The sequence below is a fragment of the Paenibacillus woosongensis genome, from assembly GCF_009725165.1.
GTDB classification, from domain to species: Bacteria; Bacillota; Bacilli; order Paenibacillales; family Paenibacillaceae; genus Fontibacillus; species Fontibacillus woosongensis.
In genome coordinates this window covers 1-57,671 of sequence record NZ_WNZW01000012.1, presented here as the reverse complement: position 1 = coordinate 57,671, position 57,671 = coordinate 1, and the positions used below count along the sequence as shown (strand labels likewise).

The window sequence follows — 57,671 nt, the reverse complement described above, 5'->3', positions numbered from 1 at the left end:
AATGCTCCCTGGGCGTGGGACGACAAGGATGATGGCGGCCAGTTGAAAGGCGGGGAATTAGCCACCGATCCGGCCAAGCTAATCTCGATTTATTTCGGCAATCTTGGCAGCTTCAGCAGGGAATATGTCCGCAATCCCTATAATTCTTAATTTCAAGCACCGTAAGGTGCTTTTTTTATATGAAATTAGTTTTCTATTTCTATTTTTGTCATAAAATTGACAAATATAGTATTTTAATTTAATATGAATTAAATAAAACCATAATATTCCATTTGTCAAATCATTCCTCGCTATTTATCTCCTTCAACGATCGCACTAGTATTCTACGCTTTATTATTTAATCTCTGTCATCAATTCCTGAACCGCGACCTCAAGGAATTCGACAACTCTCTTCAGGACTTGATAATAAAAGCTTGAAGAAAGGAGGAACGCCGTTTCTTGTCAAGCGTGGGAACCAGCAAATGATGCTTGGAAAGAGGTGGTCTAGGAAAATAGTAGCCTATGAGTGTTGGTATGATGCAATCCTATTCTATTCAAATTTAAAGGAGGAAGATGAAATGACAGCTGAAGTTATCATAGACCGTAAATATTCGAAAATTAAAATGTTCCTGGTCGCTGCAGGGACGATGCTGGTCATGCTGGCCTGCTCCACGCTGTTTGCTGATAGCGCTTCCGCACATGGACATGTAGTCGATAGCCGTGCCGATTTGTGCGCGAAGGGTGAGAACGTGAACTGTGGCAGAATTATTTATGAGCCATTCAGTATCGAGGGACGAGGGGATTTCCCTGAATTCGGCGTACCTGACGGCAAGATCGCCAGCGCAGGAATTTTTCTGGAGCTCGATGAGCAATCATCCACACGTTGGAAGAAAGTGAATATGAAGGGCGGGGAGCATACGTTCCACTGGAAAATCGTTGCGAACCACAGCACCAATACTTGGGATTATTATATTACCAAGAAAGGCTGGGATCCGAACCAGCCGCTGAAGCGCTCGGATCTGGAGCTGTTCTGCAGATACATCGACGATGGAGCCATTCCGCCGAACGATGTCTATAATGATTGCTTCATTCCGAACGACCGCGAAGGCTATTACGTTATCGTCGCTGTTTGGGATATCGCGGATACGCCAAATGCCTTCTATCAAGTGATGGACGTCAATTTGAGCATTAATCCAAACGCGCCGGCGACTCCACAGCCAGGATTCCCTGGCGATCCGAACCGTTTCGGCGAATATCTGGTCTGGAATACGATCCGCATCTACAATACGGGTGATGTTGTATTCCATAACGGACAATTCTGGGAAGCGCTGTGGTGGACGCAAGGCCAAGAGCCAGGCACGACAGGACAGCATGGACCATGGAAGCTGCTTGGTGACACGCCTCCTCAGTGAGTCTCATGAAGATAAGTACAGAGCCGATTTAAAAAGTTTTATCCTTTCTCAAGAAGGTGTCCAGGTCAAGAAGACATGGGCGCCTTCTTTTTTGCTGATTGTGTTGCCGGTACATAAAATTCAGGACTCGCGGGAATATTTTAACAACAACTCGGATTAGTTCTGATTACTCTATAGAAAAGAAGGGGATGGCATGGAAACCAATTATCAGTCTGAAGCCTATAAGCCCGGAGATATCGTCTATGTTTTCTATCGCAACCCGCACACACAGGATGTGACCCATATTCAGCAGGCTGCGGTCGTCAATAACCCGGATAATCCGCAGGAGCTGGCGATGTTCCTGTATGAAACCTACTATCCCTTAACTCAGGAAATGGCCGTATATGCTACGGAAGAGGAAGCGGAGCAGGCTTATCGGTATTATTTCGGGACTGCTTCGGAAGGGAGCTTCGAATGATCAAGCCGTTTACGCCGAAGCTCGTCTATTTCGAGCCCGATGCCTTGGAGTATCCGCTCGGTAAAGAGCTGTATGACAAATTCGCCAACATGGACGTCGAAATCCGCTATACGACATCCCATAATCAAGTCAGGAACCTGCCGGGAGACAATGACTTTCAAAGGTATCGGGTGGCGAAGTCTACGCTAGTCGTTGGCATCCGCAAAACGCTGAAGTTCGATACGTCTAAGCCTTCAGCAGAGTACGCAATCCCTTTTGCTACAGGCTGTATGGGGCATTGCCATTACTGTTATTTGCAGACGACAATGGGCAGCAAGCCCTACATCCGCACCTATGTCAATGTGGAAGAGATTTTGGAGGCTGCGGACAAATACATGGCAGAACGTGCGCCGGAGCCGACCCGGTTCGAAGCCTCCTGCACTTCCGACATCGTCGGCATCGATCATCTGACGCATACCCTCAAACGGGCTATAGAGCATTTCGGCGAATCCGAATACGGGAAGCTGAGGTTCGTGACGAAGTTCCATCATGTGGATCACCTGCTTGATGCGAAGCATAACGGCAAAACGCGCTTTCGCTTCAGTGTGAACGCCGACTATGTCATTAACAATTTTGAACCTGGAACATCGCCGCTGGCGCAAAGAATCGAGGCGGCAGGCAAAGTGGCAAGAGCCGGATATCCGCTTGGCTTTATCGTAGCTCCAATCTATTTGCATGAAGGCTGGGAGGAAGGCTACTACCATATGTTTGAACGTCTGGATGCCGAATTGCCGGAGGATGCAAGGGAGGATATCACCTTCGAATTCATTCAGCATCGGTTTACCAAGCCGGCGAAGCGGGTTATTGAGAAAAATTACCCGATGACCAAGCTCGAACTGGACGAAGAAAAACGAAGATACAAGTGGGGCAAATACGGCATTGGCAAGTATATTTATCCTAAAGAAGAGGAAGAGGATTTGAGAACTCATCTTCAGGGCTACATGGAGAAGTTTTTTCCTAAGGCGAAGCTGGAATACTTCACTTAGAATCGTAAGGCCTTCCGACCAAGGATACGGGTCTGGAGGGCTTTTTCTATGCGGCATTAATTCATTGGAAAAAATAGTAGGCATAATAGGCCTGATGGATTACAATAGATACTATGGTATTAAATTACAATATATCTTCATATTTGGAGGAGGTAATTCATGTAATGTTCTACCGGACTGCAATCCACGGTACACACGACCATGAGCAGTCACCCGAGAATATTCCAGATCTTCATGGGTTCGTCATGATGGGAACAGAGGAGCTCTTTCTCGACCATTTGCCTATGTTTCATATGGAAAACCACAGATATCAAGTGATCCTCAAAGCAAGTCTCCCTCCCGATGCTATGAATACCTACATTGAAGCTAGCCGTCAAAACCCTGACAAAGCATTTATCCTTGGAAACGTGCAGACGAATTTATTTACGCTGCCGCAAATTGAGCTGGGCCACATCACTTCTTTTGCCGCCGATGTGTTCTGCGGTGTGCCGCAAGATCCGGCCAAGGACATTCCTCTCATTCATAATGTTACCGTCACGATTGAAAGAGTCGTTCATTTCCGGCATTTTGCCGAAAATATCGATTACCCCCAGAGCCTGACCTATATTCTATTTGGACAAGGCAAGAATGCTTACATTTCCCATTACCTTTCGATCGCTCCTGACTTTCATCATATTTTGGAGCTTGCCGAGGCACCGGACTGGCTTCATCCTGAGCTGCTGGAAATCGGCAGCCTGGTTAATTTTCCTCACATTCTTGGTAACACCCCCTTTGCAGAAAATCCTTTGACCGCTCCGGAATATCAAGTGCAATTCCAGGGGCAGACTCCGCTGTATTCGATCCGCATCGGCAAAAGCATCTGGTTTGACGACGAAGAGATCAATCACGGCATGTAAATATTGAAGAGAATGGAGTGAAGCAAGATGGGTAAAAAGGCAAAGCTCGCCGCAAGACTCTTTGCAGAGCGTTTGGAGCAGCACTTGGAAGCGCAGGACGAGCAAGCAAGATTGGATTTGGAGGGACCTGGCAGTTCCTCGCTAGAAAGCTGGTTTATCGGCCCAAAGGCCGAGAACGAGGAATTGTTCAGCGGCTTGATCCAGCAGGCTGTGAAGCAGATTAGCAGCGACCGCCGCGAGTATTTTCCAGACGACCCCGTATATATTACAGACGAAATCAAACAATCGTCTTCATTTAAGAACAGCGTAGACGTACTGACCGAGAACTACAGCAAGCTGCTGGAGCAGCTGAGCGGATCGGTCCCTTTCTATAGCTACCGTTATCAGGCCCATATGAACTGGGACCTGACGATGCCGGGGCTGCTCGGGTATTTCGCGGCCATGCTGTATAACCAGAATAATGTCGCCGCGGAATCCTCGCCCGTGACTACGGTGCTGGAAATGGTTACGGGGGACGACCTGTGCGAAATGCTGGGGTACACCATTCCCACCGATGAAGAAATCGAGCAGGGGGCGATTAGGCCATGGGGCCATATTACCTGTGACGGCTCGGTCGCTAACTTGGAAGCGATGTGGGCGGCGAGAAATTTGAAATATTACGCCGTTTCGGCTGCCGAGGCGCTGAAGAACGAGGCGGAGTTGGCAGCGGCGCGCCAAATATCCGTCCCCTTGCTGAACGGTCAACACGGAGTGCTGACGGAGCTTGATACATGGACGTTATTAAATTTGAAAATGGACGACGTACTCGCTATCCCGGGCCGAATCGCAGAATTATTGAGCCAAACCACAGGCAGGGACGAGGCCGAGACCGTCAACACGGCGTTGAGCAAATATACGCTGCAAACGCTGGGTTTCGAAGAATTCTCGCGCAAATATTTAATCGATGTGATGGAGCCGGCGGCCATCCTCGTGACATCGACGATGCACTATTCGTGGCCGAAATCTGCGGCAGTGCTTGGTATTGGAGCCAGCAGCATTATTCCTGTGCCTGTTAATATGGACGCACGCATGGAAATCAGCGAGCTGCGCCAACGGCTGGATCAATGCCTGGCGATCAGGCAGCCGGTACTGATGACCGTCTGCGTCATAGGCAGTACCGAAGAGAGTGCTGTTGACCCGATTGCGGATGTGATCCAATTGCGCGAGGAATACCGCGAGCGGGGTCTGGAATTTGTCATCCACGCGGATGCCGCCTGGGGCGGCTACTTCGCTTCTATTCTAAGGGACGATACTCATAAAACCCTGCTGATGGCCGGCAAACGCCCTTATACGCCAGCCATGACAATGAACGAATACGTCACCGCGCAGTATGAAGCATTACAAGACGCGGATTCGATTACGATTGACCCGCATAAGGCGGGATACATTCCTTACCCTGCTGGCGGCTTATGTTACCGCAATTCATCGATGCGCGACATCGTCAGCTTCCAGGCTCCGGTAGTTTATCACGGGGGCATTGATCCGACGGTTGGCATTTACGGCATTGAAGGCTCGAAGCCGGGTGCAGCGGCCGCTGGCGTGTACCTCAGTCACCGGGTCATTCGCACCGATCAGAGCGGGTATGGCAAGCTGCTCGGCAAAACATTGTTTAACAGCAAGCGCTTATATGCCGCCATTTTGACGATGACACGTGAGGATGATCCCTTTATCGTCGTTCCGTTTCACCGGATTCCGGCAGAACGGGAGGGAGGAACGGCGGAGGAAATCAAGGAACAGCTGGCCTACATCAAGGAATTCATCGTCGATAAAACGAATGACGAAATTATCAATAACAAGCAAACGATGGAGCTGTTCCGCCAGCTCGGCTCTGACCAGTCTATCGTACCGTATACCTTCAATCTGAAGACGGCAGAAGGCCTGAATACCGATGTTGTCCTCATGAACCGGCTGAACCTTGAAATCTTTAAAATGCTCAGCTTGTCCCCGGACCGACATGAAGTCGGCGCTACGCCAATGTTCATTACGCAGTCGGCGTTTGATCCGAGCACATACGGTCATGGCTTCGTGGATGCTTATAAGCAGCGGCTAGGGTTAAGCGGCGGAGACGATGAACCAGTCAATTTCCTGCTGTCTACGACGATGAGTCCGTTCCTGACCGACACGGCGGAAGGCAATTTCATTCCTGTCTTGATTGAAGCGTTGCGCGAGACAGTGTTTAAAGCGATAGAGAATATTAAAGTTAATCTGTAGATTCGGATTATTGAGGGAGGTGTTTTAAGTCATGGCAAAGCCTGCATTGTCACCTTGCGGCAGCTGGAAATCGCCGATTACGGCACAGGATATCGCTCAGAGCCGAATTTCCTTTCAAGAGATTCTTGTCGATCAAGATATCATTTATTGGGTCGAATCCAGACCGACGGAGCAGGGGCGATATGTCATCGTCAGGGCTGATGAGGACGGAAAGATGTCCGACGTTACTCCGCTGGGGTACAGCGCCCGAACGCTAGTTAACTCGTACGGGGGCGGATCTTTTACGCTCTCGGGAGGGTCGGTCTACTTCTCTAATTTCGTAGCCAGCTCAGAAGAGTCGCCCTATGCTAGACATCATGATCAGCGCCTGTTCCGCCAGAAGGAGGGAAGCACGCCTGAGCCGCTAACGGATACGCTGTCCGTCTGTTATGCCGACGGCGTCTACGATCAGCAGCGGGGCCGCCTGATCAGCGTTCGGGAGGACGGGCAGCTGACCCTTCATGGCCAGGGCATGCAGTCGCTCGTATCCATCGACCCGGTTAGCGGCCAGCAAGAAATGCTGGCTTACGGCAACGATTTCTACGCAGCCCCGCGCTTATCGCCCGATGGCAAACGCTTATGCTGGCTCACATGGAATTACCCGAGCATGCCGTGGGATGGCAGCGAGCTCTGGGTGGCTGATGTTAACGGCGATGGTACGCTATGCAATGCAGCGCAAATTGCGGGCGGTACCGAGGAAGCGATTTTTCAGCCTGAATGGTCACCGCAGGGAGAGCTGTTCTTCATTTCGGATCGTACGAATTGGTGGAATCTTTACCGCTGGGACGGCGATAAGACGTCCGTTGTTTACCAGAAAGAGGAAGACTTCGGCGCGCCTCAATGGACCTTGCGTATGGCTCAATATGATTTCATCCCGGATGGCCGGATTATCTGCTCATATGTGGAACAGGGGGCGTGGAGGCTTGCCATTATTGATGTGCACAGCAATAAGCTCACGGATATTCCTTCGCGATACACGGAAATCAGCCATTTGCGCGCAGGGACGAATTTCGTTGCTTTTCTGGGAGGCGCTCATGATACGCCCTTATCCGTCGTCAAGCTCTCGCTGGAGACAATGCAGGAGACGGTGATTAAATCATCTTTGACGAACTATGAGAATTTACTTCCTTATGTCTCAAAGCCTGAACCGATCACCTTTGTGACGAGCGGGAACGAACCGGCATATGCCTTCTATTATCCGCCGCATAATTTGGATTTTGGCATCCCAGTGCAAGAGAAGCCCCCGCTTATAATCAAGAGTCATGGAGGACCTACGTCGGCAGCCTCCACCGCGCTTGACTTGGAGATTCAATATTTCACGAGTCGCGGCTTCGCCGTTGTTGATGTGAATTATCGGGGGAGCACGGGCTATGGGCGTAATTATCGGCTGTCCTTATATGGGAATTGGGGCATTTACGATAAAGAGGATTGCATCAGCGCGGCTAAGTTTCTGGAGGAGAGGGGAGAGATCGACGGCGAGCGGATTTTGGCCCGCGGCGGCAGCGCAGGCGGTTTTACGACGCTGTGTTTGCTGGCTTTCTCGACAATTTGCCGGGCGGGGGCCAGCTACTACGGCGTCTCCGATTTAGAGAAGATTGTGGTGAACAGCGATAAGCTGGAAGCCAAGTATCCGTTTAGGCTGATCGGGTTGTATCCCGAACAGGCGGAGCTGTACCGGGAACGATCGCCGGCTTATCATGCCGAACGAATTACGAATCCGGCCATCTTTTTTCAAGGTCTCGAGGATCCCATCGTCCCGCCGGAGCAAACGGAAGGGATCGTGGCGTCCCTGACTCAGCGCGGAGTTCCCGTGGCCGCCTTCTATTATCCTCATGAGCAGCATGGCTTTCGCATAGCGGCAAACATTAAAAAGTCCTTGGAGGCGGAGCTGTATTTTTACTCGCAAATATTGCAATTTACCCCGGCAGATCCGCTTGAGCCGTTTCCGATCAACAACTTAAAGTAATGCCATGTGATCCATCTCATAGCGCAGCCCCTCTTATTTTGTTATCCCTACTATAGGAGGTGGATTACGCATGAAAGTTAGTTATCCATTGCGGGAAACGGCCGATTTGAAGGAAATCAAAGAGTCCCTGAAGCCTTTTGGCGGACGCTGCGCCAAAATCGTCGAAGGAACCCTGGAATACCAAATCAAAGAAGAGCAAGAGAGCGCGGCCTATGAGGCTTTGAAGGATAAAGGGTATATCGATTAAGTGCCAACATGTTAGGAGATAAGATTTTCGAAGTGTGGATGTATTGAACAAGGGGCTGCCCCACAAGTTATCAAGATGACTTGCGGGATAGCCCCTATCTTTCTGAACGCTTTCCATTTTGGCTGAATCCATTGCCTCCCTTGCCTGCGTCCATTCATTAGCTCTTCCTAATATGAGCTGTCGTACACCAAACTGTCGGGCACAACGCTGTCGTACACTAAGCAATCGGGCGCTAACTGTGCTGCATTAACCTGTCGGCTACAAAGCTATGGGGTACAAAGCTATGGGGTACAAAGCTATGGGGTACTAAGCAGTCCCTACACTAACCTGCCGTACACTAAATGGAATTCATGTATCTAACTATGCTCAAACGCATACTTTTGAGGGATTAGATGGATCCTATGCACCTAAAATCAAGAATCCAACTTAATATTGTTCATCCTCATTCTCTAACAACATGAAATCCATTTAAATCTACGTTCCTATCATTACCGCAGAATCTAACTACTATAAATCCAGTTAGATAAGTTAAAACTACTAGAAATGGGTGCATAGGGGTCGAAGTCTCACGGGCAATTATTTATGCAGCTGCTTTTTCAATACAGGAATCCATATTTCGCTTCTGTACGCCTGCGATGAAACGTCTTTACTTTCGTTCCACAAAATTTCCGGACCTGGGGCGAGCTCATAGCTTGACGAGGGGAACCACTCCGAATATATGCGGCCCCATACCTGCTGAAGCGTATCTGGAAATGGCCCGACCGCTTCGAACACCGCCCATGTCGAGGCCGGGACTACCAGCTGTGCCATATGATCCGGACAAGCCTGGGTCGTAGCCACGCCGATGTAGTGATCCAGTTCTCCTCTTTCCTCCATCCTTCCCTCCGAGAAGTTCACAGATGCGCTGATCAGCCCCCCTGGCTCTATGTTGGACAGGGCTTTCAGCTGCCCGATCAATCCTGCATCCAGGCTTTCCCACATGGACGCGATTTCCGGATTGACACCTTGGAATACGATCGGGACGCGTTTCATCAGGCCAACAATGCTAAAAGCCTCCTTGTCTACTATACGGTAGTTCATTTCGCTTCCTCCTTGAATGGTTAGTTGGAAGGTCATGCGCGGATAAGCTTTGAGAGCATGGCCGTTCAGCCTTGCTTCAGACGGCGTGATGCCATGCAGGCTCTGAAAAGCGCGTGTAAAAGCATCCGGTGAGCTGTACCCGTATTTCAACGCCACATCGATCACCTTTGCCTCGCCGTCTCGAAGCTCGAATGCTGCGGAAGTGAGCCTTCTGCGGCGAATGTATTCCGACAACGGAATGCCTGCAAGGAAGGAGAACATTCGCTTGAAATGATATTCCGAGCAGGCTGCTCGCTTTGCGACTTCTTTAAAGTCGATATCTTCGGCCAGATGCTCTTCGATGTACTTCATGGCGTCATTCATGCTTTTAAGCAAATCCATATGATGACCTCCTTGATCACTACTTTAGCAGTTATGGGAGATGGCTTTCCCGACATTTCCTGCACGGATCTTGCAGGGTTATTTGAGGAGCATATAATCATCCAGCAGTCTTTGAATGACGGCATAACGGGGATTCTGCTCGGATACCAGGCAGCCGAAATAGAGGTCGGAGACGACTTGATTGTCGCTCAAATGCACAGGGATGATGCGGCCGCTCTCCACGTAGGGATCATCATTTAAGCTGTAGCCGGATAACAAGCTGATAGCAAGCCCCTCGGCAACCGTCTTCTTAATGACTTCTGAATTGGAGCTGTAGAATAGAATGTTTAAGGGACCGTATTTTTCTGCATAAGAATGACTGAAGTTCTCCCAAAATTGGCTCGCATACATCACAATCGGGTAATCCGCCAAATCCTGAAGCCTGAGCGAGCTCTGGAACGCAAATGGCGAGTCCTGGGGGACAATCACTTTAATATGCGCATCGTAGTCCAGTTTCTTGAAGAGGATATGTTCGGGCAAGGACTGTTCCTGCGATTTCGGGATCGTGATATAACCTATATCCACCGTGTGCTGTTTGATGCGGGGGATAATCTTCTTGCTCTCCATTTCGATGATCGTCACTTTCATCAGGGGAAAATCCTTCTTAAACCTGGACAGGACCCGCGGTAAAAAAGTCATGAGGCTTGAGATGGCGGCGATCTTCAGCTCTCCGGTAAAAGAGGAGGTGATCGCTTGGGCATCCTCCTTGATGCGCTGCATCGTATCGACGATGATCAACGCTTTATTGATAATGCTTCGTCCTTCCTCCGTAGGGGTGGTGCCTAACCTGGATCTTTGGAATAAACGAAGGCCGAGCTCCTGCTCCAGCGCTGCAATCGACTGGCTGACGGCAGACTGGGACACGTGAAGATGCTCTGCGGCAACGGAGATGGACTTGGCGTGCACAATGGCCTTGATGTATTCCATTTGCTCAAGGTTCATATTCGTAACGCTCCTCTTATATTAGATATCCTTATGTTAACATTAAAAACAATAATTTTACATCACTTACGATTATATCTATATTAATGAGGATGATTATTGTGAGGAGATGTAATTGTTGGCACAGAGCAAAAAACAGAAGGATGGATTTGCCTTTATTATGTTGGCCGTATTTTTAGGGAACTTTCTGGCCTTCGTGAATTCGGGCACCGTGAATATTGCCCTACCTTCAATCATGAAGGATTTGCATACGAATATTAATTCCGTGCAATGGATCGTCACGGGTTTTATGCTGGCGATCGGTACGATTGCCCCCGTGGTTGGCTTTTTGGGAGCCAAGGCAGGCTACAAAAAACTGTACCTCGCCGCATTGATCGGTTTGACGATTGCCTCCACGCTATGCGGCATTTCATGGAATATCGGGTCGCTGATCGCATTCCGGGTGATCCAAGGCCTCTGCGCAGGAATGATTCAAATTTCCACAATGACGATTATTTATCAATCCGTACCGAAGGAAAAGCAGTCGATGGCGATCAGCCTCTGGACGGTATCGGTCATGGTCGCTCCGGCCATTGGGCCAACTTTGGGTGGTTTAATGACCAATGCTTGGGGATGGGAGGCGTTGTTTTATGCGAATGTGCCTGTAGGCATCATAGCTATTCTGAGCGCTGCGCTTTGCCTGCCTGACCGCAAGGGTTCGGCTGGCGTAACCTTGGATGCCTGGGGTTTGATCACAGTGGTGGTTGGAAATGTCTCTCTGCTGATGTATTTTACCAAAGGAAGCGATCTCGGATGGTTCTCGGCTCCGTCTCTCGCTTTATTGCTGGCAGGCCTTGCTGGCATTGCCGCCTTCATTTGGAGGGAGCTGACCGTGAAGGAGCCGCTGCTGAACATCCGCGTATTTCAATATCCGAAATATGCGATGGGCACGATGTTGAATTGTCTCATATCGGTTGGACTGTATTCCAGCGTGTTTCTCATTCCCTTATTCCTGGAGGAAGCACAGGGAGCTTCCTCCTTCACCAGCGGGCTAATCATGCTCCCTGGGGCGATTATTATGATTCTGGTGACGATGGCTACGGGCAAGCTGTACGGTAAATTCGACCCGGTATGGTTCGTATTGGCCGGAGTCCTGCTGCTCTGCATTGCTTCTTGGGAATTCAGCCGGCTTACAATGCACTCCTCCATCGGATACGTGATGATTTGGATGATTCTGCGTTACATCGGGGTAGGCCTCGCAACTTCTCCGGTGACGAATATTTCCATGAGCCATATTCCGGCAGAGCATGTCGGTTCGGCGACATCGATCTCGAACTGGCTGCGCCAAGCTGTTGCGGCGCTCGCCATAGCCATATTCAGCTCGATTCTGGCGGTCAGAACAGGAGCTCATCTTGCGGAGCTCCGCGGAGAGAAAGTCGGCGAAGCCTTGAAACAGGCCGCTTTTCTTTATGGCTCTAACGATACGTTTCTTGCAGCAACTGCCGTTCTTATTTTTGCCGTACCGCTGTCACTCTTATTGAGAAAAAGAAAAGCGAATGCTTAAAGCTCATCACCCCTTGCAGCTTGTTCATAAGGCTGTGAGGGTTTTTAATGTGCAAAACCCAAATTGAGGAAAAATAACATGAAAAATACAACTTTTACTGCATACCATTGGTTTATAAAGATAAAAGCTAATTTGGAGAGGAGAAGGATCAGGAATGAAGCTGTTGTTCTTCATGCTGCCGTATCATGGCCACATTAATCCTACATTATCTGTAGCGGAGGAGCTCGTTCGCCGCGGGGAGCAGATCGTGTATTACACCACAGAGGAGTTTGCGGGAAAATTGGAGGGCATTGGTGCCGAGCTTCGCCTCGTTGGCCGGGAATTCGGCTTCTTCATGGAGGAACTGGATAAGAAGCCTTTGGCGGCTTCACTTCGAAATGCGGATTTTTATGTAGATAATCTGAACCGGCATGTAGCGTTAGCTTCCGAGCTGCTGGAGCAGGTGCAGCAGGAGCGGGCTGACGGCGTCGTATGCGATCCGATGTGTCTGTGGGGACGCGCAGTGGCGGAGCGGCTTGAACTGCCGAGAGCGCTGTTCTTCTCAGGGATTGCCGTTACGGCCGACTCTCCGGTATTCGACTATTTTTCCCGTTTGTTTGACGGAGATATCCCGGAAATCATCACGAATATGTTCCTGAAGCGGGAACCGCTTATGCTCGCTCCGATTCCAAGGAAATTCCAGCCGGACTCGGCGTATTTAGGAGAAGGGTTTGAATTTATCGGCCCGACAATCGTGGACAGGGAGGCGGATCATGACTTTCCGCTCGAAGAGATTGCCGCGCATCCCACGATCTATATTTCGCTTGGCAGCATTATTAATAATCCTCAATTTTATGAACTTTGCATGGAAGCTTTTGCGGGCAGCCGCTGGAAAGTAGTTATGGTCTCCCAGACGCGGCCACAGCAGGTTCCTGATAATTTTCTCGTCTATCCATTTGTTCCTCAATTAACAGTGCTGCAGCATGCCGAGCTGTTCATCTCCCATGGCGGAATGAACTCGGTCATGGAGTCGCTGTGGTATGGTGTTCCCCTTCTGATGGTGCCGCAAAGCTCCGATCAACCGCTTGTAGCCGCCCGGGCCGAGGAGCTGAACCTAGGCAGAAAGCTGGAATTACAACCGATTACGCCAGACCTTCTTCTCGCGAAGGCCGAGGAGATTCTCGCGGATTCAGCAATTCGCGAAAGCGTACGCTCCATGCAGTCGATCCTGCATCATGGCGGGGGAAGCCAGCGGGGCGCGGATGTGATTCAGCGGTACTTTGCTGCTCATATACAGCGAGAGCAGTTGTTGAATTCAGTGACTGAGCAGAATTAACAAGCCCGCAAGGGCTTGTTTTTATTTCGGTCGATAATATAACAGTTTGGTAATTGCTGGACGATAATGTATTAGTATATTTCAACAGAAGATGCGGAATATCGTGTTCTTTTGGATGCTCTTGAAGTAAGATATAAATAATGAAGCAAGGATTTACAGAGCATACTATACGGGTAATCCTTCTTATCCGCAGCGGCTAGAATACAACAACTAACGTGAAAAGTGGAGATACGATGACAGAGAATAAAACAACAATTACAGAAGCAGGATGGAAATTTGATAACAGCTACGCTCGGCTTCCTGAAATATTTTATACCTTGCAAAAACCGGTGCCCGTGCGCGAACCTGAACTGGCCGTGTTTAACGAACCGCTTGCGGCATCACTTGGGTTGAATGCCCAATTGCTGCAAGGCAGCGAAGGTGCGGCCGTGTTCGCCGGCAATGAGATACCCGAAGGAGCTTTGCCACTCGCTCAGGCTTATGCCGGGCATCAATTCGGCTATTTCACGATGCTGGGCGACGGCCGGGCTGTGCTAATCGGCGAACAGATCACGCCGCAAGGGCGGCGGGTGGATATTCAGCTGAAAGGCTCGGGCCGGACGCCATATTCCCGTGGCGGAGACGGCCGCGCGGTGCTTGGCCCCATGCTGCGCGAGTACATTATCAGCGAAGCGATGCATGCGCTTGGCATCCCGACGACACGCAGCCTCGCGGTGGTAACGACGGGACAGACCGTCATGCGCGAGTCGGAGCAGACCGGCGCGATATTGACCCGCATCGCGTCCAGCCATTTGCGCGTCGGCACGTTTCAATATGCCGCGCAGCGGGGAGAGGGCGAGGAGCTGCGTGCGCTGGCCGATTATGCGTTAGAGAGGCATTATCCCGACGCGGAAGAGGATACGGCGGCAGGAGGGAATCGCTATCTGGCTCTGCTTCGGCAGGTTATTCGCCGCCAGGCTGAGCTGATCGCGAGGTGGCAGCTGGTTGGTTTCATTCACGGGGTGATGAATACCGATAACATGACGATCAGCGGAGAGACGATTGACTATGGGCCATGCGCCTTCATGGATGCGTATGATCCGGCGACCGTCTTCAGCTCTATCGACAGTCAGGGCCGCTATGCCTATGGTAATCAGCCCTATATCGGCGCATGGAACCTGGCGAGATTCGCGGAAGCCCTGCTCCTGCTGTTGCATGAAGACGAGGAGCAGGCGCTTAAGCTGGCGGAAGAGGCTATTGCCGGATTCACCGAACAGTTTCACGGCTACTGGCTGGCAGGGATGCGGGCGAAGCTCGGGCTGTTTAATGCGGAGCCGGAGGATGAAACGCTCATTAAGGAGCTTCTTAAGCTGATGCACAAACACCGCGCAGACTACACGAATACGTTCCTTGCATTAACCTTTGAACGGTGGCAGGACATAACCTTGGTTGAGGACGAGGCGTTCGAGCCATGGCTTCAGCAGTGGAGGGAACGCCTAGGGAGGCAGGAGGAAACGCAGGAAGCTTCGCAGCAGCTTATGCGCAGCAGCAATCCTGCGGTCATCCCGCGTAATCATCGGGTGGAAGAGGCGCTTGAAGCCGCAGAGAAGGACGGAGATTACAGTGTGATGGAGCGGCTGCTCGGCGCACTTGCGGATCCTTTTGCGCATACGGAAGAGCAGGCGGAATATTGTAAGCTGCCGGAGCCATCACAGCGCCCGTATCGAACCTACTGTGGCACGTGAGAACAAATATAGATTGTTTAACTTTGTGAAATGAAGATAGCAAAGAAGCAGGGGCAGCGACAGAAAGGGGCTTGATGGCAAGCCCTTTTTTGCTGTGCTTCGTTTATATTTCATCTTCTGTTTAAATTAGGAGCAGTTTATGCGTACATATTGGATTTGGTTGGCTTTGTTAGGCGCGGCATGGGTTTGCGCCCTTATGGAAGCAGCTTCGAATGCGGCGAAACCGCTCCTGCTGACGATCAATCTGAGCGCAGCATCAATTGCAGCAAGTATCGTGTTATGGCCAGAGTCTTCAGGCACAGCTAATCCTTACATGATCCTAGTGTTCACCCTGCTGGCAGGGAAGGCTGTTTTCAGACTGCCGCAGGCACATGCCTGGTCTGCAGGCGTTGTAATGGTTCTAAGCGCCATGGCTCCTTCAGCGGCACAATATCCATCTTTGCCTCCCGTCTATATTGCTTTGTATGCGGTTATGCTTGCGGCGGGGCTGATTGTCTTTCGCATGAGCTGGAAGCGGGGAGAGGAGGCGGAGGCGCGAAACGAAGCCTTGCTAAGCGAATACCGCAAAATGCAGCGGCGCGTCGCTTCCGATGAGGAACTGGCCCGGCAGGAAGAACGCGCTCAAATTAGCCGGGAAATTCAAGCCTGACCCTACCGCTGATCAAGCTGGGCACTTTCGCTTTGGCTGCAGCCGGCTTGGCCATTTGGCTGTTTCCGAGAAGGGAGCGTATCTGATGAATCCGATATTTTGGCGCAATGGATGAAGGAGAAGCGTTCTCCGATTATGGTAATCGCATTTTGAGCAGATGCAGATGAAAATGAGCAGCCGGGTCGAATTGACCCGGCTATTGTTATAGGGATTTAAAGAATGAGACGACAGACAGAATCATAACAATTATTCCGCCCACTTTACACATGAAATAATGGAAATCACTTGGTTCAGCCTCTTTGACCCAAAGCCAGTAGAACGACATTTTGAAAAGGAAGTTCTGAAACTTCTCATATCGATATCCGCACCATCCGTAAATCAACAAGAGGATGGAAAAAACAAAGAAGACCGGCTCGCCTTGCTTATCGTGGTATTCCGAATAAGCAGCGGTGACGAGCCCGCTGGGATTAAGGAGTTCAACTTCGCCTTTTGGCAAAATTTTTTGTCCGTTGGAGTCAAATGCGGTTATGGGGACAAACCAATCTCCGTTCTCATCGTAACTCACAAGCAGACCGCCATGGTCATTGACCTCGAACAGCTTCCCGTTTGGATAAGCCACTTCATACTTGATATTAAACGGATCCCCTACCTTACGAATGGCATACTTTTCATTATTGATAACGACTTTACGATTAATGCCTTCCTGATGTACTTTGATTAGGGGCCCGGACAAGCTGCGATATTCGGTAATATGATCTTGCTCGTGGGCTTGTTTATACTTATACTGCTCGAAATAGAATACGGATTGGCTGAAATAGGAATAGAAAAAAGGAACGACTAACATGAAAAAGAGCAGGATGCCAGCGATCGCTAACAGGGTGGAGACCTTTATTCGTCTGAGTGAAACCGAATTGTTCATGAGATATCTCTCTCTTTCTGAGCCTGTAATAATTATGTTACGCAAGAAGAGAACCTAAGGTTGCATCAATGAGGTGATTCGACAGCGATACCTGAGCATTTGTTCCGCTATGTACTTATATAACAATAATAAGCGTAACTGTACATATACATTAGGAAGATTGATTTGCAAAAGGAGGGGGCGAAGATCGGGCATTCGTTTGGAACAAGCGTTCCCAGAAGGGAAACAGGCGAGAAGATTACCGGGGCAGCCCGCTATGTTAATGATTTTTTGAGACCGGGGCTTTTGCATGCCAAAATAGCCGTTAGCCCCCATGCCCACGCGAAAATTAAATCGATAGATACGTCGAAAGTCTGGAGGATACCAGGTGTAAAAGCCGTCATAACCGGTGAATATTACCCGGTATTGACTGGGTCCCCTTTGGCAGACCGGCCGCCTCTCGCAATGGACAAAGTAAGATATTTTGGCGAGCCTGTTGCTCTGGTGGTCGCGGAAGAAGAGTACACTGCCGAGATGGCTGCGCTTCAAATTCAAGTGGATTATGAGGTTTTGCCTGCTGTTTTTAGTCCAAGCGAAGCTTTGCAGGTCGGCGCACCGCTCCTTCATGAGCATCTGGCGACATATGAAAGAAGCGAACAGGTCTACCCGGAGCCGGGCACGAATATTGCGAACCGGACAAGAATCCGCAAAGGGAATATGGAGGAAGGTTGGAGGAATAGTGATCATATCGTTACGGTTCAGGTCCGATTGCCTCAATCGGATCACGCCGCGATGGAAGTGCGATGCAGTATAGCAGAAATTAAGCCCGGCGGCAAAGTCAGCATCCATTCCGCTTCGCAATCCCCTTATGTAATCCAAAAGGATATTAGCCGCTACTTTCATATTCCGCTTCACGAAGTCACCGTTCACACTCCGCTGGTAGGAGGAAGCTATGGCGGCAAATCGGCAGTTCAGTTAGAATATCTCGCTTATTTGGCTTCGCTTGCCGTTGGCGGAAGAGCTGTCAAACTTGCAAATTCCAGGGAGCTGGATATGGTCTCCTCCCCGGTTCATATCGGATTGGAATCGACAATCAAGCTTGGCTGCACCCGGGAAGGGAAAATCATGGCCGTAGAAATTCTGCATCTGTTTGACGGCGGGGCCTATTCGGACCGGGGGCCGATTATGAGCCGTGCCGGAGCTACCGATTGCACAGGGCCTTACCGCATCGATAACGTCCAATGTGATTCCTTATGTATATATACAAATCATCCCTATTCCACTTCCTTTCGCGGCTTCGGACATCCGGAGCTGACGTTTGCTATGGAAAGGGCTATGAATATGATGGCAGACCGGTTAAATATGGATCCTCTAGAGCTTCGTTATATGAATGCCATTGGACCGGGAGATACAACCCCGACGCAAACGAAGCTGAATAGCAGCAATATCGGTGATTTACCAGCATGCATTGCCAAATTGAAAACGCTGATCCATTGGAATGACCGTCCACAAATCGAAGCAAACGGCCATCTCGTTAAAGCTAAAGGGATATGCTGCTTCTGGAAAAACTCAAATACGCCAACCAATGCCGGGGCGGGGGCTATGATCAAATTTAATCCGGACGGAAGCATTCATCTGCTATGCGGTGCCGTGGAAGTTGGTCAAGGCACTAGGACGGCCCTTACTCAAATACTGGCGGAACGATTCCGTATGGATGATCGGAAGATAGAGATTCGTATGGATATAGATACCGATAAAGACCCCGAGCTATGGAAGACGGTCGCTAGCCGGAGCACCTTTTTGGTGGGGAATGCGATTCTGCAGGCCGCTGACGATGCAATCATGCAGTTAAAAAACCTGGCTTCTATCGTACTTCAATGTCCGCCGGCAGATCTGGATATCGGCGGAGGGAGAGTCTTCCGTAAAACCCGCCCTGAGACGGGGGTAGCTCTCGAACAAATCGCCAACGGATACACCTTCCCGAACGGCAACACGATCGGAAGCCAGGTTATCGGACGCGGAAGCTACACGATGCGACATTTAACCTTTTTGGATCCTGTAACAGGCAGGGGGAATCCTGGACCGGAATGGACGGTAGGCGCACAGGCCGTTGAAGTGGAGTTCAATACAAGAGATTACACCTACAGAATCGTTAAAGCAGCAACGGTCATCGATGCCGGCCGGGTCATTAACCCGGGTTTTGCCCGTGCTCAGGTTACGGGCGGCATGAGTATGGGGTTAAGCCTTGCCAGCCGGGAGGCATTTCGCTTCAACCCAAACGGGGCCATATTGAATCGCCAATTTCGAACTTACAAGCTCATTCGCTATGGAGAACAGCCCGAGTATATCGTGGATTTCGTCGAGACACCTCATCTGGAAGCACCATATGGACTGCGCGGAATCGGTGAGCATGGCTTGATTGGCATGCCTGCGGCATTGGCGAACAGCTTGTCAGCAGCTGCCGGCGTAGAGCTTAATCAGCTGCCCCTGACGCCGGAGATGATTTGGAGGACGATTCATGATTCCGTTTGATTTTGAATACTACCATCCTACTACCATTCAGATGGCTGTAGATTTATATCAGCATCTGCACGAACAAGGGAAAAGGCCTCTGTATTATGCTGGAGGGACGGAAATCATTACCTTTGCCCGGGCCAACTCTATTCAAACGGGAGCTGTTATCGATTTGAAGTCCATTCCAGAGTGCAACGTACTCACGATGCAGAAGGATATGCTGGTTATTGGTGCGTGCGTGACATTATCGGCTTTGTCCGAAGCCAACCCGTTTCCGCTGCTCAGTGCAACGGCAGAGGGAGTCGCTGACCAGACCGCCCGGAATAAAATCACGCTCGGAGGCAACATTAGCGGCAAAATTCATTATCGGGAGGCGGTTCTTCCCCTGCTGTTAGCAAATAGCCGGATGGTTATAGCAGGAACTCACGGGATCAGAGTGGCATCTATTCATCAGGTCTTCAACCAACAAATAAGGCTTGCGGGCGGAGAGTTTATTGTGCAAATTCAAATCGACCGCGACTATATATCACTGCCATTTGCGTATTTCAAAAAGCGGGAGATTGGCCAAGTCGGCTACCCGCTCGTTACATTAGCTGCGCTTAGGATAAATCATGAGATTCGCACCGCCTACAGCGGTGTGTGCGCATTCCCTTTTCGGTCCGCGGAAATCGATGAGGCGCTGAACGATTCATCCTTACCGCTTGCAGAAAGAATTGAACTGGCCATCGGCCATCTTCCTGCACCATTACTGGATAATGTGGAGGGTTCACCCGCGTACCGGGAATTTGTATTGAAGCAAACGATGGCTGATGCGGTACATAGACTGGAAAGAAGGTGAAAGGATGTCCTCCTTCGATACCGATCATCATCGAGTCGAATTGCAGGTGAATGGGGAACAGCGAACGGTCCGGGTGAGGGCTGCCGAGACCCTGCTGTATACGCTTCGCGATCATCTCGGGCTCACAGGATGCAAGCCTGGCTGCAATAACGGAGACTGCGGCGCGTGCACGATTCTAGTAGATGGCCTGCCCATGAAATCATGCCTAATGCTCACTGTGGAGGCCCGGGGGAAGCAAATTACAACAATCGAGGGGCTAATAGGCACTGACGTACAGCGTGCTTTTGCTGAAAACCAGGCCTTTCAATGCGGTTACTGTACCCCTGGATTTATCATGAACTGTGAAGGGCTGCGGCATGCCCATCCCCATGCCAATGAAGAAACTGTTCGAGTATGGCTGGAATCCAACATATGCAGGTGTACCTCCTATGAAGAAATTCATCGCGCCGTTAAGGATGTTTTTACATCTCATACGGATAAAGGAAGGAACCTATAAGCTCTGGAGCTGAGGAGGGGCAGGTTTGGAAGAAATTCACCGTATTGTGGAAACGATTCAGCAGACCGGTTTAAAAGGGGTACTTGCGACGATTATTCGTGTGGAAGGAAGTGCGTATCGCAAAGAAGGAACCTCCATGCTGTTTCTTGAAGACGGTTCGCAAATCGGGGTGCTCAGTGCAGGCTGTCTGGAAGCTGCTCTGGCGCACAGCGTGCCGGATATTCTGGCCTCAGGGGCTTCACGCAGCTTCGCGTTCGATATGCAATCCTCGGACCCGCTGTCCTGGGGGGAAGAAACGGGCTGCGGCGGTGTTGTTCATGTAGCACTGGAACCGGTCAATGATGTACTGGCAGCGCATTTAGGCACTTTAAAACAATATTTGGAGGTTCGCTCCGAAGTCAAACTTGTGAAAAGGTTTGACGCGAATGGCTCGGTGATCGATTATGGATTCCTGACCAGGGATCAGCATCTGTTCGGGGAGTGGAGGGGAGAAATTCCGCCATCGCTGCTGGAATGGTCGCCGTCTGGGGAATCGCCGAGCAGCGGAATGGAGTTCGTGGCAGCTCTGCAATCGGATGTATTTGTCCATACCTATTATCCCAAACCGCGGCTGATTCTGTTTGGTGCCGGGCCAGACGCCAGACCGCTAGCCGCTATTGCCGCAAAAACTGGTTTTTCCGTCACCGTCTCTGACTGGAGGCCCGATTATTGCGAGCGGCGTTATTTTCCGGATGCCGAATCCATAATCATTGGTTTTCCTAAGGAAACGATGGAGCTGATTCATGTCACAACCGACGATTACGCTGTCGTGATGACGCATAATTTCAGGAGGGATCAGCAGTTGATTCGGTTGCTGTCTGAACGGCAGCTGGGTTACCTCGGTATCCTGGGATCGAAAACTAGAACGGAGCGCTTGTTGCGAGACGAACCGGTGCAGATGAAAGTCCATTCCCCGGTAGGACTTGCGATTGGTGCAGAGGGGCCGGAGGAAATCGCAGTGAGCATTCTCGCAGAGATCATCTATACGTATAGAAGAAAAAGAAAGCTTAGTAGTGATTCCCGGTGAGGGAGAATCCAATCGTTGGCATCTATTTGGCGGCAGGGCAAAGCACCCGAATGGGTTCGGATAAACTTCAGCTTCCACTCGGATCTATGAAATTGGGGAATTATGCGCTGGCCGCCGCTCTAAACTCTAAATTGGATTATGTTGTGGTCATCCGAAACGACGCTGCGGGGGATTGGATGGATGATGCCTTATACCGGGCCCCGGTCAAACGGAAATGGTCTTCCATTTACTGCCCGGAAGCCCGTTTGGGCCAAGCGTATTCTCTTCGTTGCGGCGTAAAGGCCGCGCTCGCGATGGGAGCGGCAGCCGCGATGGTATTGCTGGCGGATCAGCCTTTAATTACGAATGCGATGATTAATGAACTGCTTGCCTATTTTCAAGCAGAGCAACAAGCCAACAGCAGCGTTGGTTTCACGGCCGCGAGTTATGAGGGACTCCCTAGACCACCTGTTATTTTTGCTCAGCAAATGTTCCCGCAGCTTCTGGAGCTGCAAGGCGACCGGGGAGCTTGCCATCTTATCCGTAGGGAAGGGACGGGAATTTGCCTCGATTTTCTCATCGCAGATCTGTTCATGGATGTAGATGACGCTGAAGATTATCGGGCTTTGCTGGATAAAGTCGCTGCAAGACGGAAATCCTGAACGACTTGTTGGGCGTTTGTATATAACGCGATCGGGTACTGATAATTTTCCATATGGGCAGGCGCCTTTATTTGTAGGATCGCTTCAACGTTAACCAAGCTGCAGGCCGCCGGATCATCGAATGTACTTCTCCAATCCTTAATTAGCTTCGCTAATACGTTCATATGCGCAGCCCACATCCGTTGATCCTCTTCCGCAAATTTGTCGCTGTAGGACCAGTTCGCGAATATTCGGATCATGTCGGCAAGATTGGCAAACCCTGACCGGAGCTGCTCCATCTGCCGGTTTAATTTTTTTAAGGCAACGCGTTTTTTGCGGCCTAGCGGATTGAATCGCAAGCTTTGCTCCGCTTTGTTCAGCTCGATTGTCGTTTGATGAAGCTCCTGGAATAGGGATTGCAATTCGGTTTGCAATGTATTGGCTTCGTTTGAAGGGGAGCCTGCATTAACCCAAATTGCAGCGTTCATGTAATGATCGGATAGATGGCCCGCGAATTGTCTGATCTTGGTTTGCGCTTTGTTTACGGAATCAGGGGGGAAGATGAATATCTGGATGAGTAAGGCAACGATCGCGCCGATTACCGTATCGCGGATTCGATCAAGGGGATAGCTGGGCATTTTGTTGTGAAAGTACAGCACTAATAAAATGCTGAGCGCAACTTGGATTAAGAGGTCATGCTCCAATTTCAGCCCTGTTACGATCAAGGCGCCAACAAGAAGAAGCAGTCCGATGCTCCAAGCGTTCAAACTAAGATATGGCGCTATAGCTGCAGTAAAAAGGACGCCAGCGACGGTGCCGATGACCCGCTGCCATGCAAATTGCACGGACTTGTCCACGGTTAATTGAATCGACAAAATGACCGTCAGAGGAGCTAAGTAAGGATGCTTAGACCCAGCCCATTCCGCGATCGCCCAGGACAGTGCTGCAGCTAATGGTGGTTTCCAAACCATCCCTTTGTATTTGATAAAGTCGATCCATTTAGATGCCATCTGGTTACTCTCCATATTTAGCTTTAAAGTCAGCACTATTTTTCCCATTTATTCCGGATTGATGTGCTTCAACCTAAATCAATGGCGGTATAACTTGTCCATCTACAAGCAACGCCCCCAAGCTTTAATAGAAGCTTGGGGGCGTTAACTCGTTCCTTTTATTTGATGGAGGCTTCATAAATCTCTTGTATGGATTTGGACAGCATAGCATTGAATTCATCATCTGATTGCCCAGCGGTAAGTCCCTCGGCAAGAGCCCGGGAGAAGCTGGCGATCAATCCATGATTGCGCGCCAGTCTGTCATTGGCTTCCGCTTGCGTATAACCGCCCGACAAAGCCACAATGCGCACAACGTGCGGATCCTCCATGAAGTCGCTGTAGAAATTATCCTCCGTTGGAATCGAAAGCTTAAGCATAACCTTTGCGTTTTGATCCAGGGCAGACAATTGAGTGGAAATTTCATCCTTTAAAATGGCTTCCGAAGCGCTCTTGTCCGCACTGTGAATATCGACTTCCGGTTCAATAATCGGAACCAGTCCCTTATCTATGATTTGCTTGCCGATGGCAAACTGCTGTTCAACGACTTTTTTGATTCCTGCAGAATTGGCTTCCTTGATGATCGAACGCATTTTCGTTCCAAAAATGTTGCGTTTGACCGCCCGCTCCAGCAGCTCGTCTAAATCCGGGATGGGCTTCATCAACTGAACTCCGTCTTCCAGCTCGGCGAGACCTTTATCGACCTTTAGAAGAGGCACAATGCCTTTTTCCTCCCATAGATAATCGGCCGTATGCTTCCCGTCGATCAACCGGTCCATCGTATTCTCAAATAGAATGGCCCCTAAAATGTACCGGGAGTCAAACGCACTGCTCTTGATAATACGCGTTCTCATCTCGTGAACCAAATCATACATCTCTTCTTCGCTGGAGTAGCTGCTTTCATGAATCCCATACTGTAGCAGAGCCTTTGGAGTACTTCCGCCGCTTTGATCCAGGGCTGCTATAAAACCCTTTCCCTTATGGATTTGCTCAAATTGCTTTGTGTTCATCAATGCTCCTCCTTCCGTGAAATGGAACTGAATGGAATCTTGATCTCATCAATTATAACATTCCAGTGGCAGGCATTCCTAATTTGGGAAGGGGAGGAGCGAGCAGCTATTTACTTATTAGTTCAAAATTGTCAAAAGCCGGCCCAGATATTAGCGTTCGCATCCGTCCAAATGCCGATTTCGATTTGGCTGTTAGTAACCGGGATGTTATCGATCGTATATTTCGTATAATTCGGTATCGGACTGCTTCCCATATTTTGATGTGCTGTTATGAAAGACGTTTCCGCTCGTCTATGCTCGACAAAGTGAAGCTGTGTCTAGCGTTGGTAGCTGTTGCATTTTGGATCAGGTTATCGCTGCCCGGAGCAAGTACATATATCCATTTCCGCCTTATGATCGGGAAGGGGATCGGGTGGAGCTGACAGTTTGCTATATATAAAAATCATACGATTTTACTGTTAAGTTTTAGTAAATTATCCGATATAGTTTGTATGATCAGGAACTATATTATCAAATAAAAAACTGTATGAAAGCCGGAGAATCGAATGGAGAATAAAAGAAAGTTATTTGAAGAGTTTTTTGAACTTGAGAATTATGATATTGAATATGAAATAAAAGAAATTATTAGTAGATTTCGACAGTATAGACCATCCGAGGTTTTTTGGTTGATAAATAGTTTGATTATGGATAACACAAGATATGCCTTTGAAAATAGAATGAAGCGGGTTTCTCCCAAACTGGTAAATAGATTATTTTATTTATATAAAAAGAATTCAGCTATTAATAGTAATATGAAGATTAAGAATAGACCTAACGAGTTAGAGTGGTTGAGGGAAAAGTTCATTAAAATAGTAAACTATTACTGCATGGAACAGTTTAATCAGAAAGAAGGGCTGGAAGACGTTCATATGTCTTTACGGAATTTTCATTCCCAAAATTTTATTAATTATCATTTTGATTATCCCAATACCGCTTGGTTCCAATACATGTTTGCTTTAGAAATCAACAGTAAGGCTATTGATAAAATTTTTATAAAAGATAATCTTACAACTCTTGAAATAGAAAAAGGTCTATTAATTTGCATTCTATATGATTTTATATATCAAACTTGTCAAAAAAGCCGACTTAATGACCTATTATACGAAAAAGAAAAATATAAATTTGAGAGTTTTTTGACTAGCTTCTCCATGAAACAGTTTTCACATATTCTAAGAAGGTTTGGAGTTAGGGATAAAGAGTTTATTACTAGATTTTTTCCAGTGTTAAAAAATGTAGAAGAGATAAATGTAAGTTATCCGACTGATAAATATTATAAAGAAGAGTTCTCCATAGGGATTTGTCATAATGAAAGAATATTTTTCCCCCGTTCAAATTTTGTACTTGATGAGTTCTGGAATTTTATATTAGAACATGAAGAAATGGTTGGTAGGAAAGATGATTTTGTTGAAGATTATACAACTATGCTACTGATAAACTTTTTTGGAGAAGAGAATGTATACTGTAATTTGTTCGATGAAAATGGTGCGGAACAAGATATTATTGTTCTTTATGGAGAATATATATTATGTTTTGAGTGCAAATCGGAATTGTTAAAAGAGCCATTTAGGGATTCCAATAAATCTCAAAAAAGAATGCAGCAAAACTTTAACAGAGTTATTCAAAAAGCTTATAAGCAAGGATTAAGGGTTAAAAATAATATTAGAAATAAAATGTGTAGGTATTACGACAGTGATAAGAAGGACCTCCGTAAGATAATACTGGATTTAAATAAGTATGATTATAAAAAAGTGACTATGGTTTGTGTAACTATTAATAATTACTTAAATCTATCTAATCGTGTGAATATGTATCTTAAATTTGAAGATGATGAACAAGCTTATCCTTGGGTTATTGATATATTTAGTTTAGAGCATATCCTTAATAAAATAAGCTCTATTAACAGAGGTGAAGAATACTTTATTAAATACGTTAGGGATAGAATTAAATCATATCTAGGTTTTCAAGCTATGGGTGCGGAAGAACTGGAGTGTTTTGGATATTATTTGCGTTATGGAGAATTTAGTAACTCTCTAGATGGTTGGGTGACTACAAATTTAGGAAATGGGTATGCAACATTTGTTTTGGATTATATACCTAGTCCGGAAATTGATTTTATGTATTTATATTTTTGGGAACTTGCTTCCGTTACTTCACAAGATTAATTGCCCAAAAGACATTCCATCAGGAGAAAAACTTATCTTTATAAATATTGGGTATAGTTGTTTATTGACCCACACGTACCTGTCACTAATGAGAAATTCGTTAATATTGATGTATATTTGAAATTGATGGAGGCTTACCTTTTACATTAAATATTAATTACATCACCAACCACGAAAGAGCTGTCTGCAAGGTCTTCATACCTTGCAGACAGCTCTTCTCCATTTCCCCTTCAAAACATACAAAACTTCTTTTGTCAAGGAGTGGAAATTAAGGAATAAACCTTGAAAACACCTCATTGTCTAGGTAGTGAATCAAGTATATGCTCAAAGATGTAATTGGAAGGATCAACCAAATCAAGAGAGGGGAATGGGTTTGAAAAGAACGATGAGAACGATTGCACTCCTGCTGGTCTCAATCATGCTTACCGTATTGGTTGCGGCTTGTAACCAAGGCGGGGGCAAGGTCGATGTAGGGATTGTGCTGCCGACCAAGGATGAGCCCAGATGGGTGCAGGATGAGCAAAGATTCAAGGATGCTCTGAAGGGCACAAATTATTCGACGGAGATTCTATTCAGCCAAGGATCGTCTGCGAAAGAGAAAGAAAATGTAGACTCCTTGATCGCCAAAGGCATTAAAGTGCTGATCATTTGCCCGCAGGACGGGGACGCAGCCGCTGCTGCGGTGGAAGCGGCCAAGAAAGCGGGCGTTAAAGTCATCTCCTATGACCGTCTGATCACGAACACGGATGCGGTAGATTACTATGTCACGTTCGATAGTGTCGCCGTTGGCAAGGCGCAGGCTCAATACTTGGTCGATCACGCGGCCGGCAGCGGTCAACCGCTGTACCTCTACGCAGGAGCTGCTTCCGACAACAATGCTTTCCTGTTCTTCCAGGGGGCATGGGAGGTGCTGCAGCCTAAGGTGGCGGACGGCACGTTCAAAATCGCCAACTCCAGCGAAGCCGCTACCCTCCAGAGCACAGCGGAGCTATCCCGCGACCAGATGAGTAAGATCATCGGCCAGGTCACGACGAATTGGGATCCGAACGAAGCCAAGAACAAAGCGCAAACCCATCTAACTGCGGCAGCCGCCGGGGATAAGGGAGATGTGGTTATTCTGGCTCCAAACGACGGTACGGCCCGTTCAATTGCAGACGTATTTGCTTCGGATAGCGCAATCACGAGTTTTGTGGTCACGGGTCAGGATGCGGAAAAAGCATCGATCCAGTACATTATCGACGGCAAGCAATCGATGACGGTATTCAAGGATGTCCGTACGCTGGTCAAAGACGCGATGGGCATGGCCGTAACGCTTCTGGACGGCGGATCGCCGGATACAACCGGATCTTATAACAACGGCACAATCGATGTGAACGCCAAGCAAACCGACGTCATCGTCGTTGACAAAGACAATGTGCAGACCGAGCTCATTGATTCGAAGTATTATGAAGCCAAAGAATTTACGGGACTATAATTCTTCATTAACTATAGCCAAGAAGGAATAGTGATAGACGTGTCTATCACTATTCCTCATGCTGTAAGTAGTTGAAATTCTATCAGTCCTGTGTAAGGAGTGCGGATGCGATGAGCGAATACTTGCTGGAGATGAACGGCATCTCCAAGGAGTTTACGGGTGTAAAGGCGCTGAGCAGCGTGAATTTTAAAGTGCGCCAAGGTGAGATCCACTGTCTCATCGGCGAGAACGGCGCCGGCAAGTCGACACTGATGAAGGTGCTAAGCGGGGTATATCCGTACGGTACGTATTCCGGGGATATTGTCTTTGAAGGACAGGTACAGAAGTACGCCAATATTAACGACAGTGTGAGAGCCGGTATCGCGATCATTTATCAGGAGCTGGCGCTGTTCCCGGATCTGACGGTTTATGAAAATATTTTTGCCGGCAATGAGGTAGAACGAAGAGGGGTCGTGGACTGGAACCGGACGATTGTTCGAGCAAAGGAAATGCTTCGCAAGGTGAAGCTGAACGTAAACCCGGAGACACTGATCAAGGACTTAGGCGTGGGCAAGCAGCAGCTGGTCGAAATCGCAAAGGCGCTGAGCAAAGATGTGAAGCTGCTTATATTGGATGAACCGACCGCGGCGCTCAATGAAAATGACAGTGATAACCTGCTCAAGCTGCTGCGTGAATTGAAGGAGCAAGGGATCACCTGTATCATGATCTCTCACAAGCTGAAGGAGGTCATTGAGATCGCGGATCAGGTCACCGTACTGCGCGATGGGCAGACGATCGTCACCCTGGATGCGTCCAAGAACGAAATTTCGGAGAACGTGATCATTAAGAGCATGGTCGGCCGGGAAATCGACGATATTTATCCGAAAAGAACGGATAAGCAATTTGGCAGCCGTATTCTCGAAGTACGCGGCTGGACGGCGTATGATCCGAATCTCGGTCGCGAAGTCGTGAAGGAGGTTGATCTTCATATACGCAAAGGGGAAATCGTCGGCATCGCCGGTTTGATGGGCTCGGGGCGGACGGAGCTGGCGCAGAGCATATTCGGCAACCCGAAAGCTTATAAGCTGCAAGGCGAGCTGTGGGTAAAAGGAGCTAAAACCGTGTTCCGCCATCCGAAGGATGCGATTAAAGCGGGCATAGCTTACGTGACAGAGGATCGCAAAGGGGACGGGTTGTTTCTGCTTCAGGACATCAAACAGAATATCTCCGCAGCGAATGTACATTCCATCTCCGACCGTGGTGTTATTAACAACAATGAGGAAGTAAAAATCGCTGGCAGCTATAAGCAGTCTCTCAATATTAAAGCCCCATCTGTCGAGCAACTGGTCGGAAACTTAAGCGGCGGCAATCAGCAGAAGGTATCGCTGGGCAAATGGCTGTTCGTGCAGCCGAGCCTGCTGATCCTTGATGAACCGACGCGCGGCATCGACGTGGGCGCCAAGTTCGAGATCTACACGATCATGAACAAGCTGATCAGCCAGGGGCTGAGCATCCTCATGATCTCCTCCGAGCTGACCGAAATATTGGGCATGAGCGACCGGATTTATGTCATGGCCGAAGGAAGAATTAAGGGCGAGCTGCCCATTGAAGAAGCGGACCAAGAAAAAATCATGAAGCTTGCCACGTAATAGGAGGAAGACCGGTGAAATTATTAGGCGAAGCAAGATCGTTGGTAAAGGCGAACATACGGGACTATGGGATGTACATCGCTTTGATTATCATCATGCTGACGTTTTCGATTCTGACGGACGGACTGTTCATGTCGTCCCGCAATATCAGCAATCTGATGGATGCCACTGGCTACATCGCCGTATTGGCGGTGGGAATGACGCTAGTTATTGTCATCAGGCATATTGATTTATCTGTGGGCTTTGCGGCGGGCTTTCTAGGGGCAATTGCCGCTATTTTGCTAACCCAGATGGGAATCCCCTACTATCTCACAATTCCTATCATTTTGGGGTTGGGTATTGTCGTAGGCTTGTTCAACGGCTTTCTCGTGGCGCAAATCGGCATTCCCTCGTTTGTGGCCTCTCTGGCGGGCATGCTGATTTTCCGGGGCGCGCTGCTGCGGGTCACGGAGAAGAGCGGAACGATCATCATCAAGGATGAGCAGTTCAACGCGATCGGCAACGGGTTTGTACCTGCGATTGCCTATGTGAACGGATTGAATTTGTTCTCGCTAATCTTGGGACTGCTCTTCATTGCGTTCTATATTTATAGTGAAATCTCCAAGCGCCGGAATAAGCTCAAATACCATTTCGAAGTTATTTCGGGACCGATGTTTACGATCAAGGTGGTGTTCATTTCTGCGATTATCGCTTATATCACCTGGATCCTGGCCGGTTACAACGGATTCTCTTGGACGGTCATCATTATGCTGCTGGTGGTCGCGGTCTATCATTTTTTAACGACTAAAACGGTGCTCGGACGTCATATCTATGCCGTCGGCAGTAATCCGGAGGCAGCGAACTTAAGCGGCATTAGCGTCAAAAAGATTACGTACATCGTTTTCGGTTCCATGGGAATGCTGTCCGCGTTATCGGGCATTTTGTTTACAGCCCGCCTTCAGTCGGCGACGACAACGGCGGGTACGCTGTTCGAGCTTGATGCGATTGCGGCGGCTTACGTCGGCGGCGTATCGGCGGCCGGGGGCGTAGGGAAGGTCACGGGCTCGATCATCGGCGCCATCGTTATGGCTTCGCTATCCAGCGGCATGAACCTGCTTGGCGTCGGCATTTCCTATCAATATATGATTCGCGGAGCCGTGCTGGCGATTGCTGTCGTATTTGATGTGATGACACGGAGGAAGAGAGCTTAAGGCCATGGGGCGGCCTGATTCCATAATAACGAGGGATACCAATGGGGATCAGGTCGCCTTGATCATAGATCGCTAAATTTTTTTGCTCATTTAATTACTTAATATTCATAATATTCAAATATATGGAGTTCTGGACGATATATATATAAGGAGGTGGTTCATTTGATTGCCTGATAGATTATATCACTTTATTTATCATTGATGGGTAAATTTGTTGGTCTCGATTTGATTTATAACGAAATTAAGGTGATGCAGACGAATCTTTAATCTTCATATTTATAAATGAAGGGAATGATCGTTGATGAAGCTGAAGATTTTATCCATTACCAAATGGACTTGCGAAACCGGTATCGGTTGCTTTGGAAACAATGAATTGCAGTACTCTAAATAGAATGAATTCTCATGGGAGGCCTAATTATGATTAGAAAAAAACTGTTATTACTGCTATTGAGCCTATCCTTGCTCTTTAACTTTTCTGCGATAATTACGCCGTCTGAGGCGGCTCCGGGAGACCCGGGGCGGATTGAAGCCGAGGATTTCATGGACATGAGCGGGATCGAGCTGGAAGAGAGCTCCGAAGGCGGATTTCATATCGCTTATGTGGACGGCGGGGACTGGATGGATTACAGCGTCAATGTGGAAAACGCCGGAACCTATTTAGTCGAATTTAGTGTTTCCAGCCCCTATGATGGAACCCAGCTGCAGCTCCAGAAGGCCGGACAGGTGCTGGCCACGTTAACCGTTCCGAATACGGGCGGCTGGCAGAACTGGGAGACGGTGTCGGCAAGCGTTCAGCTCCCTGCGGGCAGCCAGACGCTGAGAGTGTATGCCGTGACCAATGGCTGGAATTTAAATTGGCTGAACTTCAGCTCCAGCACCGAACAAGGAGAGGTCAGCATCCCGGTGACAGGCCCCTATGCCCAGTACTTGGAGATGGGACTTAGCCCAGCGGATTTGAATCAGGTGACCACATTAAAAACGCAAAATACGAGCGTCAATCACACCCTGAAATATAACGCGGGAACAACGGTAACCTTGGGTGTGAACTACATGGTGGAACAGAAGCAGGTGCTGTTCAAAACAACCGATCAGAACGGCAATCCGCTGCAGGGAAATCCGCTGACCTTTACGGTGCATTTAGGTTCGAGCATCCAAGTGGATATTGTAGATCAGGCGGTTGTAGCGGTGCCCGTATTCACACCGAACGGGGGAACTTATGCAACGGCACAAAATGTAACGATAACGAGTGCGACCCCAGGAGCTGCCATTAAGTATACGACCGACGGTTCAACACCTACCTCAGCTTCACCAACGTATACCGGACCGATTTCCGTGACAGCTACGGCGACGATCAAAGCGATTGCCACCAAGGCAGGTATGACCGATTCAGCGGTGGCTTCCGCGACATATACGATAGGCTCCGATTCTGGTGCAAGCAATTTGGCGCTGAATAAGCCAGCGATGGCATCCAGCAGTATCGGCGGGAATGCGGCGGACGCTGCATTTGACGGCAACAGCGGGACGCGCTGGGAGTCGGAATTCAGCGATCCCCAGTGGATTTACGTGGATCTCGGCACGAATCATACGGTGACCGGGGTCAGGCTGCATTGGGAGACAGCCAGCGCCAGGGCGTATAAAATCCAGGTCTCCACGGATGCCTCCGACTGGACGGATGCATACACCCAAGCCTACGGAACGGGAAATACCGAAGACATTACCTTTGATCCGGTAACCGCCAGATATGTACGGATGCATGGGACGGAGCGGACTACCGATTACGGCTATTCGCTGTGGGAATTCGAAGTATTTGGCCAAACGACGCCTTTGCCGCCCAAAGCATCTGCCCCTGTGTTTACTCCAGCTCCAGGCACTTACACATCAGCGCAAAGCGTGACGCTGACAAGCGCCACGGCGGGAGCGGCAATTAAATATACGACGGACGGCTCCACGCCGACCCAGGCTTCCGCAACCTATACCGGACCGATTCAGGTTCCAGTTACAACTACGATCAAAGCGATCGCTGTCAAGCCTGATATGACCGACTCGGAGGTCGCAACAGGTACTTACACCATTACGGCGTTCAAGGTGGTATCGCCAGTGAACGGCCAAATGGTGACAACGACCCGCACGCCGACTTTGACCTGGGAGCCCAAGGCTGGAGCGGTAAAATACGAAGTCTGGGTGAACCTGACCAGGAACGACTATGATTGGAATGCTTCCGGGAATTTGCTTGATCGGTATACGAAAGTAGCCGAAGTGACGGGTACTCAGGTGAATGCGCCATCTCTTGTAGACCGCTGGACATATAAATGGTACGTCGTTGCCGTGGATGGCAGCGGCAATAAGAGCCAGTCCGACATCGGGCAGTTCAGCGTGTATCTTCCGTATATTGAGCAAGTGGATGACGGCGTAAATATCATTAACGGCAGCCGGGATTTGAACAAAAATGGCACCATCGAACCTTACGAGGATTGGCGCAACCCGATCTCCGTACGCTTGGACGATTTAATGTCGCGGATGACGACGGAGGAGAAAATCAATCAGCTGTTTTTCTCGCCGGAATCGCTTGATGGACTGAATGAAAAAGCAGGATATGTGTTCTCATACGGTACGACCAATTTCATGACGGACGCGCAGATCAAAGTCTCGCGTACGCAGCGTCTGGGGATTCCAATTGCTTTTACCGGAGATAAAATCCATGGCTGGAAGACGGTTTTCCCGACCGGGCTTGGCCTTGCAGCTACCCGAAATCTCGACCTCGCCTGGCAGGCTGGCGACCTGCAGCGCCGCGAGCAAAAGGCTTGGGGCTTCACGGGAACGCTGTCTCCGGTCGCCGAAGTGAACACGAAGGTTCTCTATCCTCGCGTTCAGGAAGGAACGGGGGAGAATGCCGACTATTCCGCGGCAATGATGCGCGCAATGATCGCCGGCATGCAGGGCGGACCGGAGGTAAACCCGAAATCGATCATGATTACCGTCAAGCACTGGCCAAGCCAAGGCGCGGGCGGGGAGCAGACGGTAGTCTATGATAGCACAACGGTCAAATGGCATATGAAGCCATGGTATGCCGCGATGGATGCGAACCCGGGAACGGTGATGCCGGGTTATGGCTCAGCGCCTTTCCTTGACCCGAATAGCGAAGGGGCGGGCGTCAGCAAGCCGACCCTGGACTATTTGCGGAATGTCATCGGCTTCCAGGGGGTAGTCATGACGGATTGGCTGGCCTCAGCCACCGACATTTCCGTACGAAGCATCCGCGCAGGCAGTGACGTCATGGGCGGTGCCGTGGCTTCGGGCACGGATTTCAACACGCTAGTCAATGCAGTAGGAATGTCGCGAATCGATGAAGCGGCACGCAGAGTGCTGGAGCTGAAATTCAAGCTGGGTCTGTTCGAGAATCCATACGGCGACCCGGATTACCCGACGACGATCTGGCACAGTGCCGAGAGCAACAACATTGTCAATGAAGCAGCTCGTCAATCGCTGACCCTGCTCAAGAACAACGGTGTTCTTCCGTTGAAGGTAAATAACGGAGATACCCTTGTCGTAGCAGGACCGCGGGCAACAAGTGATGATATGGCGACGGATAACATCGCCAACGTGATTTGGCAGTCGATCTATCATGACAATCCTCAGGCCAAATCTTACTACCAGGGAATCAAAGACCGGGCGGGGACGGGCGTCAATGTCGTGCTGAATGATGCGGCGCAGGCGAAAACAGCCATCGTTGTGATCGGGGAAAAGAGCTATACCCACGGCACGGAATGGCCGGATAAGCAGCCAACCATCCCTGCGGACCAAATCGCCGAAATCGATAAATTCCACAGCCGCGGCATTCCGGTCATCGCTGTCGTCGTCATGCCAAGACCTTATGTCTTGACGGATATTCTCGACAAATGTGCAGCTGTTGTCGTTGTATACCGCCCGGGGAACGGCGGGGGCACGGCGACCTCGGAGCTGTTGTTTGGCGACTATTTGCCAACAGGAATGCTCCCGTTCCAGCTTCCGCGCTCCGTCGATCAAATCGGAACGGATCACGTGAACAACCAGCTGGAGAAATGGGATCTGCCTTACGACCTCGGAGCAACCGAAGCCGAACGCGCCCAAATTCGCAGCTACATTAACAATAACCAGCCGGTGCCAACCGACTTTGGTGATCCTCTTTTCCCCTATGGATATGGACTGCAAAACTTTAATCCTTCACCATAAGCGGAGAGGGGATAGGCCGACTAAGGGAGATAAACACCATAGATTGAGGTAAAACATCATTCATGAGGATAGAACGCAACAGGTGGAGGTAAAGCTCGATTAGTAAAAGTAAAGCAATAGCGTAGAGTTAGTTGAATCTTATTCATTGATGGAGCAAGGCTTCACCGTGGGCGAAGACGCCGAGATTTTGATCTCGGTGTCTTCTTTTTGGCGGGTTGATGATACAATATGTACGACTTGACGTATTTTGGAAAAAAGGAGATTGCCTGAATTGAGAATGCAAACGGGGAAATCAGCGCGTATTTTTAAGGCGGGGCTCGTCATTGTACTGCTCATGATCATTTCTGGATTGCTCGGCTCAAACGACAGGAAAGACCAGGATGTCTTCGGTCCGTATTTGTCGCAGGACAACTACGCCTTTTCGCTGCTGATCCTGGCGGAGGAGACCGACTATATCAACCAAACTTACATACTCAATGAGATGGTACGCGAGTACCCTGGCTATTTCAATAAAGTAGGGGTATTAACCATAGACTCGGGTGAGGGCAAGCAAATTCGCGATGAAGTGGACATCCGCCAAATTCCGGCCTATATTCTGCTGGATGATACCCAGGTTACCCTTGTCGAACATAATCTGGAGGCATTTAGAAGCGAATCTACGCAAATGATAGAAGAGAGGCGGCTTTCCCGCTAACCGTAACAGGACATGACCGGCTTAGTCTGAGACTAAGAGGTCGTGTTTTTTTTGCTCGGGTGCTTCTCATTTCACGCTGACTATCTGCTTACGGACCGTGGTTCCGTTATTTCCGAAAAAAGCCATAACAAGCGAGACTAACGGACCGTAGTACCGCTATTCCATCAGATGGGGCTGGAAGCAGGTGCTTTTTGAGCAAATAAGTTCATCTGTGTCCGCTAGCTCGTGAAAAAAGGAGAAATGGTGCAAATAGCGCATCTGGTGTCCGTTCCCGAGAGCAGACCGACGGTGATTCGCCCATCACTTCCCATCAAATCCTATCAAATCCTATCAAATCCTATCGACTCCCTATCAAGAGACTATTTGCAGCTGTAAATGCGGTAGTCTCTTTGTCATTTCAGTGAGGGCCGATAGAGCATCGGGCGAATGTTATCCAAAATACAATCTTTTAAGGGAAAATATTCAAATAAATAACGATTTCTTCCGATAACAATAGAAAGTCTCAAAATTTTCAAATTCGGAAGGAGCGAAGATTTGTGAAGCATTTGGATGAAACGATGATCGCCATGCTGCAGAGGCAGCAAGCCCAGCAGACGCAGGAGAATGCGGCGGCCGGGAAGACGTGGCAGGATTTTGCCGAGGTGAAGCTGGATCAGCCGTTTGTACAGGTAGGGCGGGAGACGCTGTCTTTTCAGCGGTACGCTTTGTTCGAGGATCAGTTGTCTTTGGTGATGCCCAGCATGTTCAAGCCGATGACCCCGCAAATGGCAGCTTTGAAGTACCCGTCAGAGCGCAGACCCCAGCTGATCTACACCAACGCGCTTAGCACGATTAATGTCGCCTTCAATCATACTGCAACTCCGGTGCGGGGCAGGGAAATTGAGGAATTCACGCAAGGCATCACGCAGATTCTCCGCCGAACGCAAAAAATTCTCAAATGGTACGGAGACGGCGTAGTTCAGTCGCCTAATGCAGCCGTCGGTTATTGCGAGTTCGTCACGCCGGTGATGAATGGAAGCATTTATAACTTCATGTTTTTCCTTTCGCTCGAGGGCCGGGCGCTCATGTGCACCTTCAATTGTCTGGATCAAGAGATGAACGATTGGAGGCCGGTAGCTAAGAGCATCATGGCATCGCTGCGTATGACGGACAAAGATGCACCTTCTGACCTCAGGGAATCGGGACAGGGAGGTGCGGAAGTATGACAGAGGCCGCTCTTACTTACGACAGTCTGGTCGTCAGCCCGTTTGAGCTGGTGAATTTGCTCGAGCTGACGATTGCGAAGAAAGTGAATGATCACGCTTGTTTGAAATTTACGGGCATCGTGTCTGAGGAGGTAAAGGACAGCTATGTGCTCATGTGCGATGCCAGAACCACCGTAAAGATCAGCCAGCGCAACGAGCAGGGCACACTGTCCCCGCTATTCTGCGGCATCGTGCGGAACATTGCCGTGAAGGCCGTCCGGGGCGTATATCATTTGGAAGTCGAAGCGGTGTCGCATACCTTTGAGCTGGATGTGAAAAAAAGAAGCCGTTCCTTCCAGAACAAAAGCATGACGTATCCCGACCTGCTGAATGTGGTCAAAGCGCCTTACCCGGGCATTGACATTATCGACGAGGCGACCGGAGGCGGGGCAATCGGGCGGTTCACGATGCAGTACCTGGAGACGGATTGGCAGTTCCTGACCCGGCTGGCCTCGCGGCTGCGCACCGTGCTGATTCCTTCGGTCGTCTTTGATGAGCCTAAATTTTTCTTTGGCTTGCCGGATGGCAGCATCAAAGGAGCGATTAAGGAGAGCCACTATCAAATCACGAAGCGGATGGACCCGTATCGCCATACGACGCAGAACACAAGCGCCAAGGTCCAGGAGAACGACTATATCTATTACGAAGTAGAGTCGGAGCGGGTGTTCCAGCTTGGGGATACTGTTCAATTCAAAGGGTCCTTGCTGTATGTCATTGAGGCATGGACCGAAATGAAGCAAGGTCAGCTGACCCACCGCTATACTTTAAGCTCCCGGGAGGGGCTGCGGCCGAATCCTTTTTACAATGATCAAATTATCGGCGTCTCCATTCAGGGACAAGTCATTGCTGTACAGAAGGACACGGTCAAAGTTCACCTCGCCATCGACGATGTCCAGCAGGCCAGCGATGCGCATTGCTTTCCGTATGCCTCGGTATATACGGCCGAGGGGAACAGCGGCTGGTATTGCATGCCTGAGGTCGGCGACCATGTGCGCGTCTATTTTCCCGGCAACCGGGAGGAGGAGGGCGTGGCCAGCAGCTCGGTGCGGCAAAATTCCGACGAAGGCGAGACGAACAAGCTGGGCAACCCCGATCATAAATATTTCCGGACAGCCGCTGGCAAGGAGCTGATGATGACGCCGGAGGAAGTGGTCATTACAGGAAAGGACGGCGAGATATTTATCCGTCTAAGCGAGAGCGGCGGCATCGAAATATCCAGCAGCAAGGAAATCAAGCTGGTTGCGAAGGAGGACATTTTGATGAATGCCGAGCAGAATATTACTATTTCGGCCAAGGAGAAAATTACGCTGACGAGCAACGAGACGAGCACCATCGAAATGGACGGCCGCACGGTGATCTCGGGACTGGAGCTGAAGACGAACTAATCCTGGTTCTCCGGTTCAGGAAGGACAAGAAAGGAGCGATCAAGTTGAGGAATGAAAGTGCGCTGGCTCATTTTCGCGACGAGGTGATTCGTCCGCAGCGGCAGATCATGCTCGAGCAGCTGGAACAGACTTATCAAGGCTGGCGTCCGGAGCTGATCAGGGAGTTCATCGCTTCGTTTCGGGCCTGGTGTCGGCAGCTGCTGGAGCTTCAGGCTGCGGGGAAGAAGGGACGGATCGGCTATTTGACCTATTCGATGCTGCGGACAGCGATGCAGAGCGGAAAGATGACGTATTTAGGGGAAGCGCAGGATGAGAACTGGTTTATGGATCCCCAGCCTGTCAGATGCGGTTATGAAGCCAAATGGGCTTACCTGCCGCTGGAGAAGTGGAAGGAAGCGGTCATGTCCAGACGGCGGGAATATGCGGGACAGATTAGCGAGATGGATGTGGAGCGGGAAATGCGGCATGAAGCCGCCTATGTTCATGGCTATGTCGTTGCGTTAATTCGCCAGGCGATGCCTGAAGCTGTGCGGCTGGAGGAATTCCTCCAGCTTGATAAGGAGGCGGTGGTCGAAATCCGCGTAGGCGAGTATTTGGATCACAGCGAGGTCGTCTATAAGCTGGACGAGCGGAATTTGGACAGCGCAGAGGTGAAGGAATGGCTTGAGGCGGGAAAAGAGGCCGAATACGCTTACGAGGTATACCGCAAGCTGGATTTGGCTGACGGGGATTACAGCGCATTGGATTTTCGCTACGCACGGTTCGAGGATACGCGGTTGAAGGACAGCCAGCTGGCGGAATGCATGCTGGTCGGCACGCGCTTTGAGAGATGCATGCTTGCAGGCGCGAACTTCTCAGGATCTTTCTTGCATGAAGCCAGCTTTGAGTATTGCGGCCTGCAAGGGGCGGATTTCAGATTCGTTGAAGGGATGAGCGGTACGGCAGGCACGGAGGAATGGGACATTCCCGGGTTCATTGGCGTGAATTTTGCCGGGGCGGATTTATCCGAGGCCGATTTCACGAGTGCGAATCTGCGCGGTGCCCGGTTTATCGGCGCGAATCTGACTGGTGCGAGCTTTATTGGAGCCAATGTTCAGGGTGCTGATTTTACGAATGCGGTATTAACGGACGCTGATTTTACCGGTGCCAACCTGGACGGAGCGCTCATCGATGAGAGCATTGCCGGTACCAGTACCCAGGCTGCGCGGCGAGCCTTGCTTGCTTATTTTACCGAAGCCGAGGGAGAGGTGAATCTCGATGGAGCTTGATTTGTTCAAGCTGAGCGTGGACGAGCGTGTGCATGACCCGGCTGTTCCTGTGGGCGTTTTTGCGGAGATCACCAAAGAAATGCTGACGGAGGAAGGCTGTCATGCGCTCCATGAAGTCAGCTTGCAATTTGCGATCCAGGACGCCGAGCGGGTGCAATACCCGGATTATTTGGAGCATCCGCTGCCCTTGTTATCGACCCGGCTGAAGCTATTAGTCGAGAAATTCTGTCCGCGGATGAAGTTCTTCGCGGTGCGTTTGCTGGATCTTCGGCGCAAGCATAGCCAGACGTACTGGCTGATGATCCCGCCGCGGGTTGGCTGTTTGTCTGCGGAGAGCGAGTTTCGGCCGGATGGGGCGCTTCGTCGTCTCGTGGTAGAGGGAGAGCAGCTAAATTCATGGATGCTGTTCCAAGTGGCCGGTATTGCGGAGACACAGATTTTGGTTCATCTGGCGCTGGCGGAAAGCCTATTGCGCAGAGATTTTGACGGAATCCGGTTAACGCGCGTTGAGCGGGCGGGGACTGGAAGCAGCGAAGCTGCTTACGGCAGTTGAGAAATTTAGAGTGAACCTGAACGAGGAGGTTGTTCGAAGATGGAAATTGTCGGTGCATATTCCACCAATGAAACAGCAGGCGAAGAACAGAAAAGCTATGTCGTGGCCGGTGCGATCTTAAGCTGCAGCTGCGGTACGCAGTTGAATCGGCTAAAGACGCCGCTCTGTCATGGCGTGCATTTGAAGGAGAAAGCGCAAATGAATGTTGCGGATTATGAGCCTATGGTGAATATCATCCCTTTTGGCAACTGCTTCAGCATGCTGAATCCGGCGGTGCAGAACGGGGAGATGGATATCGAAGGTTTGCAGAAAGCGCCTTGCGTTCCCGTCATTACAGAGAGATGGGCCGGGGGCAAAGAGGATGTTCTGATTGAAGGAGAGCCAGCGCTGCTCAGCAACTGCACGACCTTTTGCATCCACGGCGGACTTATTCAGATTGAGGACGACGGCCAGGAGCTCGATGGAACGTCGGTGGGGTGAGTCAGGGACGAAGAGGGAGACGGATCTATTTTGGAAAATGAATACCAGCTGTACGAATCATTTAGCGACAGACAGGAGGTAATGATGTGCAAGCAGAGTCGACACAGGCAGCAGCAGGATATGGCCAAGTGCGGCTCGTGTGGCCTTACCGCATACAACAAATTAGCGAGCTGCGACTAGAGCGGAACGTAGGTGAGCACGCCAGGCTGTGGTTAACCGGGATTGTGCCGGAGGAAGACAAGGATCGTTATATTCAAGAGGCTAGAAGTCAGGACCCGATCTCGTTGGAAGAAACGGACGAGCAGGGAAAGACCAAGCGTACTCTGTTCCAGGGGATTCTGGACACGATCGCGGTTCGCGTTGTGCGGGGCATATACTATGTCGAGTTGACGGCTGTTTCCTGCTCGGCCCTGATGGATGTTCAAGCCAGAACCCGTTCTTACCAAAATCGGGAGATGAAATGCAGCGAATTAGTAGAGTCGGTCCTAGCGGCTTACCCTGGATCGGATTTTATTGATAACGCCATGAGCCATCAGCGTATCGGCCAGTTTACGCTGCAGTATAAAGAGACCGACTGGCAATTTCTGAAGAGGGTAGCTTCGCGGTTTGGGGCTGTCGTCATTGCGGAATCTGCGGCCGCGGCTCCGAAGCTGTGGATGGGGCTCCCTGTGGGCCGGCTTCACCCGCTGCCGGAAGATACCCCTTATACAATTCAGCGTGATCTAAGCGCTCTCGAAGAGGCGCGCGGCGACGGAGCTGCGGATTTGCATCCGTATGATTTTACCCGCTATGCGGTAGACCTGGTGAACTGGTATCCATTAGGAGATATCCTAGCATTCGCGGGACAGGAGCTGGTCATCTTCTCTGCGGTCACGCGATTTACAGGAGGAGAGCTGCGGCATCAATACATACTTAGCCCGGAGAGAGGCATCCGGCAGAACAAAATTCTCAATACGCCGCTGGCGGGAGCCTCGCTGGAAGGGAAAATCATCGATGTCCAGAAGGACCAGGTACGCGTCCATATGGATGTGGATGGGAAGCAGGTGAAGGAGGAGGCAAGCTGGCTGCCCTATTCTTCGATTTATACCGCCGAGGGCAATAGCGGTTTCTATTGCATGCCGCAGCAGGGAGATTCGGTGCAGGTGTATTTTCCAAGCCCGCGGGAGGAAGAAGCGATCGCGATGAGCTCCATCCGCCGAGGGGGCCAGCCTTCGCCGAAGATGGAAGACCCCAGCGTCAAGTATTGGGGAACCAACTACGGCAAAGAAATGAAGTTCGGGGGCAGCGAGCTAACGCTAACCGCCACGGAAGGAAGCCTGTTTATCTCCTTGGAGGACGAAGCGGGCGTGCTGATTCAGAGCGACTCTGGAATAATCATGGCGAGCAAGAAGGATTTGGAGCTTGCTTCGGAGAAGGAAATAAAGATCGAAGCGGAGACTGGGATCTATCTGGTGTGCGGCGACAGCAGCATCGTCATGGACGGAGATACGGACATCCAGGGGACGGAAATCGTTCTGGAGGGGCTGCAGAAGTGTCCGGTATACGTCGAAGATTTGGAGCCGGAACCGGAGGCGCCTTTTGTATCCGAAGTAGAGCCGCCTGAGAAGAAGAAGAGCTTCTGGGAGAAAGCGCTGGATGTGGTTCAGGTCGGTCTGGATGTCGCGGGCCTGATCCCGGGGCTAGGAGAGATCGCCGACCTCGTGAATGCAGGGATCTATCTGGCTCGCGGCGACTATGCGAATGCGGCATTGTCCGCAGCGGCGGCCATTCCATTTGCCGGATGGGCGGCGACTGGGGCGAAGTTCGTCAAGCGCGGCGTCGAAGCGTTCAAGACTGGGCAGAAGCTGATGAAGGGCGTAGACCGGGCGGTGGACGCCTTCCAGGCGGTGAAGAAGACGGCCAGCATGGCGCCGAACGCGATGAGGCAGGACCTCGGCAAGGTATGGACGTCAGCCCGGAAGCTGGGCAACAACCTGGGGCTGGGCGAACAGCTCGGGAAGATCAAAAATGCCATGCAGCGCTTGTCAGTCAGCCATCCAAGGCTCGCCCACGCCGTAAGCACATCGGCTAGCGTCAGCCAGCACGTCGCCATGCAATATACCCGCAGCCTGGCGATAGAAGCCGCTATGGAAGCAGGCGGCCGGATCGAATTCATCGGCGACTTCATCGAGCAGATCGGCGGAGACAAGATGCGTGCCGCGCTCACCTGGGTATCTATCGCTACGAACAAGGGGCGGGGGAAGGGCACTACTGGCCTTAACCGCAATCTTGGCTTTACCAGTGGGGGTAATGGTGGCTTTGGGAAGCGTGGGGGAAGTAATGGGGGGACGAACAATCTAATTGACGAAAGGGCAAAAAAGGCAGGACTTGATTTAACGCCTAAATCTAGTCCGTATAAGCAATTAGGATCTAAAACAAAAAAGAAATTAGAAGATAAGGTAAACAACCGTACTATAACTAAAGAAGAATGGAAAAGGCTTGAATGGAATAAGCGGCTTGCGAGTCGAAGGGATGCAGGTGTTAAGGAATTTTGGCAACAAGAGAAGAGAAGGATTAAAATGGGGGAAGCGACAACCAGAAATTGGTCCCAGGAACAAAGAGAAGCAATATTAAGCAATAAAGTTCCTACTTTTGGAGGAAAGCCAATTACTGGACATCATGCCTACAGTGTTTCAAAGTATCCTCACCTTGCAAATAGAGGAGAGATTATTTATCCTGCTACAGTAAGGGAACATTTTACTCGTTGGCATGGGAATTCATATAGAAGAAGTCTACCCGGTAAACCCTATAATCCTTCATTCCCAGAGGAATTTTAATTTCGGATTTAAAAGATATAGAAGGAGGAACTCAATTGACAAGAATATTTATGACACTGCAATCTATAAGTAATAGTAATTTGCTAATGATAATTAAGAAACATACAGGTTTGGGTATATCAGAAATTAGGGACCGTATTAGTAATGACAAACCCCTTATGGAAGTTAATTTCGTTAATAATGTTGAGATGGAAAAAATGAAAGATATTGTCGAAGATCTAATTAAATATAATGCGAATTTTAAACTTTTTGAACAGGATGAAGACTACAAAGAGGAGTTACCTCTTGAACATTTTATGAACAGTTTTGAAATGTCACGACAAATAGCAGAAGATAGAGAGAGAATGGATGATATTTTAATTGAGGAAGACGAATAAAAGAAAATTAGGAAAGAAGCCAAATGCTGACTTAGCCTCATTAATATAATAATAAACATAATCCATGTAATATCCGGTGAACAGTTTTTCTTTTAGTAATTAATTACATCAGATGTTAGTCTTATTCCGTAGTAATGTATTTTCCTTAAATTGAGCAGGTCAATTATGGCTGTAGATCACCATGATTGATCTGTTTTTGTTATCTTCGTAATCATAAGATGATTAATTCATCAAAGGTGCCACTGTCCAACTATTTAGAGTAAGTATTATTACCGCTTTATGTAATTTAGCTCGATGATGTTTTCGGAATATTTGGTAACACCCAGTTAACGATACAGTTTATGTGCGTTTAGATTATTTAGGATGGTAGAAGTTGTAATATGCAAAGGAGTGAAGAAGTTGGCAGAAAAATTAGTACCGACTTTGTTCGGAATATCAATGTACCCAACCGTCTCATTAGATAGTGAGGAGTTAATAAATCAATACCTGGATGTATTTGAATCGGATGAGAAATTTGTACCAATAGAGTGGGGAGACAGTGAACTAATAAAATTAGATTATTGTCGAACTGAAGCTATAAAAAGGGTAAGCGATGGAAAAGTATCAGAACTCTACCTTCATCGAAATAAATCTATTAAATACACGGGTTATGTAGATGTACAAGCTGATCCAAGATCATATCTCAGTTTAAAGTTTGATAAAACTATGTCCCGGAAATATTGGTCACAATTTTTTGAATTATCTAATCAATTGGCCAATATTGTAAGACCTCGTTTCGGGAGCACACATATATTTTGGCCAGCAAAATACCCATGGAATAATGAACGAGAGCGTGATCTTGTATGGATGAATATAAGCGCGCAGCCTATACCCGTTAGATTTCTTCCTAATGGTCCGCTGGGCTTAGGTATGCGAACATATTTTGGAGGTCACGTTTTAGAAATGTTGGGTAGAGATTTTTAAAACGAACACCAGCAATAGTCACGGAATTAGAATGGGGTGGTATTTGTATAGATTTATTGGAAGAACCATGGGAAGCAGATGTCGAAGAAGTATTGGATATCTGGCTTAAGGTGATGGATTATTTCTGCAGCTCCAAAGCGTTTGCAATTCCAAGTTTTGATGAAGATCGGATGGGTGTATCATTCAGTCCTAATCAAGCATGGGAAGATTATTTAAAAAGTTAATTTATACAAAAGGTAGGTGTCATATATGGAGGAGCATTCGAATGAAATAGATAAAATAATGGGACTCATTAATCAAGCTAGAATAGATGAGGAAATATTAGATTATATAGAAATGGGCGGTCTTGATCTCTCATTTACAGACTTATCCAGTCTTAAAGCGGATCGCATCATGGCTCATAAAACAAATTTTAGAGCAGCAACCATGTTAAATGTTTCATTTCGCGATTGTGAATTTGATAAGGCCAATCTTGAAAGCTGTAATTTGGAAGAAGCGGATATTGCGGACTGTGTCTTTAGTGAGGCGAATCTTCGTAAAGCACAGATGAAACATGCAGAGATCCGAGTTAGTACCTGTATAGAAACTTGTTTTGATGAGGTCGAGTTTTCTCATGGTAATCTATCAGGAACGACTCTAATTGAGGCTACATTTCGGAATGCGAATCTAACGGGAATAAGTGCAGTTGAAGCTTTTTTTGATAAAGCTATCCTTAATGATGCAAATCCCTTAGATGGAGACTTTTCGGGATCTGACTTTATTGACGCTGATTTATCTGATGTTCAAGCTATGAAAGCGAATTTTACTGATGCAAACTTGTCAGGTGCAAATTTAACTAATGGTAATTTTCACGATGCTGACTTCACTAATGCAGACCTGAATGGTGTTATTTGGAAGGGCGCTAACATAGAAGGAGCCAAATTTGATAATGGTTTTAGGGAAATCATTTTAAAACAAATATGATTAAGTTTTCATTTCGGCGGTCATCTAGATTATATAGATGGCCGCTTTTTATATTTGGATTTCCAACTTAACTTACGAGATAGAACAGAATATCCGATAAAGTATATGGGGAATTTGGAAGATTTTAATCATTGAAGCCTAATTTCCCAATTGACAAATGATTAACCAGAGCAAGGGAGCGATTTTCTTGATTAGACATGGAGGACATTGATGAAGAGGATTATTTGCCTTGATACAAAAATATGAGCTTTAATTGCTAAAAGTTTTACTGAGTTTATACATGATTATTTGTAAATCAACAATAGAAACTATAAGTTTACGCCAAGTGATAGCCAGTTACCCGTAAAAATACAAATGAAGAGGAAATGTCAATTGAAATGAGCAATTATACAATTCTTATGAACAGTATTTGGTACGGCGAGATTTCACATTCAACCATTCCGATTATTAAAGAAAACATCAAAAGTGCAAAGACGGAACAAGACATTATATTTGGACTCATAGAACTTTTTAAGTTGGGGGATTTTACACAAAAACCACTTTTATTGCAATTATTAAACCAGACTCAAGATGAGGCAGTATTAAATCTTTGTATTCGGGTATTTTGTTCAGTATGTACGCATGAAGATTTAAGAGACTCGAATAATTTTAGATTTTTAGAAGGGGCGACAGAAGATACGGTTAATACTTTTGCTTCAGCAGCAGTTACGACCTTATCTATAGATGTAGTACCCTATCTACTAGCCTTACTTGAAGATTGGGATGAAATTAATGATACTTCGATCATCATAAGGGATTCTATTGATGCATTTATTAACTTTGAAGAACAGTTAGGCAATGATGCAAGTGTGGAAGAGATTGGTCAATATTATTTGGATTACAGTAGTGGATGTGATTCAGAAATGTATTATTATGATCAGAAATTGGCTTTTCCCGGCGATCTAGCAAAAAAATTAATAGAAAGAGTTATGACTGCCGCTAACTCAGAAGAACCTTTAGAAATGGAATTAGTTCCGTCTTTATTGTCCATTTGGTCTGGAATAAAAGTTCCTGGCGATTATTGGACGGTAATAAACGCAGATAACTACAGCGATTTCATTATCTATGTCGAGACGCTATCAGAGAAAAACTGGGTAAAAGGACAAAAGTATTTTTACGGATATCAAGTTTAAATTGAGTAATTTATTATACTAATAGTGAAATAAAACTTGCTTGAGTATATGTTACTTAACCAAGGTTTATTTTTAACTCCCAAAAATGAGAGTTGTTTTTTAGAAGTTCAATTCTGCTGAGATCCGGTATTGTCCGCAGAGGTGGTAATACTGTTTGCGGACGATAGCGATCGCGGCAAAGGTTGTGAAACGTAACATCGAGGCTTTCAAGACAGGAAAGAAGCATTGACTATTCCAAAGAATATTCATCAATTAAATATCATAAAGGGGTTCGAAGATGAAGTTAATAACAGTGAATACGAAGGCTTTTTGATTTCTAAAAATAGGGCAAGCAATACAGAATGATCTAACATTTGAGAAATAGCATACATAGCCCATACCATATAAGGTTCAAATTATTCACTCTACAAATATTTAATGGAAGGATGGTAGAAAAAATGTTTGATTATTTAAAACAGTATATTTTTGATGATCCTGAAGATGATGTTGTCTGGGAGAACAAACATGCATTTTTTAGTATTGATGAAGGTGAGATAGAAGAAACTGAGGAGATTTTAGGAAGAAGATTACCGCTCGAACTATAATCCTTTTATGAAAATATAGGCTATGGATTTTTTGGTATTGGGGTAGGTAGTAAAGTAAACCGTGTTATATCAGCTATTGAAATAGCGGATTTTGTTAAAGGAATAAATGATTACGACAATGACCCTAGAAGAGAGGATTATAATGACCCTCGTAAAATGGTGTTTTTCGAGGTATCTTCCGACGACTTTATCGTATTGATCTGGGGCAAGAAAACTCAAATGGACAGTGCCCATTATATTATTTTGACAAAAAAATAGCTGATTCAATTGAAGATTTTATAGTGAAAATGGATCAAGACCCGAATTATTATATTAATTATTAAACCTAGCAAACAAGAAAATACATCACCAACAAAACCTAAAGGAGAAAAAATGAAGCCTGTGTCAATAAACAGTCAATTAACTATAAGGAACTTATGGAAAGGTTGTATACTTGCGTCGATAGCACATGCAATAATGGTTGCTCATTACCCTGAGCTAGCATATGAACATTCTTGGGATGGTGATAACTATAGTGTTATTGATGGTTCGGGAGGAAGAGGAACAATTACATTTAAAGCCAATTATATTGTTGGTGCTTTTCGAAATGAGAACTATACTCGAACGGATATTCCTACAGCTTTAGATTTTTTTACTGGTGCCCCTAAAGATGTTTTTGAATTGGCTATAAATGAAACTCTCGAATATCTGCTTGATGAAGATGAGGATGGCACGATTTCACCGTCAATCACTACTGCATTTTGGGGTGATAACGATTCTATTACTTCAGTTGATAATATCGTAAGAATGATACAGTGTGGTGCATATTTATTAGAAAGGCAGTTCATGGAGATTGAGTATGCAATTGAATCTTGGCGGGAGTATTATGATATGACACAGGATCAAGTAAATTTATTAAAGTCTTTATATGAAAGAAAAGTAAATAAACCTTATGGAAAAATCACTTTGTCAAAAGATGAAATTGAAATAATTGGAGCAGAAAGTCCCGAGGGTATGAGTGAGAGTATGACGTCGTTTGAAGAAATAAGGGTATACTGGGGGCGGTAAAGCCCTGAACTTTATCATCGATTCACCAGTTTATAGATAGATTAGAAACGATAAAGCTAAATAAATTAATTTATTATATATATGGTGTAGTAATAAAATTAATAATACTTATGAAATAAATTTATTAAAGGAAGAAGCGAAAATGTCAAAAATTATGGATGATTTTATTGTTGAAGAAATTGCCCCCCTAAGCGTTATTGAAAAATACAAGAATGATATACCCACGAAGGTAGTTGAAATATGGGAAGGTCACGGATTTGGTAGTATTAATAATGGATATCTCAGGGTTGTGAATCCGGACTATTTTCAAGAAATAATAAAAGATACATATAATAGGCATGAATTGGCTACTCCATTATTCACTACAGCTATGGGTGATATTTTGGTTTGGGAAGATGATTATTTATTGTCGCTTAATTATCGGAAACATGATGTAAACGTAGTTGCAAAGAATTTCAAGTTCTTTTTTACCGATATATTTGATGCTTATTACTTGGAAAATGCACTTGATTGGTCTCCTTATCCAGATGCGATAAAAAAATATGAAATACCTGCTTTTGACGAATGTTTTGGTTATGTTCCTCTTCTTGCGTTAGGAGGAGCAGAGAAAGTTGAAAATTTAAAGAGAGTGAAATTCAAGGAGCACATCTATATGATAACTGAACTCATGGGTAAAATTAAATGATCTTCAAATAAGAGGGAAGTAAATTCATCATATATTATGAACCAAGATGTTGCTGTTTAGTGAATAACCTAATATTTTTATTACATATTCATTCTTAATAATAAGCTAACTTTGAACAGGTAATTATGGTTTTATACCACCATGATTGACCTGTTATTTTTTGCCGAGATTTAAGTTTTTGTCAAAACATTAAGTAAGCATTTAATAGTTGTCCCTCCTAGAAGGGTATATAATATCGGTTATCAGTTTGGCTGCATATTATATAGTTCATTAAAGATTATCAATTCTACTTTATACGAATATCGTATATTTTGGGCTGAATGCTGGTTCGTTGTTGTAAAATATGTAATTGATGTTTAACAACCAAATTGTCAGTGAAAGGATGTAACGTCAATGGATAGCATTATAGAAAAAATCTATAATGGATCGCTGCAGCCAGACGCGTACATAAATCCACAAGATCCCGAATACCGCAAGCTTACGAAGCAAACCTCTGATCTCATGGAGGAATGTCAGAAGAGATTCTCCGAAAATGACTTTAGATTCATTGAAGGCATCATCGATTTATATGGGAAGACTTACTCTATGCATTCCACAGCGTCATTTGTCCATGGCTTTTAAATCGGCGCAATGATGATGATCGAAGTATTGGATGAAAAGGGCTAAAGGGCTGACGAAACAGCCCTGGAGAGTCACTTGCTGAGAGACCTGTTTGTAATTAAACAGGCTTTTTATATGTAAATCGATGCCTGGAGTGCATTCCGCACTCTATGTTCAATCCATAATAATGGTTAGTGAATCCCTGCTTTAAAATATACCCTCTTTGATACAAGTAGGTTTACATGCCCCACATGAGGTGCATTTTCCCCAAGTACAAAAGAAACAAGTCTTATTTCGTTCAACCGTACCTGATTTACATTTCCAACAATAAATCGGAATAGGTTTCCGATTTCTTTGTTGCTCCATTAGTTTTTCTCTGTGTTGTAAAATCCGGGGATATAACTCTCCTCTTTTATTCAATTCTGATAATTGTAGGAGGTTTTCATCCCTTGCACTATTTGATATTTCTGAATCAAGTAACCCTTGGAGAAATCTTTGGTAATACTGAGCTGTTGTTTCAGACTTCCCAAAGAAACCACTAACTAGGGAAGGGCCGGCGCCATTATCAATAGCAAAGAGGCATCTTTGTAAAATGGTATAGAAGCTGCGTGAATGTATGAGCATCTCATCTTTTCGAGCGGCAATATTACGTTTTTTCTGCTCTCTTTCCTCTTGCCATTTTTGAGAGAGCTGCTTCAATTTTTCCTCGTCCTCTTTTAACTGATCTGCAGTTTTATGGATCAGTTCGAATTCAAAACCATAGGTTGTAACTAATTTTTCAGTAGCAACAATTTTTGCAAAGGGAGCCTCATAATGACGATGAATATACCCTATGTATGCCGAATCATAATAAACATCGGTTCCAATATGATCTTGACTTGGTCTTAACTCGACGATCATTCCTTTTCTTAAAGATCTAGCGATACGCACATCTTGTCCAACTTTTTTATTCAGTTTTATCATGTGAAGTGAAGTCTCCTACATCCTTATTTTCGTTGAAATCATAATGTTATCGTATCACCAGCACTTCATAGTTAAAAGAGAGAAATCGATCTACTTTGTTCAGTCTTCAGTTATAACGCAGATGTTTGGAACTTTTGAATAAAAATCCAAAAACAAGCGGCTGCTGATTCAGCAACCGCTTGTTCCAAATCTATTGAATTCTCTTCCGCAACAGGAGCAGCAGCCAGATGATGCCTGCGCCCAGAATCGTGTGGCCGAGTCCGGCGATGTGCGGCAGGAAGCTGATGTCGGTGCCGTTGATTTGCAGCATGCCGCGAACAGCCATGGCGGCGATGGAAATAATAAGCCCGAGGTTGTACACGATATACCAGGCTCCGAATGATTTTGCTTCATGCACCTGGAACAGCTTGGCCAGGATCAGGGCGACGGTGAAGAAGAGGAAGCCCAGCACCAAAATATGCGTATGAAGGGCCACGAGAACGGTCTGCCCGGTGAAGTCGCTATGCTTGGTGATTTCGCGATAGGCTACGCCGGCAAGCAGGCCGAGAATGGCGTAGAAGAAGGACGTATAATACAATTTTTTCATGATGAAGTCTCCTTTAAAAGTAGTTCGTTCTAACTTTACGGAGAGTATAGCACGGTTAAATGAACGCAATATGAACACATTATGAAGGATTTTTAACAAAGTGATACGTTTCACATTCAAGCGAACAAGAAAATAAGCCGCCGGTTCGAGGCCGACAGCTCATTTATAAATATGCATTAATAGGAATAATTATTCACGGTAGTTATAGAAATGCTAGATTATGAATGGCTGTTTTCTTCACTTCCGTTAACCACGATCTCCAGCTCACCGGTCGTGGAATCGATCAGCAGGCCGTGAACCGGGATGTTTGGCGGCAGCAGCGGGTGTTTTTTCACGATTTCGACGGTATGGGTGACGCCTTCTTTTTCGTTGCTGAAGCCGCGCAGCCATTTTCTCAGCTTAATTCCGGAGTTCTCCAGGGTGTTCAGCACGTCGTCGGAAATTCCGCGTTGCTTGATTTCGCCGATCATATGCTCCGAGTTCAATGAAGCCATACCGCAGCCGGTGTGACCGACGATGAATACTTCCTCCGCTTGAAGCTCATAAATGGCGACCAGCAGACTCCGCATAACGGATCCGAAAGGCTGGGAAATGACAGCGCCGGCATTTTTGATGATTTTCGCGTCGCCGTTCCGCAGGTTCATGGCTTTAGGCAGCAGCTCGACTAGGCGTGTATCCATGCAGGTGACGATGGCGATTTTCTTGTCCGGGAACTTGTCCGTGATGTACGCTTCGTATTCCTTGTCCTGGACGAATTTCTTGTTATGCTCCATGATTGTTTCAATTTGACTCATAGTTGTTACCTCCTTAATTGCTGTTATCTAATTCTGATTTGCTTCCTCACGACGATCGGCAAGACGCATATTCGCTTTGTACAGCTGGGAGACGCCTTCTAAACGGAAGGTTCTGCTGGACTGATCTCCCTGAAGGAACAATTTTTCCTCAAAAAAAATGGCTTGCTGACGGTTTATCCAAATGGGATACGAATCGCATTCCACTTTGATATCTTGCGGACCCGGCTCGCTGACGAGCTCCAGTCCCGGGATGCCGCTCATTCCGCATCCGCAGTCCTCCATGTCATAAACGAGGCGCAAATGGCCTGGCCGTTTGCCTAGCAACTCGTGAATGATGCGGTCTGCTGTGAAATCCAGAGTCAATTTCATGGGAAAGCTCCTTTACTTAGGTTGCGACTAACGAGATCATTCGTATCGGAATCATCACAAAAAACATGGTTTCAAAATTTGATTATACGGTTTGTAAAAAGTATCATCAAGAGGAGAAGTTAAATTTCTGGATAGAGGTGGGAAACAATATGACTCAGACAACCGCTTCAACTTGGGAACAATTTCAAGCACTACTCCACAAAATCAAAAGCTATCATGAAGCTGTAGCGCTGATGCATTGGGATCTTCGCACCGGTGCGCCGAAGAAAGGGGCACAGGGCCGTTCCGAGGCGATCGGCGTGCTGATGACGGAAGCTTTCAAGCTTCAGACATCGGAGGAAATGGGAAAAATGCTCGCAGAATTGAATTCCCCGGCCGTATTTAGCGAGCTTGACGAAATAAAACAGCGGATCATTACGGTCACCCAGGAGGAATACGACCGCAGCGTGAAGATTCCGCCTCATAAATATCAGGAATACACCGAGCTTACCGCTTTAGCGGAGACGCTATGGGAGGATTTCAAAGAAAACGGCGATTACGCCGGGTTCGAGCCTTATTTGGGGCAGATCGTAGAGAAGACGAGTGAATTTATCGATTATTGGGGGCCGAAGGCGACGCGTTATGATACGCTGCTCCATCTGTATGAACCGGATTTGACGGTAGAGAAGCTGGATCAAGTGTTCGGCCAGTTAAGGGATCGTCTTGTGCCGTTGGTGGAAGCGATCAACGGGGCGTCCAGCCAGCCGCAGGCTCCTTTTATGAATCAATTGTTCGATAAGGCTCAGCAGGAGAAATTTGGCATGTTCATGCTGGAGCAAATTGGTTATGATTTCGAAGCCGGCCGCGTGGACGAGAGCGTGCATCCATTCGAGATTACTTTAAATCAGGGAGACGTCCGGATTACGACCAGCTATATGCAGGATGACGTGACCTTTGCCTTGTTCAGCTCCCTGCATGAGGGCGGGCATGCTCTGTACGAGCAGAATGTGGATTCTGGCCTTGCGGGAACCCCGCTTGGGGAAGGGGCGTCCATGGGAATTCATGAATCCCAGTCCCGGCTGTGGGAGAACTTCATCGGCCGGAGCCGGGAGTTCTGGACACGATACTACGGCGATCTGCAGCAGCATTTTCCAGAGCAGCTAAAGGACGTTACGGTAGATGAATTTTACAAGGCGATTAACCGGGTCGAGAACTCGTTAATCCGCATCCAGGCGGATGAGCTGACCTATAACCTGCATATCATTATCCGTTATGAAATCGAGAAGCAGCTGTTCAATGAGGGCTTGTCGGTCAATGATCTGCCGAAGGTGTGGAACGAGAAATACCAGGCTTATCTTGGGCTTACGCCGCCGAATGACAGTCTTGGCGTGCTGCAGGATGTGCATTGGTCCGGCGGCAGCTTCGGTTATTTCCCTTCCTATGCGCTGGGCAATATGTATGCGGCGCAAATCGTCCATACGATGCGCAAACAACTGCCGAACTTCGACGAGCTGATCGCTGAAGGGAACTTCGCTCCGATCAAGGAGTGGCTGACCGAGCAAATTTATAAATATGGAAAAAGCGAAAAACCGGCGGAAATCATCAAACGGGTCACCGGCGAGGATTTGAATCCGGATTATTTGGCCGATTATTTAGAGCAGAAGTACAAAGCGATCTACGGGCTGCAATGACTACTAGATCAATCAATTGACCAACCCTATATCCATGGAAACAATAGAATACAGAATGGAAGCCGCATAGGCTTTAATCTCCAAACCAGGGCCGTCGCTAAGGATATACGACATATCGTTAGCGGCGGCCTCTTTGTGCATGTCATAACCAAATCAAGGGCATGCGCATATTCTTTAATAAAAGCTTCAATAAGAAAGAGGTGACGGATATGAGGGTTATACGTTGTGCCGCAGGCTGGATTGCGCCGCTATTCATCTTCCTTGCGCTGCTTGGCGGCTGCGGAGGGAACGGACAGACGCATAAAGTAAGGATCGGAGAAGTGACGCGCTCTGTATTTTATGCGCCGCAGTATGTTGCTTTGGAGAAAGGTTTTTTCAAAGAGGAAGGATTGAACGTGGAGCTGCAGACGACAGCCGGGGGCGATAAGACGATGACGGCGCTGTTGTCTGGTGCGATTGATGTGGCGCTGGTCGGAGCTGAAACCTCAATATATGTCTATCAGCAGGGGGCGGAAGATCCGGTGATCAACTTTGCACAGCTGACACAGACGGATGGCACTTTTCTAGTATCCAGAGAGCCGATGGACGATTTTGACTGGTCACAGCTCCAGGGGTCGGTATTTCTTGGGCAGCGCAAGGGCGGAATGCCGCAGATGGCCGGAGAATTCACGCTGCGCAAGCATGGCATTGATCCTCAAAGTGATTTGGAGCTGATCCAGAACGTCGATTTCGCCAATATCGCTGCCGCCTACGCCTCTGGAACAGGGCAGTTTGTCCAGCTTTTCGAGCCGCAGGCCTCAATTTTCGAGCGGGAGGGGAAGGGCCATGTCATCGCTTCCTTTGGTACGGAGAGCGGGCGGCTGCCTTATACCGTATTCATGACAAAGCAGAGCTACTTGAAGAAAAATGACGAGATCGTCCAGAAGTTCACGAACGCGGTCCATAAGGCGCAAAAATGGGTGCAGGAGCATACGCCAGCGGAAACGGCCGAGGTGATATCGCCTTATTTCAAAGATACCGGTCTGGATATTCTCGAGAGTTCTGTAAAGCGTTATCTGGAGCAGGGCTCCTATGCGGAATCGCCGGCCATCGCCGAGGAGGCATGGAATAATCTGCTGGACGTCATGGAAGGGGCGGGAGAATTAAAAAAACGGGTATCCGTGGCTGAACTGGTGGACAACAAATATGCCGAAGCTGCTGTTCAGGCATCCCCATCGCCATGAGGAGAGGAAGGTGATCAATCGCATGGTGCCTGTCATTCAACTGAAGGATGTTGATCTTGCCTACGTAACGGATCATGCAGCGACGCTGGCACTCCAGGATATGAATCTGTCCGTGGAGGACGGGGAATTGATCAGCTTGGTCGGTCCGAGCGGCTGTGGCAAAACGACGCTGCTGTCTCTTATAGCCGGACTGATACCCCCTTCCAGAGGGCTGGTGCTGCTCCATGGCAAGCCTGTAACCGGGTCTACGCCCGAGGTAGGCTATATGCTTCAGCAGGATTATCTGTTTCCGTGGCGGAGTATTGTCGATAATGTCCTGCTCGGTCTTGAATTAACGAATCGCCTCACCAAGCAAAGCGCGGAACTGGCCGAGGAGCTGCTGGAGGGGATGGGACTGTCCGGGACAGCCCGCCTCTATCCGCATCAGTTGTCCGGGGGGATGAGGCAGCGGGTGGCGCTGGCCAGAACGCTGGCGACGAACCCGGACTTGCTGCTGCTGGATGAACCCTTCTCCGCGCTCGATTACCAGACGAAGCTTCAGCTGGAGGATCTCGTAGTCGATACGCTCAAGCAGCGAAGAAAAACCGGCATCCTCGTAACGCATGATTTATCCGAAGCGATTGCAGTGAGCGACCGGGTTATCGTGCTGGGCTCCAGGCCGGGCAGAATCCGCAGTGTGTTTGAAGTGCCAAAGAATATACGCGAGGCACTGCCGTTTTATGCGCGGGAGGAGCCGGGATTCAATGCACTGTTCCATGAAATTTGGGGAGAACTTGAAGCGTCCGAAAGAAGGGAGTGAAGCTGATGAGTAGGGAGAAACGCTTAGGCTATCTTACCGACCAGGATCGCCATAACCGTGATAGTGTGGATTCGCAGACTTGGCTGGCGCAGAAATGGCAGCAGCATCTGCAGGCCAAACGAAGAATGAAACAGAGCGTATTTGCTGTTCAGGCCAGCATATTGCTGCTGTGCATACTCCTATGGGAAATAGCTGGGCAGCTGAAGTGGATCGATGTGCTGATTTTCAGTTATCCCTCCAAGGTGGGGCAGCAAATCTTGAAAGACATCGTCAGCGGGGAGCTCTGGCCGCATCTTGCGATGACGGTATCCGAGACCGTGGTCGGCTTCCTGCTAGGCACGCTGATCGGGACGCTGCTTGCCGTAGTCATCTGGTGGTCGCCGTTTCTGTCCAAAGTGCTTGATCCCTATATGGTCGTCTTCAACAGTATGCCGAAGGTCGCCTTAGGCCCGATTTTCATCGTGTTGTTCGGTGCCGGATTTACCGCGATCGTCGTCACGACCTTGTCCATAACGGTCATTGTTACTACGCTTGTCGTATACACGAGCTTCAACGAAGTCGATGCCAACTATACGAAAGTGATACGCACCTTCGGCGGCAGCCGCCAGGATGTGTTCCGCAAAGCGATATTGCCCGCCTCGTTTCCGACGATTGTCTCCACGCTGAAAGTGAACGTCGGCATGGCCTGGGTAGGCGTAATCGTCGGCGAGTTTCTGGTCGCCAAAATAGGCCTGGGCTATTTGATCGTCTACGGCTTTCAAGTATTCAATTTCACGCTGGTGCTGTCCAGTCTCGTTATTATCGCCCTCGTAGCCACTGCCATGTACCAGCTTGTCGTCTATATCGAGCGCAAGCTCGTGCGCGAGCGGTAGATCGTTGTGCATGCAAACTCGCCTTCCCGATTTCAGCCCTTTCGAGGACAGCTCAGTTCGACCGGCGTGGGGTTGGGGAGGTTTTTTTGACGGAACTAGTTGATGAAAGGCGAATCTAGAAGTAGACAGAAGTAATGGAAGTGCGGCGGGGGCATGGTAAAGGGACAGGCTTCAGTGGAAGAGGAGGATGTAGGAGGTAGGAGGGAGTCTAGAGATGAAGATGGAGTTTGTGGATCCAAACAGACAACAAGCTGTTGCTTATGGAAAGTAGTAGCTTGCGGAAATGTTGCTTACGGACCTACTGGACCTCTGTCAAGAAAGTGGACACTCATGCGACAGATTTTCTGTTAAATTGTTCAGCAAAACGAACAGGTGAAAGATAGCCAAGTGCACCATGCATTCGCTTGCGGTTGTAATAAAATTCAATATA

At 48.1% G+C, this 57,671-nt stretch carries 51 protein-coding genes and 1 pseudogene (1 of these 52 running past the window's edge); 41 read left to right on the top strand and 11 right to left on the bottom strand.

The annotated features are described in order from the left end of the window. The 8 genes from GNP95_RS20995 to GNP95_RS25845 all read left to right on the top strand — a co-directional run. Positions 1-150: the end of a hypothetical protein gene (locus GNP95_RS20995; protein ID WP_196427268.1), read on the top strand. 873 nt of this gene lie to the left of the window's left edge; only the last 150 of its 1,023 coding nucleotides appear in the window; its start codon lies beyond the left edge, outside the window; its stop codon occupies positions 148-150. A 407-nt stretch (positions 151-557) separates the two neighbouring features. Further along, a complete protein-coding gene (locus GNP95_RS20990) occupies positions 558-1,391 on the top strand; it encodes a lytic polysaccharide monooxygenase (protein WP_155612790.1) in 834 nt (277 codons plus the stop codon). Positions 1,392-1,584: 193 nt separating this feature from the next. After that, on the top strand, positions 1,585-1,848 hold the full coding sequence (locus GNP95_RS20985) for a transcriptional regulator SplA domain-containing protein (protein WP_155612789.1): 264 nt from the start codon (positions 1,585-1,587) through the stop codon (positions 1,846-1,848). After that, positions 1,845-2,873, top strand: coding sequence for a spore photoproduct lyase (gene splB, locus GNP95_RS20980; protein ID WP_155612788.1), 1,029 nt, complete (start codon positions 1,845-1,847; stop codon positions 2,871-2,873). The genes GNP95_RS20985 and splB overlap by 4 nt, the downstream gene beginning before the upstream one ends. Before the next feature lie 164 nt (positions 2,874-3,037). Beyond that, positions 3,038-3,769, top strand: a complete 732-nt coding sequence (locus GNP95_RS20975) for a hypothetical protein (RefSeq protein WP_155612787.1) — start codon at positions 3,038-3,040, stop codon at positions 3,767-3,769. 27 nt (positions 3,770-3,796) lie between these two features. After that, positions 3,797-6,019 carry a pyridoxal phosphate-dependent decarboxylase family protein gene (locus GNP95_RS20970; protein ID WP_155612786.1) on the top strand — a complete coding sequence of 741 codons (2,223 nt, stop codon included), beginning with the start codon at positions 3,797-3,799 and terminating at the stop codon, positions 6,017-6,019. A 31-nt stretch (positions 6,020-6,050) separates the two neighbouring features. Beyond that, positions 6,051-8,024, top strand: a complete 1,974-nt coding sequence (locus GNP95_RS20965; RefSeq protein WP_155612785.1) for a S9 family peptidase — start codon at positions 6,051-6,053, stop codon at positions 8,022-8,024. 70 nt (positions 8,025-8,094) lie between these two features. Then, positions 8,095-8,271, top strand: coding sequence for a hypothetical protein (locus GNP95_RS25845; protein ID WP_196427267.1), 177 nt, complete (start codon positions 8,095-8,097; stop codon positions 8,269-8,271). A 576-nt stretch (positions 8,272-8,847) separates the two neighbouring features. Here GNP95_RS25845 and GNP95_RS20960 read toward each other — a convergent pair. Next, positions 8,848-9,732, bottom strand: coding sequence for an AraC family transcriptional regulator (locus GNP95_RS20960; RefSeq protein WP_155612784.1), 885 nt, complete (start codon positions 9,730-9,732; stop codon positions 8,848-8,850). Between the two features lie 78 nt (positions 9,733-9,810). Beyond that, a complete protein-coding gene (locus GNP95_RS20955; RefSeq protein ID WP_155612783.1) occupies positions 9,811-10,713 on the bottom strand; it encodes a LysR family transcriptional regulator in 903 nt (300 codons plus the stop codon). Between the two features lie 118 nt (positions 10,714-10,831). Between GNP95_RS20955 and GNP95_RS20950 the strand changes: the two genes are divergently transcribed. From GNP95_RS20950 to GNP95_RS20935, 4 genes are all read left to right on the top strand, one after another. Continuing rightward, complete coding sequence (locus tag GNP95_RS20950; protein WP_155612782.1) at positions 10,832-12,256, top strand: MDR family MFS transporter; 1,425 nt, start codon at positions 10,832-10,834, stop codon at positions 12,254-12,256. A gap of 154 nt (positions 12,257-12,410) precedes the next feature. Continuing rightward, complete coding sequence (locus GNP95_RS20945) at positions 12,411-13,571, top strand: nucleotide disphospho-sugar-binding domain-containing protein (RefSeq protein WP_155612781.1); 1,161 nt, start codon at positions 12,411-12,413, stop codon at positions 13,569-13,571. 233 nt (positions 13,572-13,804) lie between these two features. After that, positions 13,805-15,295 carry a protein adenylyltransferase SelO gene (locus GNP95_RS20940; protein WP_155612780.1) on the top strand — a complete coding sequence of 497 codons (1,491 nt, stop codon included), beginning with the start codon at positions 13,805-13,807 and terminating at the stop codon, positions 15,293-15,295. Positions 15,296-15,434: 139 nt separating this feature from the next. Beyond that, entirely contained in the window at positions 15,435-15,944 is a 510-nt protein-coding gene (locus GNP95_RS20935) for a hypothetical protein (protein WP_196427266.1), read from the top strand. A 202-nt stretch (positions 15,945-16,146) separates the two neighbouring features. On the opposite strand, the gene GNP95_RS20930 is transcribed toward GNP95_RS20935, so the two are convergent. Next, a complete protein-coding gene (locus GNP95_RS20930) occupies positions 16,147-16,863 on the bottom strand; it encodes a hypothetical protein (protein ID WP_155612778.1) in 717 nt (238 codons plus the stop codon). A gap of 165 nt (positions 16,864-17,028) precedes the next feature. Here GNP95_RS20930 and GNP95_RS20925 point away from each other — a divergent pair, with 165 nt between their 5' ends. From GNP95_RS20925 to GNP95_RS20905, 5 genes are read left to right on the top strand one after another with little or no spacing between them, the layout of a single operon-like run. Continuing rightward, positions 17,029-19,374 (top strand): xanthine dehydrogenase family protein molybdopterin-binding subunit, encoded by a 2,346-nt coding sequence (locus tag GNP95_RS20925; protein ID WP_155612777.1) that lies wholly within the window; start codon positions 17,029-17,031, stop codon positions 19,372-19,374. Further along, positions 19,361-20,194 carry an FAD binding domain-containing protein gene (locus GNP95_RS20920; protein ID WP_155612776.1) on the top strand — a complete coding sequence of 278 codons (834 nt, stop codon included), beginning with the start codon at positions 19,361-19,363 and terminating at the stop codon, positions 20,192-20,194. The genes GNP95_RS20925 and GNP95_RS20920 overlap by 14 nt, the downstream gene beginning before the upstream one ends. A gap of 4 nt (positions 20,195-20,198) precedes the next feature. Further along, positions 20,199-20,690 (top strand): (2Fe-2S)-binding protein, encoded by a 492-nt coding sequence (locus tag GNP95_RS20915; RefSeq protein ID WP_155612775.1) that lies wholly within the window; start codon positions 20,199-20,201, stop codon positions 20,688-20,690. A 25-nt stretch (positions 20,691-20,715) separates the two neighbouring features. Continuing rightward, the gene (locus GNP95_RS20910) at positions 20,716-21,756 is read left to right on the top strand and encodes an XdhC family protein (RefSeq protein WP_155612774.1); all 1,041 of its coding nucleotides are present in this window, start codon (positions 20,716-20,718) and stop codon (positions 21,754-21,756) included. Beyond that, entirely contained in the window at positions 21,753-22,397 is a 645-nt protein-coding gene (locus GNP95_RS20905) for a nucleotidyltransferase family protein (protein WP_330163544.1), read from the top strand. The genes GNP95_RS20910 and GNP95_RS20905 overlap by 4 nt, the downstream gene beginning before the upstream one ends. Here GNP95_RS20905 and GNP95_RS20900 read toward each other — a convergent pair. The 3 genes from GNP95_RS20900 to GNP95_RS26455 all read right to left on the bottom strand — a co-directional run bounded on the left by GNP95_RS20900 (position 22,352) and on the right by GNP95_RS26455 (position 24,686). Next, positions 22,352-23,386 (bottom strand): FUSC family protein, encoded by a 1,035-nt coding sequence (locus GNP95_RS20900; RefSeq protein ID WP_155612773.1) that lies wholly within the window; start codon positions 23,384-23,386, stop codon positions 22,352-22,354. The two genes, GNP95_RS20905 and GNP95_RS20900, sit on opposite strands and share 46 nt — an antisense overlap. Positions 23,387-23,544: 158 nt before the next feature. After that, positions 23,545-24,432 carry a fructose bisphosphate aldolase gene (locus GNP95_RS20895; protein WP_155612772.1) on the bottom strand — a complete coding sequence of 296 codons (888 nt, stop codon included), beginning with the start codon at positions 24,430-24,432 and terminating at the stop codon, positions 23,545-23,547. A 131-nt stretch (positions 24,433-24,563) separates the two neighbouring features. Continuing rightward, a complete protein-coding gene (locus tag GNP95_RS26455; protein ID WP_269059004.1) occupies positions 24,564-24,686 on the bottom strand; it encodes a hypothetical protein in 123 nt (40 codons plus the stop codon). A 291-nt stretch (positions 24,687-24,977) separates the two neighbouring features. Between GNP95_RS26455 and GNP95_RS20890 the strand changes: the two genes are divergently transcribed. From GNP95_RS20890 to GNP95_RS20795, 20 genes and pseudogenes are all read left to right on the top strand, one after another. Continuing rightward, positions 24,978-26,633: a hypothetical protein gene (locus GNP95_RS20890; protein ID WP_155612771.1), complete on the top strand. Its 1,656-nt coding sequence runs from the start codon at positions 24,978-24,980 to the stop codon at positions 26,631-26,633. Between the two features lie 385 nt (positions 26,634-27,018). Continuing rightward, positions 27,019-28,107: a sugar ABC transporter substrate-binding protein gene (locus GNP95_RS20885; RefSeq protein WP_413773770.1), complete on the top strand. Its 1,089-nt coding sequence runs from the start codon at positions 27,019-27,021 to the stop codon at positions 28,105-28,107. 110 nt (positions 28,108-28,217) lie between these two features. Continuing rightward, positions 28,218-29,735, top strand: coding sequence for an ATP-binding cassette domain-containing protein (locus tag GNP95_RS20880; RefSeq protein WP_155612769.1), 1,518 nt, complete (start codon positions 28,218-28,220; stop codon positions 29,733-29,735). 71 nt (positions 29,736-29,806) lie between these two features. Beyond that, positions 29,807-30,925: a sugar ABC transporter permease gene (locus GNP95_RS20875; RefSeq protein WP_155612851.1), complete on the top strand. Its 1,119-nt coding sequence runs from the start codon at positions 29,807-29,809 to the stop codon at positions 30,923-30,925. 417 nt (positions 30,926-31,342) lie between these two features. Next, the gene (locus tag GNP95_RS20870; protein WP_196427265.1) at positions 31,343-35,134 is read left to right on the top strand and encodes a chitobiase/beta-hexosaminidase C-terminal domain-containing protein; all 3,792 of its coding nucleotides are present in this window, start codon (positions 31,343-31,345) and stop codon (positions 35,132-35,134) included. 271 nt (positions 35,135-35,405) lie between these two features. Beyond that, positions 35,406-35,828, top strand: coding sequence for a hypothetical protein (locus GNP95_RS20865; RefSeq protein WP_155612767.1), 423 nt, complete (start codon positions 35,406-35,408; stop codon positions 35,826-35,828). A 536-nt stretch (positions 35,829-36,364) separates the two neighbouring features. Beyond that, the gene (locus GNP95_RS20860; RefSeq protein ID WP_155612766.1) at positions 36,365-37,033 is read left to right on the top strand and encodes a hypothetical protein; all 669 of its coding nucleotides are present in this window, start codon (positions 36,365-36,367) and stop codon (positions 37,031-37,033) included. Continuing rightward, a complete protein-coding gene (locus tag GNP95_RS20855) occupies positions 37,030-38,457 on the top strand; it encodes a contractile injection system protein, VgrG/Pvc8 family (RefSeq protein WP_155612765.1) in 1,428 nt (475 codons plus the stop codon). The genes GNP95_RS20860 and GNP95_RS20855 overlap by 4 nt, the downstream gene beginning before the upstream one ends. Before the next feature lie 44 nt (positions 38,458-38,501). Beyond that, a complete protein-coding gene (locus GNP95_RS20850) occupies positions 38,502-39,725 on the top strand; it encodes a pentapeptide repeat-containing protein (protein WP_155612764.1) in 1,224 nt (407 codons plus the stop codon). Continuing rightward, positions 39,715-40,278, top strand: a complete 564-nt coding sequence (locus GNP95_RS20845) for a serine protease (protein WP_155612763.1) — start codon at positions 39,715-39,717, stop codon at positions 40,276-40,278. The genes GNP95_RS20850 and GNP95_RS20845 overlap by 11 nt, the downstream gene beginning before the upstream one ends. Before the next feature lie 39 nt (positions 40,279-40,317). Continuing rightward, positions 40,318-40,758 carry a DUF4280 domain-containing protein gene (locus tag GNP95_RS20840; RefSeq protein WP_155612762.1) on the top strand — a complete coding sequence of 147 codons (441 nt, stop codon included), beginning with the start codon at positions 40,318-40,320 and terminating at the stop codon, positions 40,756-40,758. A gap of 86 nt (positions 40,759-40,844) precedes the next feature. After that, the gene (locus GNP95_RS20835; protein WP_155612761.1) at positions 40,845-43,574 is read left to right on the top strand and encodes a contractile injection system protein, VgrG/Pvc8 family; all 2,730 of its coding nucleotides are present in this window, start codon (positions 40,845-40,847) and stop codon (positions 43,572-43,574) included. 35 nt (positions 43,575-43,609) lie between these two features. Further along, positions 43,610-43,951 (top strand): hypothetical protein, encoded by a 342-nt coding sequence (locus tag GNP95_RS20830; protein WP_155612760.1) that lies wholly within the window; start codon positions 43,610-43,612, stop codon positions 43,949-43,951. A gap of 363 nt (positions 43,952-44,314) precedes the next feature. Further along, positions 44,315-45,138, top strand: a pseudogene (locus tag GNP95_RS20825) (hypothetical protein). 25 nt (positions 45,139-45,163) lie between these two features. Then, the gene (locus tag GNP95_RS20820; protein ID WP_155612759.1) at positions 45,164-45,877 is read left to right on the top strand and encodes a pentapeptide repeat-containing protein; all 714 of its coding nucleotides are present in this window, start codon (positions 45,164-45,166) and stop codon (positions 45,875-45,877) included. A 398-nt stretch (positions 45,878-46,275) separates the two neighbouring features. Continuing rightward, positions 46,276-47,049 carry an Imm47 family immunity protein gene (gene imm47 / locus GNP95_RS20815; protein ID WP_155612758.1) on the top strand — a complete coding sequence of 258 codons (774 nt, stop codon included), beginning with the start codon at positions 46,276-46,278 and terminating at the stop codon, positions 47,047-47,049. Positions 47,050-47,486: 437 nt separating this feature from the next. Beyond that, positions 47,487-47,633 (top strand): hypothetical protein, encoded by a 147-nt coding sequence (locus GNP95_RS20810; RefSeq protein WP_155612757.1) that lies wholly within the window; start codon positions 47,487-47,489, stop codon positions 47,631-47,633. A 456-nt stretch (positions 47,634-48,089) separates the two neighbouring features. Further along, positions 48,090-48,680: a hypothetical protein gene (locus GNP95_RS20805; protein ID WP_230873933.1), complete on the top strand. Its 591-nt coding sequence runs from the start codon at positions 48,090-48,092 to the stop codon at positions 48,678-48,680. A 142-nt stretch (positions 48,681-48,822) separates the two neighbouring features. Next, positions 48,823-49,365: a T6SS immunity protein Tdi1 domain-containing protein gene (locus GNP95_RS20800; RefSeq protein ID WP_155612755.1), complete on the top strand. Its 543-nt coding sequence runs from the start codon at positions 48,823-48,825 to the stop codon at positions 49,363-49,365. Positions 49,366-49,758: 393 nt separating this feature from the next. After that, positions 49,759-49,986, top strand: a complete 228-nt coding sequence (locus GNP95_RS20795; protein WP_155612754.1) for a DUF6809 family protein — start codon at positions 49,759-49,761, stop codon at positions 49,984-49,986. A 186-nt stretch (positions 49,987-50,172) separates the two neighbouring features. Here the strand turns inward: GNP95_RS20795 and GNP95_RS20790 are convergent, their stop codons facing one another. From GNP95_RS20790 to GNP95_RS20775, 4 genes are all read right to left on the bottom strand, one after another. After that, positions 50,173-50,928, bottom strand: a complete 756-nt coding sequence (locus tag GNP95_RS20790) for a hypothetical protein (RefSeq protein ID WP_155612753.1) — start codon at positions 50,926-50,928, stop codon at positions 50,173-50,175. Between the two features lie 190 nt (positions 50,929-51,118). Further along, entirely contained in the window at positions 51,119-51,514 is a 396-nt protein-coding gene (locus GNP95_RS20785; protein ID WP_155612752.1) for a DUF2871 domain-containing protein, read from the bottom strand. 218 nt (positions 51,515-51,732) lie between these two features. After that, the gene (locus GNP95_RS20780; RefSeq protein ID WP_155612751.1) at positions 51,733-52,308 is read right to left on the bottom strand and encodes a beta-class carbonic anhydrase; all 576 of its coding nucleotides are present in this window, start codon (positions 52,306-52,308) and stop codon (positions 51,733-51,735) included. Positions 52,309-52,335: 27 nt separating this feature from the next. Continuing rightward, positions 52,336-52,677, bottom strand: coding sequence for an iron-sulfur cluster biosynthesis family protein (locus GNP95_RS20775; RefSeq protein WP_155612750.1), 342 nt, complete (start codon positions 52,675-52,677; stop codon positions 52,336-52,338). A gap of 149 nt (positions 52,678-52,826) precedes the next feature. Here GNP95_RS20775 and GNP95_RS20770 point away from each other — a divergent pair, with 149 nt between their 5' ends. From GNP95_RS20770 to GNP95_RS20755, 4 genes are all read left to right on the top strand, one after another. Further along, complete coding sequence (locus tag GNP95_RS20770) at positions 52,827-54,347, top strand: carboxypeptidase M32 (RefSeq protein WP_155612749.1); 1,521 nt, start codon at positions 52,827-52,829, stop codon at positions 54,345-54,347. A gap of 209 nt (positions 54,348-54,556) precedes the next feature. Then, on the top strand, positions 54,557-55,570 hold the full coding sequence (locus tag GNP95_RS20765; RefSeq protein ID WP_155612748.1) for an ABC transporter substrate-binding protein: 1,014 nt from the start codon (positions 54,557-54,559) through the stop codon (positions 55,568-55,570). Between the two features lie 22 nt (positions 55,571-55,592). After that, positions 55,593-56,369, top strand: coding sequence for an ABC transporter ATP-binding protein (locus tag GNP95_RS20760; protein WP_155612850.1), 777 nt, complete (start codon positions 55,593-55,595; stop codon positions 56,367-56,369). 125 nt (positions 56,370-56,494) lie between these two features. Then, on the top strand, positions 56,495-57,241 hold the full coding sequence (locus tag GNP95_RS20755) for an ABC transporter permease (protein WP_230873937.1): 747 nt from the start codon (positions 56,495-56,497) through the stop codon (positions 57,239-57,241). A gap of 328 nt (positions 57,242-57,569) precedes the next feature. Here the strand turns inward: GNP95_RS20755 and GNP95_RS26620 are convergent, their stop codons facing one another. After that, a complete protein-coding gene (locus GNP95_RS26620) occupies positions 57,570-57,668 on the bottom strand; it encodes a hypothetical protein (RefSeq protein ID WP_413773769.1) in 99 nt (32 codons plus the stop codon). Between the last annotated feature and the right edge of the window lie 3 nt (positions 57,669-57,671).

Coding starts and splice junctions, on each gene's coding strand:
- GNP95_RS20990 (WP_155612790.1), top strand. CDS start 558: ATGACAGCTGAAGTTATCATAGACCGTAAATATTCGAAAATTAAAATG.
- GNP95_RS20985 (WP_155612789.1), top strand. CDS start 1,585: ATGGAAACCAATTATCAGTCTGAAGCCTATAAGCCCGGAGATATCGTC.
- splB (WP_155612788.1), top strand. CDS start 1,845: ATGATCAAGCCGTTTACGCCGAAGCTCGTCTATTTCGAGCCCGATGCC.
- GNP95_RS20975 (WP_155612787.1), top strand. CDS start 3,038: ATGTTCTACCGGACTGCAATCCACGGTACACACGACCATGAGCAGTCA.
- GNP95_RS20970 (WP_155612786.1), top strand. CDS start 3,797: ATGGGTAAAAAGGCAAAGCTCGCCGCAAGACTCTTTGCAGAGCGTTTG.
- GNP95_RS20965 (WP_155612785.1), top strand. CDS start 6,051: ATGGCAAAGCCTGCATTGTCACCTTGCGGCAGCTGGAAATCGCCGATT.
- GNP95_RS25845 (WP_196427267.1), top strand. CDS start 8,095: ATGAAAGTTAGTTATCCATTGCGGGAAACGGCCGATTTGAAGGAAATC.
- GNP95_RS20960 (WP_155612784.1), bottom strand. CDS start 9,732: ATGGATTTGCTTAAAAGCATGAATGACGCCATGAAGTACATCGAAGAG.
- GNP95_RS20955 (WP_155612783.1), bottom strand. CDS start 10,713: ATGAACCTTGAGCAAATGGAATACATCAAGGCCATTGTGCACGCCAAG.
- GNP95_RS20945 (WP_155612781.1), top strand. CDS start 12,411: ATGAAGCTGTTGTTCTTCATGCTGCCGTATCATGGCCACATTAATCCT.
- GNP95_RS20940 (WP_155612780.1), top strand. CDS start 13,805: ATGACAGAGAATAAAACAACAATTACAGAAGCAGGATGGAAATTTGAT.
- GNP95_RS20935 (WP_196427266.1), top strand. CDS start 15,435: ATGCGTACATATTGGATTTGGTTGGCTTTGTTAGGCGCGGCATGGGTT.
- GNP95_RS20930 (WP_155612778.1), bottom strand. CDS start 16,863: ATGAACAATTCGGTTTCACTCAGACGAATAAAGGTCTCCACCCTGTTA.
- GNP95_RS20920 (WP_155612776.1), top strand. CDS start 19,361: ATGATTCCGTTTGATTTTGAATACTACCATCCTACTACCATTCAGATG.
- GNP95_RS20915 (WP_155612775.1), top strand. CDS start 20,199: ATGTCCTCCTTCGATACCGATCATCATCGAGTCGAATTGCAGGTGAAT.
- GNP95_RS20900 (WP_155612773.1), bottom strand. CDS start 23,386: ATGGCATCTAAATGGATCGACTTTATCAAATACAAAGGGATGGTTTGG.
- GNP95_RS20895 (WP_155612772.1), bottom strand. CDS start 24,432: ATGAACACAAAGCAATTTGAGCAAATCCATAAGGGAAAGGGTTTTATA.
- GNP95_RS26455 (WP_269059004.1), bottom strand. CDS start 24,686: ATGGGAAGCAGTCCGATACCGAATTATACGAAATATACGATCGATAAC.
- GNP95_RS20890 (WP_155612771.1), top strand. CDS start 24,978: ATGGAGAATAAAAGAAAGTTATTTGAAGAGTTTTTTGAACTTGAGAAT.
- GNP95_RS20885 (WP_413773770.1), top strand. CDS start 27,019: ATGAGAACGATTGCACTCCTGCTGGTCTCAATCATGCTTACCGTATTG.
- GNP95_RS20880 (WP_155612769.1), top strand. CDS start 28,218: ATGAGCGAATACTTGCTGGAGATGAACGGCATCTCCAAGGAGTTTACG.
- GNP95_RS20875 (WP_155612851.1), top strand. CDS start 29,807: ATGTACATCGCTTTGATTATCATCATGCTGACGTTTTCGATTCTGACG.
- GNP95_RS20870 (WP_196427265.1), top strand. CDS start 31,343: ATGATTAGAAAAAAACTGTTATTACTGCTATTGAGCCTATCCTTGCTC.
- GNP95_RS20855 (WP_155612765.1), top strand. CDS start 37,030: ATGACAGAGGCCGCTCTTACTTACGACAGTCTGGTCGTCAGCCCGTTT.
- GNP95_RS20845 (WP_155612763.1), top strand. CDS start 39,715: ATGGAGCTTGATTTGTTCAAGCTGAGCGTGGACGAGCGTGTGCATGAC.
- GNP95_RS20840 (WP_155612762.1), top strand. CDS start 40,318: ATGGAAATTGTCGGTGCATATTCCACCAATGAAACAGCAGGCGAAGAA.
- GNP95_RS20820 (WP_155612759.1), top strand. CDS start 45,164: ATGGAGGAGCATTCGAATGAAATAGATAAAATAATGGGACTCATTAAT.
- imm47 (WP_155612758.1), top strand. CDS start 46,276: ATGAACAGTATTTGGTACGGCGAGATTTCACATTCAACCATTCCGATT.
- GNP95_RS20810 (WP_155612757.1), top strand. CDS start 47,487: ATGTTTGATTATTTAAAACAGTATATTTTTGATGATCCTGAAGATGAT.
- GNP95_RS20805 (WP_230873933.1), top strand. CDS start 48,090: ATGGTTGCTCATTACCCTGAGCTAGCATATGAACATTCTTGGGATGGT.
- GNP95_RS20800 (WP_155612755.1), top strand. CDS start 48,823: ATGTCAAAAATTATGGATGATTTTATTGTTGAAGAAATTGCCCCCCTA.
- GNP95_RS20795 (WP_155612754.1), top strand. CDS start 49,759: ATGGATAGCATTATAGAAAAAATCTATAATGGATCGCTGCAGCCAGAC.
- GNP95_RS20790 (WP_155612753.1), bottom strand. CDS start 50,928: ATGATAAAACTGAATAAAAAAGTTGGACAAGATGTGCGTATCGCTAGA.
- GNP95_RS20785 (WP_155612752.1), bottom strand. CDS start 51,514: ATGAAAAAATTGTATTATACGTCCTTCTTCTACGCCATTCTCGGCCTG.
- GNP95_RS20780 (WP_155612751.1), bottom strand. CDS start 52,308: ATGAGTCAAATTGAAACAATCATGGAGCATAACAAGAAATTCGTCCAG.
- GNP95_RS20775 (WP_155612750.1), bottom strand. CDS start 52,677: ATGAAATTGACTCTGGATTTCACAGCAGACCGCATCATTCACGAGTTG.
- GNP95_RS20770 (WP_155612749.1), top strand. CDS start 52,827: ATGACTCAGACAACCGCTTCAACTTGGGAACAATTTCAAGCACTACTC.
- GNP95_RS20765 (WP_155612748.1), top strand. CDS start 54,557: ATGAGGGTTATACGTTGTGCCGCAGGCTGGATTGCGCCGCTATTCATC.
- GNP95_RS20760 (WP_155612850.1), top strand. CDS start 55,593: ATGGTGCCTGTCATTCAACTGAAGGATGTTGATCTTGCCTACGTAACG.
- GNP95_RS20755 (WP_230873937.1), top strand. CDS start 56,495: ATGAAACAGAGCGTATTTGCTGTTCAGGCCAGCATATTGCTGCTGTGC.